The organism is Nocardia cyriacigeorgica NBRC 100375 (genome assembly GCF_000308555.1).
Taxonomy (GTDB): domain Bacteria; phylum Actinomycetota; class Actinomycetes; order Mycobacteriales; family Mycobacteriaceae; genus Nocardia; species Nocardia cyriacigeorgica.
In genome coordinates this window covers 1-45,239 of the sequence record NZ_BAFY01000251.1, presented here as the reverse complement: position 1 = coordinate 45,239, position 45,239 = coordinate 1, and the positions used below count along the sequence as shown (strand labels likewise).

The window sequence follows — 45,239 nt, the reverse complement described above, 5'->3', positions numbered from 1 at the left end:
GGCCCGGCATCGGCGCACCCGGGCGCGGTCCACCCGCACCGGGGCGGGGGCCGCTCACCTGCGGACGCGGACCGCCGGGAGCACCGGGGCGGCCGGGAGGCGGCCCCATCGGACGTGGGTTCGGGCCTGGTTGTGGGCTGCGCTGCGTGCGGGCGTTCGGGTCATCGCCGTGAGGGCTCTCGTAGGGCGAATTCACTGACAAGATCTCCAAAAGCTCGTATCGGTCCGGGTGGCTCGGGGCCGGGCAGGTCGCGATGGACCAGGTTCGGCTCTATAAGTCACCCGACGGGCAGATGACCAGGTGTTTCATTCGGCAGCGGTCCGCCGGTTGGCTCGGGTTCCGGAGCGTCGTCGCGGCGGAACCGGTGTGGTGCCGAGCACATAGGACTGCACCAGATGGTTCCAGCTGCAGGTCCGGCACACCTCGACCACATGGACCGAGAACTCCTCGCGCGTCTCGGCGAGACGGAGCAGTTCCTCCGGGGTGCGAGCCGAGCCCGCTACCGGTCCGAGGCCGTCGCCGTAGACCCAGGATACGAGGGTGAGCTGTTCTTTCCGGCAGATAGGGCATGTGACCTCGCTCCCCCGACCGTGGAATTTCGCCGCACGCAGCAGATATGGATTCGCATCACACACCTCGGCGACATCGACACGGCCCGCATAGACGTCAGCCAGCAGCGACCGGCGCCGTAGCGCATAGTCGACCACTTGCCGCTGAATTCGCACGTTCACCAGAGTAGCCGTGTCCAATTCGTTGCGCTGGCGCCCGGCGTGTTCGGTAGGCGCCCGCCACGCGGGCGGCGGTGGCGTATCTGCGACACCGGGCCGGCGGGATTCCGCGGGCCCGTGCTCCGTGCGCCGGCTCGTATCGGGACTCTTTCCGGCTGGTCCGGCCGTTGATCGAGAAAGCGAAACGTGGGTCTGTCCGATTAGACTGCGTTGGTGTCGACGCCAGTCCCCGGTCGGATGCGTGCCCGTGATCTCGACCGCGCCCACACCGCGAGCGTGCTCGATGCCGCCTATGCGGAGGGGCAGCTGGGTGCGGACGAGTACCACGACCGGATCGCGCAGGCCGGTGCCGCGAAGACGGTCGGCGACCTGTCCGCCCTGGTCGACGATCTGCAAACGCCGTCAGCGGCGTCGACGGCCGGTCCGCGGAACCCGGCCGCGAAGCCGGCGGGCGCCGCGTCGGCCTACCCGTCGTCCACCAGGGCCCGCACCGCCGATCGCGCCGCCGCTGCCGAACTGCTCGACCTGGCCCGCACCGAGGGCCAGCTCACCGAGGACGAACACCGCGCCTACTCCGAACTGCTGGCCGAGGCGAAAACCCTCGGTGATCTCGCCGAACTCACCGCTGACCTGCAAGGCCCGCGCCGCACCCCGGCCCCGCCGCGGCGCGCGCAGCCCACGTTTCAGGGTGCCTACCTCGCCGCACTCACCGCAGCCGCGCTGCTCGTCGCCTTCGGTGCTTTCGCGCTGACCGGCCGCGCGGACGACCCGGCGCCCGCCGAAGGATCGGTGGCCGCTGCCCCGCCCGCCGACGCCCCGCAGGCCGAGCTGCCCGCACCGCGCCCCGAGCTCGACGACGTCGAACCCATCGTCGTCAAGACCCCCGAGCTGATCACCGGCCCCGGACTGGCCCACTTCATCGCCGAATATCGCGCCGAATTCGGCGACACCATCGCCGACGAGATCTCCCTGTATCCCGATCACGGCGACGTCGACCGAGCCGTGCCGGGCCAGCCGAACCGTCAGGTGTCCTACGACTACCGCGGCGGCTTCCAGCGCCCGAGCGCTCCGACCACCCGCAAGGTCGACACCCCGACGGTCGACCTCGGCGTCCTCGATACCGCCGCGATAGGCGCCGCACTGGCGAATGCGGCGACGATCGCCGAGGTGCCCGACGGAAAGGTCTCGCACCTATCGGTGGAAATCCACAGCTTTCCGCCGAACGAAGGCCGCATGGTCGTGGCCGTCTACGTCGGCAACGAATTCCGCGAGTCCGGCCATTTCATCCTCGGCCCCGCCGGCGAGGTGCTTCGCGTCTGGCCGTTCGAGGGGTAGGCGGCGCGTGATGACGAGAAACGACCAGCTCAGGGCCCGCGACACCGATCGCGTCGAGGTATGCGCGCTCATCGACGCGGCCTTGCGTGACGGACAACTCACCGAGCAGGAACACACCGCACGCACTCGTGCGGCGATGCGTTCGACAACCTTCGGCGAGCTGAACGACCTCATCCGCGATCTGCAGATTCCGAGCGATCTCGCCGGGTCCGGGGTGCTGCATCGCGACCGTCCGCAACGGCGCTGGTGGGTTCCGGTCGCGGTGCTCGCGGTCGCCGCGGTGATCGGTGCGACGGCGGGCATCCTGCGGCCGGAGGGAGCCGGCGGCCCGCTTGCCGTGGTCGGTGTGGAGCAGGCCGAGGAGGCCGAGGCGACGGAGCTGCCGAGTCTGGTCACCGGTTCCGGATTCGCGCTGTTCGTCGACAGCTACCGGCGCGAGTTCGGCGATGCCATCGCCGACACCGTCACGATCATGCCCGGGTACGCGGTGGTCCAGCGGCTGGAGGCGGGGCAGCCGGTGCTGTACCGGTTCGACGCCGAAGGGTTCCAGGCGAGCGGTTCCTCCACGGTGAGCTGGGCGAACGGCCGTCCGGTCGACCTGGGTGCCATCGACCTGACGGTTCTGGCCGGGATCCTGCGCGGGGCGCCGGAGTCGGTATGCCTGCCGGGCGGCGCGGTGAAGCATCTCGGCATCGGTTACGAACTGAGTGCCCCGGTCGATGCGGGACCGATCATCGACATATTCGTCGGGGACGGCGACGACCGATCGGGGCATATGACGGTCGATCTCTCCGGTAAGCCGCTGGAGATCTTCCCGGCCGACTGACCATTGGCCCAGCTGTCTTACCTGCGTAAATGCGGAATACATCACCAACAACTATGCGTGGTTATATCGCTCCGATATAGTTGGTAATCGCATCCATCGGTTAGGTCTGCACACAGTCAGGGGGTGAAGCCCGATGCTCGAACTCGCAATCCTCGGGCTGCTCCTCGAATCGCCCATGCACGGTTACGAGCTGCGCAAGCGGCTGACGGGCCTGCTCGGCGCGTTTCGGGCCTTCTCCTACGGGTCGCTCTATCCGACACTGCGCCGAATGCAGGCGGACGGGCTGCTGGAGGAGGAGATCCCGGCCGGTGCGACCACACGTCGTGCCCGGCGGGTCTACCAGCTGACTCCGGCCGGACGGGAGCGCTTCAACGAGCTCCTGGCCGACACCGGACCGCAGAACTACACCGATGACGGCTTCGGCGTTCATCTGGCCTTTTTCAGCCGCACCCCCGCGGAAGCGCGGATGCGGATCCTCGAGGGCAGGCGGCGTCAAGTCGAGGAGCGCCGAGAGGGGCTACGGGAGGCGATCAAGAAGGCGAGTGGCTCGCTGGATCGCTACACCCGCCAGCTCCATCAACTCGGACTCGAATCAAGCGAGCGCGAAGTGCGCTGGCTCAACGAGTTGATTGCGGCGGAGCAATCGACGAAGGCGGCACCACAGAAAGAGGGAAATACCGGCCATGAGTGATGTCAAAGCTGCTGAGAGCGCCCCAGAGGTTCGCGTCGCCATCGTAGGTGTGGGCAACTGCGCATCCTCGCTGGTCCAGGGCGTTCAGTACTACAAGGACGCGGACGAGACCGCGACCGTTCCCGGTTTGATGCACGTCAAGTTCGGTCAGTACCACGTGCGCGACGTGAAGTTCGTCGCCGCGTTCGACGTCGACGCCAAGAAGGTCGGCTTCGATCTGTCCGAGGCGATCTTCGCTTCCGAGAACAACACCATCAAGATCTCCGACGTGCCGCCCAGCGACGTCGTCGTGCAGCGCGGCCCGACCCTCGACGGCATCGGCAAGTACTACGCGCAGACCATCGAGCTGTCCGAGGCCGAGCCGGTCGACGTGGTCAAGGCACTGAAGGACGCCAAGGTCGACGTGCTGGTCTCCTACCTGCCCGTGGGTTCGGAAGAGGCCGATAAGTTCTACGCGCAGTGCGCCATCGACGCGGGCGTCGCCTTCGTCAACGCGCTGCCGGTGTTCATCGCCTCCGATCCGGAGTGGGCCGAGAAGTTCACCAAGGCCGGCGTCCCCATCGTCGGCGACGACATCAAGAGTCAGGTCGGCGCCACCATCACCCACCGTGTGATGGCCAAGCTGTTCGAGGACCGCGGCGTGCAGCTCGACCGCACCATGCAGCTCAACGTCGGCGGCAACATGGACTTCAAGAACATGCTCGAGCGTGAGCGCCTGGAGTCGAAGAAGATCTCCAAGACCCAGGCCGTCACCAGCAACCTGAAGAAGGAGCTGGGCGCCAACGACGTGCACATCGGCCCGTCCGATCACGTCGGCTGGCTCGACGACCGCAAGTGGGCCTACGTGCGCCTGGAGGGCCGCGCCTTCGGTGACGTGCCGCTGAACCTGGAGTACAAGCTCGAGGTGTGGGACTCGCCGAACTCGGCGGGCATCATCATCGACGCGGTGCGCGCGGCCAAGATCGCCAAGGACCGCGGCATCGGCGGCCCTGTCATCCCGGCGTCGGCGTACCTGATGAAGTCCCCGCCGCAGCAGCTGGCCGACGATGTCGCCCGCGCTCAGCTGGAAGCCTTCATCATCAACGCCTGATCCACACGGGTCGACACGGCAGAAAGCCGGTCGAAGCATCGCTTCGACCGGCTTTCGTCGTATGTGCGCTCAGTCGAGGGAGACGTAGACCTCCACCGAGGTGGGCCCGGCGTAGCGCTCGATCTCGGCGGTGTGCGAGCGGGTGATGGTGCCGGCGCTTTCGGCTTTGCGCACCTGCGCCCAGGCGGTGCGCAGCAGGTCGTAGGGCTTGTCGGAGACCACGAACTTGGCGTAGCGCCCGCGCGGCACCTTGGTCACCACGTCGCCGGCGTCCATCTCGTCCATCGACGTCACCTCGTAGCCGAGGACGGCCACGGCGTGATCGTTCTGGCCGATGTAGGCCGCGACCCGTGGCACGTTCTTCTCCCTGGCCAGGTATCGATCCCAGGTGAAGTTCACCAGATCCAAGTCGCGGGCGGCGACCTCGCGGCCGGCCAGCGGCACGGTGAGCCCGGCGACCAGGCTTTCCTCCAGGGTGACTATCTCGAAGTCCACAGCGTTGTTCCTACCCGTCCACCGAATCGTCTGCCAGCGCCACGAAGACCTCGACCGTCCGGTTGTCGGGGTAGCGCTCGAAATCGCCTGTGTAGGAACGCTCCAGCCGGCCCGCGGCTTCGGCGTCCCAGATCGCGCGCCATACCGTCACCACGGTGTCGCCCAGATCGTCGCCGCTGAGGGTGAACCGGGCGAATTTCCCCGCCGGGATCCGGGCGAGCACGTCACCGGGTAGCAGGTCGTCGAGACTGCGGCAGCGGTAGCCGACGATATGGGTCAGGTAGGAGTTGATCTCGGGCGCGTGGTCGACGAACGCGCTCGCCGGCGGACCGGGTAGCGCGCGCGCCAGATTGCGCTTCCACGCTTCTTCCACCTTGGTGCGCCGCGGCCCCTCCACAGCCAGTGCCGGGCTGCGGAGCACGGTTCCCGCCACCAATGTCTCTTGGCGGTCAACGACATTGAAATCCACCGGCGTAGCCCCTATTTCTCGTCTGTCGTTCAGTTGGCGGCACGCGCCGGGCCCTCCGCTCGTGCCGCGGTGTTCGTTTCGGCGGCGCTCCCCGGCTGCTGTGTGGCACGCGGGCTATCGCCTGCGGGCCACTGCTCGCGCCGCTGTCGTGTCGCTCGTCGCTTATCCTTCCGCATCGATCCGTCGGCGTCGGCGTCGGGCCGGTGCCGCCGCCGCACGGTCACGCTCTCACCCTGGCAAACGATGCTGCCATGGGTTGCGTTCCCTCGGCGTCATCCCGGCACCGGAATGACGATTCCGGGCAGGATCTCCACCTGCCGCGGCGGAGGCGGCGGCGGTGGCGGCGGCGGTGCGGGCGGGAAGATGACGATCGGTTCCTGCGGTTCGGGCTCGGGGGCCTGCGGCGCGGGCGGGAAAATGATCTCCGGTCCGCGCGGCTGCTCACCGGGCGGCGGATTCAGGATGTCGTAGGGTCCACCGGAGGGCTGCGGCGGGCCGGCCGGAATGATCGGCTGCCCGGACCCGCCTTCGGGAGCCGGGAAGCTCTCGGCCGGTGCGCCTTCCAGCGCGCCGTCCATCGTCTGCTTCCAGATGTCGGCGGGCAGGCCCGACCCGTAGATGCGGGCGCCGCCCGCGGTCCGGATCGCCTGCGAGTGTTCGGTTCCCACCCACACCGCCGTAGACAGCGACGGGGTGAAACCGACCATCCAGGCGTCCTTGTTCTCGCCGGTGTCGCCGAGCTGGGTGGTTCCGGTTTTGGCGGCCGAGGGCCTGCCGTCGAGGGCGTGGCCGTTGGAGTATGCGGCGATGGGCAGCATGGCCTGGATGGTGCGGTTGGCGATCGCGGGCGGAAAACGCTGCTCACCGGGCGGCAGCTGCTTGCCCACCTGATGTTCGGGGGCGCCGCGATCGAGCAGCACCCGTCCGGTGCCGGTCACCACCCGCTGCACGAAATAAGGCTGGTGATACATCCCGGAGGCGGCGATGGTCGCGTACGCCGAGGCCATATCGATCGGGCGCACCTGGTAGACGCCGAGCACGATAGAGGGCGCGGGCGGGCCACCGTTCTCGCTCAGCGAGCGCCCTGGCACCCCGGGAATCTCCTCCGGGATCCCGGCCTGATGGGCGGCGTCGGCGATGGCCTGTGGACCGTTGAACATCGACTGGGTGAGCCGGTAGAAGCTGGTGTTGAGCGACCGCTTGAACGCCTCGGCCAGCGAGCAGGTGCCGCAGGACTCGTTGTCCACGTTGCGCACCAGCACGTCGTTGACCTGCACCGGCGAGCTGTCGAACTGTTTGGCCATGGAGATGCCCTGGCGCTGCGCTGCCAGCACCGCGAAGGTCTTGAACGCCGAGCCGGTCTGCACCGGTGCCTGCGCGAAATCGAATCCGACGCCGTCGGCGCCGCCGTAATACGCCCGCACCGCGCCCGTGCGTGGATCGATCGACACCACCGCGGTGCGCAGTTCGGGCGGTTGGCCTTCGAGCGCGCTCTGGGCCGCGGCGACCGCCGCCTGCTGCGCCTTGGGGTCGATGGTGGTGGTGATCTGCAGTGCGCCGGTATTGAGTTCGTGTTCGGAGATACCGGCCGCGCGCAGCTCGCGCAGCACCTGGGCACGGATCAAGCCTTCGGGTCCGCGCGCGGCGCCGTCATCGGCGACGTCGGTGATCGGGATGACCGGCGGGAAGGTCGCGGTCTCGCGGTCGGCCCGGTTCAGCACGCCCATCTCGACCATGCCGTCGAGCACGTACCGCCAGCGCGCCTTCAGATCCTCGAGATGGGTTTCCGGATCCAGGATCGACGGCGAGCGGACCAGTGCGGCCAGCACCGCGCCCTCGGCCAGGGTCAACTCCGGCACCGGCTTGTTGAAATAGGCCTTGGCCGCCGCCGCGATCCCGTAGGCGCCGCGGCCGTAGTAGATGGTGTTGAGGTAGGCGGCGAGGATGTCGTCCTTGCTCCACTCGCGCGCCATCTTCGCCGCGATCACCAGCTCGCGCATCTTCCGGGTGACGGTGCGCTCGGAATCGAGGAAGGCGTTTTTCACATACTGCTGGGTGATGGTCGAACCGCCGCCGGCGTTCTCCTTGCCGAGCAGGTTGTCCCTGGCCGCGCGCAGGAAGGCGGGGATCGAGTAGCCGGGGTTGGTGTAGAAATTGCGGTCCTCGGCCGAGAGCATCGCATTGCGCACATGCACCGGTACCTCGGCGAGGGGTACGGGGGTGCGGTTGCCTTCGGGCGGGACGACCTTCGCGATCACCGTGGTGCCGTCGGCGGCGGTGATGGTGGCGATCTGGTTGGTGCGCATGGCCGACGGCGAGGGGATCTCCGCGCTCCAGTAGAACAGCGCCATCAGCAGCGCGGGCACGGCGATGAAGATGACGAACAGCGCGAGGATCAGCCTGCGGATCCGGCTACCCCTGGTGCGTGGTCTTCGATCCGGCCCGTCCGGTTCGCGCCCGGGTTTTCCGCCGGTGCCGCCACCGTCCTCGGATTTGCCGGCGCGCGGGTCGAATCCGCTGATCGAGGCATACTCCGGCTCCGGCGTTCGGCCGCCGCCGCGAAGCCGGTCACGAAACGAGCTCACGATCATCTCCTCCCGGAGCGTCGGTAAAACTCGGCTACCCCACCGTCTGATCACACATCGTCACCGATCCACACCCGCCTGGGTACCGGAAACGGGCACAGACTTACCCGCCGATCATAGCTGGGCGATAGCTAGCCAGGCGTTTGCCTGGCCGCCGCCCTCAGCTCTTGACGCCGCCCGCCGTCAGACCGGAGATGATCCGCCGCTGGAACAGCAGCACCATGATCACCAGCGGAATCGTCACCAGCGTGCCCGCCGCCATGATCGAGGCATAGGGCTGGACCAGCGGGTTGTTGCCGGAGAACCCGGCGATCGCGACCGTTACCGGCTTGGTCGACTCACTCGACAGCAGCCGCGCCAGCAGATACTCGTTGACCGCCGCGATGAACGCCAGGATCGCCGTGGTGAACACCGCCGGCGCCGCCAGCGGCAGCATCACCAGCCGGAACGCCTGCAGCTTGGTGGCGCCGTCGATGCGGGCGGCCTCCTCGAGTTCCCAGGGCAGTTCGGCGAAGAACGCCGCCAGGATGTACACCGTCATCGGCAGCACGAACGAGATGTTCGGGATGATCATCGCCTGGTACTTGCCGATCCAGCCCAGATCGGTGAACAGCTGGAACAGCGGCGTCACCAGCACGACCACCGGGAACATCGACGCGCTCAGGATCAGCCCGGACACCAGGTACCTGCCACGGAAGGTCAGCCGCGCCAGCGCGTAGGCGGCCAGCACGCCGAGCAGCAGCGCGATGACGGTGGTGATGGAGCCGATGATGACGCTGTTGACCATCGCCTGGCCGAAGTCGTTGCCGCGGCTGGTGTCGAAGACGTCGCGGAAGTTCTCCAGCGTCACGTGCGTAGGCCACGGCGTGTTCTCGAAGGTGTAGCGCGGGTCGCGGAAGGCGGTGACCGCCATCCAGTAGAACGGGCCGAGCCCCCACACCAGCACGATCAACGCGCCGATGTACAGCCGCGCCGACCCGAGCCTGCGGGTCCACGGCACGTTCCTGGTGACGGGCGCGGCGGGCTTGTCTTTGGTCATCGTGGTCGCGGCCATCATGCCTTCCGCTGCTCTTCCTGGGTGCGGACCGCGTTCGCGCCCAGCACCTTCACCAACACGAACGCCACCGCGAAGATCAACAGGAAGGTGATCGTCGACAAGGCGGCCGCACTGTTGGGACCTTGCCTGACCTGCTCGACCACCAGCATCGACACCGTGCGGGTGGCCGGGTTGTCGGCGGTCATGATGGCGGGCAGGTCGTACATGCGCAGCGCGTCCATGGTGCGGAACAGGATCGCGACCAGCAGGGCGGGCTTGAGCAGCGGCAGGGTGATGTGCACGAAGCGCTGCCAGGCCGAAGCGCCGTCGACCTTCGCGGCCTCGTAGACGTCGTTCGGGATCACCTGCAAGCCCGCCAGCAGCAGCAGCGCCATGAACGGCGTCGTCTTCCACACATCGGCCGCGATCACCGCGAACCGGGCGGGCCATTCGTCGGAGGTCCACAGGATGCCGGTGCCGAGCACCCGGTTGACCACGCCGTCGTACTGGAACATGAATTCCCACAGTCGCGCCGTGACGGCGGTCGGGATCGCCCACGGGATGAGCACGGCGGCCCGAAGCAGCGCGCGGCCGCGGAAGGTCTTGCCCATCACCACGGCCATGGCGAGGCCGAGGATCACCTCGAGCGACACCGTGACCACGGTCAGGAACAGCGTGACGCCGATCGCCAGCCAGAACTGCGAGCCGAGGTTGCCGGTCGGGCAGTCGACGGTGCCCGCCGCGGTCTCACACTGTTGCAGCAGCCAGTGCGTGTAGTTGGCGAATCCGGCGCTGCCGCCCTCGACGAACATGCCGGTTTCGGGGTCGATGCCGCCCGAATCCTGCTGGAACGACATCCACAGCGCCCGGAACACCGGGTAGCCGATGACGACGGCGAGCGCGATCAGCACCGGCGCGACGAACATCCACGCCTTACCGGAACGCCGCAGCTCGTCGGCGATCACCGCGCCCCAGCCGCGCTTGTTCCGCGGCGGTTTACCCGCCTCGTCCGCACGCACTTTCCGCACGGCCGTATCCGTTCCCGAAGGATCCGACACCCGTTCTCTCCTCATCCGGCAGGTCGGGTCCGTCCGAACTTCCCGCTAACCGGCCGCCTCGATGCCCTTCTGCATGCCGATGATCGCATCGTCCACCGACTTCTCGCCCTTCAGGGCGGCGAAGGCATTGTCGCGGATGGCCTTCGACACCGCCGGGTAGAACGGCGTCACCGGGCGCGGCACGGCGTTGGAGATCGAATCCTTGAGGGCGGGCAGGTACGGCATCTTGGCGATCAGGGCCGGGTCGTCGTACATCGATTCACGCACCGAGGGCAGCGCGCCGGAGGCGACGATGTGCTGGGCGTCTTCGCTGATCAGGAAGCGCAGGAAGTCGAGCGCGGTGGCCTTGTTCTTGGAGAACGCGCTGATCGCGGCGTTGTAGCCGCCGAGGGTCGAGGCGCCGATTCCGCTCTCGCCGGGCAGCGGGGCGACGGCGAACTTGTCGCGCACCACCGAGGATTCCGAGCCGGCGTCACCGAAGGTGGACGGCCACGAACGCAGGAACATCAGCTTGCCCTGGGTGAATGCGGCGCCGCTCTCGGTCTCGGTGAAGGTGACCGCCTCCGGCGGGATGTCGCCCCGGTCGTAGGCCTCGACCAGCTTGCCGAGGCCGGCGCGGGCCTGCGGGCTGTCCACGGTGGGGGTCTTGCCGTCGGAGCCGACGAAGGTGCCGCCGTAGGCGTTGATCACCTCGGCGGTGTTCACGGTCAGGCCCTCGTAGTTCTTGAGCTGGCCCGCGTAGCAGCCGATGTTGTTCGCCCGCGCGATATTGCACATGCCGAGCATCTCGTCCCAGGTCTTGGGCGGGTTCGGCACCAGGTCGGTGCGGTAGAACAGCAGGCCGCCGTTGGTGTTGCGCGGGGCGGCGTAGAGGGTGTTGTTGTAGGTGGCGCTGGCGACCGTCGGCGGCAGCAGGGCCGAGGTGTCGATGGCGAAGGAGTCCTTCAGTGGCTGGATCCAGCCCTTGGCGGCGAACTCGGCGGTCCACGGCACGTCCATGGCGAACACGTCGTAGTCCGAGGACTTCGAGCGCATGTGCTCGACCAGGTCGTCGTACTGCTGGGAGGCGTCGTTGGACTGCTCTTTGTAGGTGACCTGCTCGTCCGGGTGGGCCGCGTTCCACCGGTCGATGAGCTGCTTGACGACACCCGTCTCGGTGGTGTCCTTGCCCTCGACGTAGGTGATGGGCCCACGTCCGGTGAGATTCTCACTGGTCGGGTTGCCGCCGCTGTCGCTGGTGCAGGCGGTGGCGAAGGCCGTGGTCAGCACCGCCGCCGAGGCCACCGTGAGCGCGGCACGGGACACCAGAGCGGCACGTAGGGACACCTTCTTCAAAGCCATCGCGGATACTCCAAGGTCGAGACGTGAGCGGCAGCACACCCGGCGGTGCACAACGCAACATACATGTTGATCACCCGACGCGCCCGGGCATGTCGGTCGGTATGCCTAGGCTGGTTCGCGATGACTGTCGCAGATCCCGCCCCCGACAAGATGCTGACCCGCATCGGCGGGCTGCTGCGCAAGGCCGAGTCGACCGACAACGAACACGAGGCCGAAGCCTTCCTCGCCGCCGCGCAGCGGCTGGCCACCCGCTCCTCGATCGACCTGGCCGTGGCGCGCGCCCATGTGGCCGGCCGCGAGCGCAGGCCGACCCCGATCCAGCGGATCATCCCGATCGGCGAGCCGGGCCGCAAAGGGCTGCGCACCTACGTGCAGCTGTTCGTGGCGATCGCCTCGGCAAACGATGTGCGTTGCGATGTGGCCCGAACCTCGACCCAGGTGTACGCCTACGGCTTCGACTCCGATATCGACACCTGTGAAGCGCTCTACACCAGCCTGCTGGTGCAGATGGTGCGCGCCTCCGACCAGTACATCAAGTCCGGCGCCTACCGGTCGGCGATGGTGGAGAAGATCGTCGTCGAGGTGCGCGGCGGCCGCCGGGTGCGTCGCCGGGTGCAGGCACCGGTCGCCGCGGTGACGGCCCGGCTGAACTTCCAGATGGCGTTCGCGGCGCGCATCGGCAAACGGCTGGCGGAGGTCAAGTCCGAAGTGGAGACCGAGGCACGAGCCGAGCCGAGCGCCGCGTCCACCGGAACCGCGCTGGCCCTGCGCAACAAGGAGGTCGAGCTGGTCGACTTCTACACCCGCACCTCCGAAGCGCGCGGGACCTGGCCCGGGCCCCAGGCGTCGACGGGGTATGCGCCGGCCGCGCGTACCGCGGGCGACCGTGCCGGCCGCGCCGCCCGCCTCGGCACCTCGCCCGAACTCCCCGCCCCGCGCGGCCGTCTCACCGCCCGCCGCGCGGACTGAACATGGCCCGCCTCCGCGCCCGGTCGTCCGCCCGCCAAGCCTGCCGATCAGGCGAGCGCCACGTCACCGTGCACTATCGGTTGTGCCGGCGCGAGAGCTACACCAGCGTGTGGTGTTCCCGGCCGATGCCTCGCTCATGTGACGCTCGCGACGGGTCGGTGTGGATGAGCCGGCGAGTCGGAGGGGCGGCGCCTGCGCTCGTGGTGATGTGATGGCGGTGCGAGACAGTCAGCGGGCGAAGGTGTATGACGCCGAGCAGCTGGTCCGGGGCGCGTTCGATCGGGCCGATGAGTTCGGTCATCGCACCGTGCAGGTGTTCGGGTCGCAGATCACGTTGCCGGTGGAGCGGCGGTTCGCCTCGGTCGAATCGGTGCAGGCCTATTGCGACCGGGTGCTGGCGTTGAACTGGGTTGTGGGGCAGTGGGACCGGGCGCGCTCGCCCGTGCGGGTACGTTCGCGCGCGGGCACTACCGCGGCGCATTACGAAGCCGACGGTGCGGTGCTCGCCGTCCCGCTGCACACCGGCGCAACCTCTTGGGCGCTGCGGGAATTGGTGGTGCTGCACGAGCTGACCCACCATCTCGAACCGCGTCCGGGCGAGCACGCACCGCACGGCCCGGAATTCTGCGGCCGCTACATCGAATTGGTCGACGGCGTGATCGGCCCCGAAGCCGCATTGCTGCTGCGCGGAACCATGATCGGTTGCGGTGTGCGGCTCGGCTGACGCCGGACGAGACCCCGAGCGCGCCGGGCCGGCAAGTCCGCACCACGCACCCGCCGCCGGTCACCCTGCCCGCACCGGGAATGTCGCTACGGGCCCTGATCGGGCGCCGCGCGCCGGGTGCAGGCGTGATCAGGGCCGTCCGAGCACATCGTGGACGCGGTCGAACCGTTCGTACCACCACGCCGTCCGGTCCGGATCGGGATGCCGATAGCGTTCCAGCAGGTCCGGATCGGGCACCGGGGGTGTGCGCGGGACGGGCAGATGCCCGTTCACCGGAAGCATTGGTTCGGCCACCAGGTCGCCCTCGAACAGCGCGACTGTGCCAAGCCCGCAAGCGAAGTCGAGTTCCGGGAGCGCTCCGGCAAGGGCGAGTTGGGCCGACAGCCCGACGCTGGTTTCCAGCGCCGAGGACACCACGCACGGCAGTCCAGCGGCCTCGGCGACCTCGAGCGCCCGCCGCACACCACCCAGCGGCGTGCACTTCAGGACCGCGATGTCGGCGGCGCCGGCGACGGCCACCTTCATCGGATCCTCGGCGCGGCGAATCGACTCGTCCGCCGCGATCCGCACCTCGACGCGCCGCCGCACGGCCGCCAGCTCCTCGATGGTGCGGCACGGCTGCTCGACGTACTCCACACCGCCCGCAGCTCGGTCGAGTTCGGTGATGCTCCGGACCGCGGTCTCCACATCCCACACCGCGTTGGCATCCACCCGCACCGCGCCGCCGGGGCCGAGCGCATCCCGCACGGTCTCCACCCGCGCCAAATCCTCGGCCAGCGAGTCGGGATGGTCGGCCACCTTCACCTTGGCCGTGCGGCACCCCGACCCCGCGACGATGGCGTGCGCCCGCTCCGGCCCGACCGCCGGCACCGTGCAGTTCACCGGAATTCGCGCGCGCACCGGCGCCGGCCAGCCCACGGTCACCTGTTCGACGGCGGTGGCCAGCCACTGCGCGGCCTCCCGGTCGTCGTATTCGGGGAACGCGCAGAACTCACCCCAGCCGAGCGGCCCGCGCACCAGCATCCCCTCGCGCACGGTGATGCCACGGAACCGGGCGCGCATGGGCACCGCGTACACGCCGACGGCTTCGACCTCGCTCATCGTCAGCAGGGTAGTCGGCCCGGTACGGTCACCACCGCGGCACCGACCGATGCTCGGCCGTGACCCAGTGAAGCCGGTACATCCACGGGATTGCCCCGTCGCCGCACCGCCCGCACACTCGAACTGTGCGATGGCGAATCCCGGATCTCGCGCGCGCGATCCTCGCGACCCTGATCACGGCCGGAACCGGCTGGGTGACAATCCAATTGCTGGAGTGGTACGAGCTGACCGGCCGCGACTCCGCACGTCCGCACGATCTGACGGCCGCCTATGCGATCGCGGCCGTCGGCATCGTTCTCACCATCGGCACTGTCGCCGTGACGATCCTCGATGCCGTCCGCGGCAGACGCCCGATCGGCTGGGCGCCTTTGATCGGCGCCCCGCTGTTCGCGGGAACCTGGGTGTGCGGGTTCCTGGTCGCGATCTTCACAGCGCCCGGGTGAGGGCGCGCGTCCGTCAGTTCAGCCGACGCCCATCGTCGGCGGCGAAGAAGTACGTGTGCTCGGGATCGGCGGTGAGCAGCACCCGTTCGCCCTTGGCCGGCGGATTACGCCAATCCGCGCGCGCCACAATCGTTTCCCCGGGTCCATCGGCGATCGTGCGGCCATAGATGTAGGCATCGGAGCCGAGTTCCTCGACCACATCCACTTCCATCTCGATCCCGGCGCCACCCTTGCTCAGTCCGGACGCGTCGCCGCCGACCTCCAGATGCTCCGGCCGCACGCCGACGGTCACCGAGCCATTGCTCGCATCGGCCACCGAACGCGGCAGCGCCAGCTGGTGGCCCCCCAGGGTGACCGCGCCGTCGGAGACGGGCAGGGTGAACAGATTCATCGCCGGCGAGCCCATGAACCCGGCGACGAACACATTGGCCGGATCCCGGTACAGGTCGCGCGGTGAGGCGCACTGCTGCAAGAGCCCGTCGCGCAGCACCGCCACCCGGTCGCCCATGGTCATGGCCTCGACCTGGTCGTGGGTGACGTACACCGTGGTGGTGCCGAGCCTGCGCTGCAATTGCGCGATCTGGGTGCGGGTCTGCACTCGGAGCTTGGCGTCGAGGTTCGACAGCGGCTCGTCCATCAGGAACACCTGCGGCTGCCGGACGATGGCGCGCCCCATGGCGACGCGCTGGCGCTGGCCGCCGGAGAGCGCCTTGGGCTTGCGATCCAGGTAGGGCTCGAGGTCGAGCAGTTTCGCCGCCTCCAGCACTCGCTGCTTGGTCTCCGCCTTGTTCACCTTGGCGAGTTTGAGCGCGAAGCCCATGTTCTCCGCGACGGTCATATGCGGGTAGAGCGCATAGTTCTGGAACACCATCGCGATATCGCGTTCCTTCGGTTCGGCGTGGGTGACGTCCCGCTCGCCGATCAGGATCCGCCCGCCGTTGACCTCCTCCAACCCGGCCAGCATCCGCAGCGAGGTGGATTTCCCGCAGCCGGACGGCCCGACCAGGACCAGGAATTCACCGTCGGCGATCTCCAGGTTCAACTGGTCGACAGCCGGTTTACCAGCGCCCGGATACAACCGGGTGGCCTGGTCGAAGGTCACCGTAGCCACGGCAGATCACTTCCCTTCACCGGCAGGAACGTGCCGGACGATCCGAGTAGAGGGTTCCGGCGGATCTTACGTGCGGTGCGCCCGTCCCGCACCGGCGGTCGCCGCGGGCCGTCCTGCCGCGGGCGCCGACACCCGGCGGCCGCGGGATCGGAGAAGGCGGGCGGTTCATCGAGCCGCGCGCCGCGCACGGCGGTAGCCTCGGTCGGGCAAGCGCCCCGAGGGACGAGGAGTCAACGCGATGAGTCGACCGGTTCGTGTGGGAGTCCAGTTGCAGCCGCAACACGCGTCCGAATACGGGCTGATCCGGGACGCGGTGCGGCGGGCCGAGGACGCCGGCGTTGACATCGTCTTCAACTGGGACCACTTCTACCCGCTCACCGGCGACCCCGACGGCGCGCATTTCGAATGCTGGACGATGCTGGGCGCGTTCGCCGAGCAGACCGAGCGGGTCGAGATCGGCGCACTGGTCACCGGCGGTGGTTACCGGAACCCGGATCTGCTCGCCGATATGGCGCGCACCGTCGACCACATCAGCGGCGGCAGGCTGATCCTCGGGATCGGCGGCGGCTGGTTCGAGCGGGATTACGCCGAGTACGGCTACGAGTTCGGCACCGCCGGCACCCGGCTGGACCTGCTGAAATCGTCGCTGGCGCGGATCGACGCACGGATGAAGAAGCTGAATCCGCAGCCGGTGCGCGATATCCCGATGCTCATCGGCGGTGGCGGTGAACGCAAGACCCTGCGCCTGGTGGCGCAGCACGCCGACATCTGGCACAGCTTCGGCGATCTCGAGGTCTTCACCCGCAAGAGCGGCATCCTCGGCGAGCATTGCGCCGCCGCGGGCACCGACCCGGCGCGGATCGAGCGCTCGGTGAGCTGGCCCGGCCGAAACCTGGCGCCGTCGTTCCTGGCGGCGGGGGCGACCCTGTTCACCGTCGGCGTCAGCGGGCCCGATTACGACCTGAGCCGGGTGGTCGAGGCGATCACCTGGCGCGATGAGATCAATCCGGAGCCGGTCAGCGGCATCGCTTGATCCGTCGGGTGGCACAGGACCGTCGGCCTTCGGTTAGCAGTGCGTTGTCCGGCGGTTGCGCCGGCGATTTCTCGCACGGTGGTCGAATCGTGCGGAGCGCGCCGGTCCAGTGGTCAACTACCTCTCGCGGGCGCGGCGCGAACCGGTAGCCGCCGGTTAGCCTGAGCTGGACGGCTAGGGTGTTCTCCCATGGCTGGTCTGCTCGCTGTGCGGTCTCGTGTGTTGATCGCCGTGATATTGCTCGCCGTCGTCGGCCTGGCGACGGCCTGCGGTTCCGGTGACGGCTCGTCGGCCCGCGATCTGTGCGCCCCACCCGGGGTCGAGGCGGCGGCGGCCGCGCCGAAGAACCTGGCGTCGCCGGCGAAAGCGGGCGAGGACCGCTACACCACGCCGACCACGGTGCCACTGGAGTCCATCGACATCACCAAGCTCGGGCTGATCACCCCGGGCAAGCTGAGTGTCGGCACCCTGTCCGACGCCCCGCCGAGCATCTGCGTGAACTCCGCGGGCGCGTTCACCGGTTTCGACAATGAGCTGCTGCGCGCGGTCGCCGCGAAGCTGGATTTGCAGATCGAGTTCTCCGGCACCGAATTCGCGGGCCTGCTCGCGCAGGTGGCCGGCGGACGTTTCGACGTCGGCTCCTCCAACATCACCACCACCGAAGAGCGCAGGCGGATGGTGGACTTCACCAACGGCTACGACTTCGGCTACTTCTCGCTCGTCGTCGCCGATAGCAGCCCGATCGGCAGTTTCGACGATCTCGGTCCGAGCAGCCGGGTCGCGGTGGTGCAGGGCACGGTGCAGGACGAATACGTCGTCAACACCTTGGGTTTGGATCCGGTGAAGTTCCCGGATTACAACACCGCCTATTCCAATCTGAAGTCCGGCCAGGTCGATGCCTGGGTGGCGCCGTCGGCGCAGGCCGAGGGCGCGATCTCACCCGGTGACGGCACCAAGATCGCCGAAAACTCCTTCTCTCTGGAGAATTTCGCGGCCTGGGCGGTCGGCAAGAACAAGCAGCCGCTCGTCGATGCGCTCAACAGCGGTCTGGATGCGGTGATCGCCGACGGCACCTACGCCGAGCTCTACAGCAAATGGGTGCCGCGCGAATTGCCGCCGGGCTGGAAACCGGGTTCGAAAGCCGCTCCCGTGCCGGAACTTCCGGATTTCGCCGCCATCGCCGCCGAGCGCGCGCCGGCCGAACAGACTCAGACCCAACCGAAGTCGACGCTGGAACAATTGCGCGACACCTTCTTCGATTGGTCGCTGTACCGGCAGGCCTTCCCGGACCTGTTCAAGACCGGCCTGCCGAATACGTTGATTCTCGCGGTGGTGTCCGGTGTGCTCGGCACCGCGATCGGCATGCTGTTGGCGGTGGCGGGAATCTCGCGCAGCCGCTGGTTGCGCTGGCCTGCCCGGATCTACACCGACATCTTCCGTGGTCTGCCCGCCGTGGTGATCATCCTGCTGATCGGCCTCGGTGTCGGTCCGGTGGTGCGCGACCTGACCGGCAACAACCCGTACTGGCTGGGTGCGGTGGCGTTGGCGCTGCTGGCCTCGGCCTATATCGGCGAGATCTTCCGGTCCGGCATCCAGTCGGTGGAGCCCGGCCATCTCGAGGCGGCCAGGGCCATCGGATTCGGTTACCGGCAGGCGATGACGCTGGTGGTGATCCCGCAGGGCGTGCGCCGGGTGCTGCCCGCGCTGATGAATCAGTTCATCGCGCTGATCAAGGATTCGTCGCTGATCTATTTCCTCGGCCTGCTCGCTGCCCAGCGGGAGCTGTTCGCCGTCGGCCGCGACCTCAACGCTCAGACCGGCAACCTGTCTCCGCTGGTCGCGGCCGGTCTGGTGTACCTGCTGCTGACCATCCCGCTCACCCACCTGGTGAACTACATCGACCGGCGCATGCGCACCGGCCGACCCGATCAACCCATCGACCCGGTCGATCAGGCCGCGATCACGGAAGGGCGTGGGTAGATGAGCGCCTCACTCACCGGTACCGGCCTGCGGCTCAAGCTCGGGAACAACGAGATCCTGCGCGGGGTCGACATCCACGTCGACGCGGGTAAGACCACCACCGTCATTGGGCCGTCGGGTTCGGGGAAGTCCACGCTGTTGCGGGTGCTCAACCGCCTGCACGAACCAGACGCCGGCGACATTCTGCTCGACGGGAAATCGGTGCTCACCGAGGACCCGGACAAGCTGCGCCAGCGCATCGGCATGGTGTTCCAGCATTTCAACCTGTTCCCGCACAAGACCGTCGCCGACAACGTGGCGCTGGGCCCGCGCAAGCTGCGCGGACTGTCCAAGGAGCAGGCGCGGGCGCTGGCGCTCGAGCAGCTGGAGGTCGTCGGACTGGCAGGCAAGGCCGATTCCCGCCCGGCCAACCTCTCCGGCGGTCAGCAGCAGCGGGTGGCGATCGCCCGAGCGCTGGCGATGAAGCCGGAGATCATGTTCTTCGACGAGGCGACCTCCGCTCTCGACCCGGAATTGGTGAAGGGTGTGCTGGCGCTGATGTCGGACCTGGCCGCCGGCGGTATGTCGATGATCGTGGTCACCCATGAAATGGGCTTCGCACGCAGCGTCTCCGACAGTGTGGTGTTCATGGACGCCGGTCAGGTGGTCGAGGCGGGCAGCCCGGACGCGCTGTTCGACAATGCGGAGACGCCGCGATTGCGGCGGTTCCTCGACCAGGTGCTCTAGGGCGCACTCGCCGACCCGGCCCCGCCCCCCGCATTCGACGCTGGTCGATCTCGGCGACTCCGCGCCGGTCGCACGGCGTGGCGATTACATCGCTACCACGCATTCATGCGCACTTGATAATGTGTGAAGTGCTCTTCGGTTCCACCTGACCGCTACGGGAAGAAGGATTCTGATGACGACAGCACACGCTCAGCACACCGAACACGAGCACAAGCACGGCCCCGAGTGCGGCCACGTCTCCGTCCCGCACGGCGATCACGTCGACTACGTCCACGACGGACACCTGCACCGCGAGCACGAGGGCCACTACGACGAATGTGAGCCCGCTGCCCACACCGAATGCTCTCCGCACGACCACGTCCACGGCGAGGGCTGCGGCCACGTCGCCGTTCCGCACGGCGACCACGTCGACTACATCCACGACGGCCACCGGCACGCGCCGCACGACGGGCATTACGACGACCACTGAGAGCAATCGCCCATCCGGTACGTTGTCAGCTCCGAATGGGTAATATGTTAAACATGAGTACACACAGCTTGCGTGATCTCCGGATGCAGCTGGGTGCGATCGTGCGCGGCGTGGCCGCGACCGGGGAGGAAGCGATCATCACCGACAGCGGTAGCGAAGTCGCGGTGATCATCTCGATGGCCGATTACGAGCGGCTGCATGAGCATGCCGACCTGCTGGACGCGTTGCGGCTGCGCGATATGCGCGCAGCCGACTACACGTCGATGTCCATGTCGGAAATGCTCGACAGGCTGGGTGTCGATCCGGCCGAGCTGCTGGCCTCGTGAACGTCGAGTTCCACCCCGACGTCCTGAAACAACTACAGAAGCTGCCACGCGATGTGCTCGAGTCCGCCTTGCACGCGATGATCGCGCTGACCAAAGACCCGCGCCCGTCCGGCGCCAAGAAACTCGTCGGACGCAATGACTGGCGGATAAGAATCGGCCAATACCGCATCGTCTACGAGATCGATGACGCCGAATCGATGATCCGTATATTCGTGGTAGCCAAGCGTTCTGACGTCTATCGCTGAACATGATGCGGAGGTGCGGGTGGATCTCGCGCAGATCAACCGGGAAACGATTGCGAAGTTCCGGGCAGGTGAAGATCCCGACGGGATGCGTCGGGATCGGTTGCTCCTGCTGACCACGACCGGTCGCCGCAGTGGACGCCCGCACACCACGCCGATGATGTTCCACCGCGACGGCGACCGGTTATTGGTGATCGCTTCCAGCATGGGCGCACCCAGTCACCCGGACTGGTACTCGAATCTGGTCGAGCGCCCGCACGTCGTCGTGGAGGTGGGCGAGGAAACCTACGACGCGCACGCGGCACCGCTCGAGGGCGCGGAACGCGAGCAGATCTGGGCGATGCTGAAGCAGACCTACCCGTGGTTCGCCGACCACGAGAAGAAGACCGATCGCGTCATCCCGGTCGTGGCCCTCACCAGGGCCGATTCGACGGTCCCCGGCGAGTGAACAACGGCCGCCGCGTGGGTTGGGGCTGCGGAAGGGGTGGCATCGGCAGCGTATTTGCCGGGGCAGGTGGTACGCCGCCCCCCGGATGAACGATGATCCGGATCGCTACAGTGCAGGACAACTGTCTGGCCACCCCATGGTCGCGTACGCCGCAGCGGTCTGTCCGACGGCCACCACGGTAGTGCCGCCGGGCGGGGCCATCATCGCTGGGAAGGATGACCTCCGCCGCGCTGGGCGTCACCCGGCCTGCGGAACCAGGGTGTTCTGCCGCGCCGCGATCCACCACCGCCCGTCCTCTTTGACCAGCACATAGAGCGCGACCATCGCCGGATCGACATCGATGGTCTCGCCGTCCGCGGTAACCGCCCGTGCCGCCTTGTGCGCAATCGCGACGTCGGGGCGCAAGAACCCGATATCGGTGACTTCGTACCGCACGTATTCGTCCTTCAGGAATCCGGCCAGCCCGATCCGGCTCGCCTCCAGCACCGCGTCGCGTCCGTGGTGTAGCACCCCAACGGCATTGCCCACCACGGCGTTCGCCGCGACATCCCGAACCATCAACTCCGCGTCTTTGGTGTTGTACGCCTCCGCGACCGTGGCGACGATCGCCTCGATCGCCTCGCGATCCGCCGCGTGGTCGATACTGCTGTCCTCGATAACCGGCGCTTCGATATCCCGAATACTCATACCCCCATCCTCGAATCTCAACCACGCTCGAGGTCAAGGGTGGACCGTGCCGCGTGTGGTCCGTGGGCGCTCGCCGACGTGATCCCGGTGATAGCGGCGGCGAGTCCGATGGCGCCGACGGCGATCGCGGCTGTGGCCGGCCAGCCGAACCACTCGACCGCGGCCGCGCCGCAAGCGGTGCCGAGGCTGCCGCCCACGAAGTACACCAGCATGTAGGCACTGTTGAAACGGGCGGGGGCGGTGGGGTCGATGGCGAGGACGGTGCTCTGGTTCGCCACCTGAGCGGCGAAGAGGCCGGCATCGAAAAGGGCCAGGCAGACCAGCGTCACGACGACGTTGTCGAGGGTGAGACCGGCGACCACCGCGGTGGCGCCCGCCAAGGCCAGACCCGCCAGGACGACCCGTGGGGCGCCCACTCGGTCGGTCCAGACGCCGGCGACCTGCGTTGCGGGGATTCCCGCGAGCCCCGCCAAGGCGTACAGGCCGATCTGTTCCGCGGAGTACGAGAACGGGGGTTCCGACAGGGCGACCGCGAGTCCGGCCCACACTGCGCAGAACGCGAAGAACCACAGCGCGCCGCGTATCGCCGCGAACCGCAGGGTCGCGTGCCGCACGAACAATCCGGGCAGGGAGCGCAGAGTCGCGAGATAGCGGAGTTCGGCTGTGCCGACGGTGTTCGGCAGAGCCATCAGGCAACACCCGGCGGCGATCAGGCAAGCGGTAGCGAATACCAGAAGCATTCCGCGCCAGCCGATCTCGTCGGACAGCCACCCTCCCGCGATCCGGCCCGCGAGGATCCCCGCCGAGATCCCGGCGGTGACGACGCCGAGGATCGTGGCTCGCTGATGGGCCGGAGCGAGTCGCCCCGCCAACGAGCTGAGACTCGCCCCGACCGCCGAGCATGCGCCGATCACGCCGATCAACAGCCCCAACTGCCACGCCCGACCGGCGACGGCACCCACCGCCAACGCGACGGCCAGTGCCCCGAACTGGATCGCGAGGATCCGTCCGGGCGGGAATCGGTCGACCAGCGGAACAAGCAGCCCGAGGCCGATCATGTATCCGACCGGACCACACGCAAGCGAAAACCCGACCGCGGCGATCGAGGAATGCAGCGACCCCGCTACGTCCGCGATCGCCGGCTGCAGCGGGTAGATGGTGGACGTCCCGAGCGCGGCCGCAAGTGACATGAACAGTACGACCGCACGGCGCAGCCGACGGTCTTCACGTATCTCGGTGGCAGGAATACTCACGTCGAAAGACGCTAGGAATCGGCTGCTCTGGACGCTGGCGGGATATCGACACCACCGTCATCGAGCACGGTGAGATCCGGGGTCGCCGTCACCGTCGCGCGGGCATTCGACAGTCGTGGCCGGGTATGAGCGGCGGGAGCCCGCCCCTCGTGAACTCCCGCCACATCATCGGGCGAGTCAGGCCGTGACGCCGAGCCGCCGTGCGAGCGAACGGGCTTCGCGCTCGACGATCTTGCCGCCGTGCGCGAGCGGCGACGCGGGATGGCGCACCGAGCCCACGACTACGCGACAGAGGTGAGACCGACTCGGCGGCAGAGGTCGTTGACGTCGGATTTCATCCCCGACGGTGGATTTCGCATCAGCAGGTGCAGCATGTCTCGCGCATGCCCGTTGTATTGGATCGTCTCCGGTGCCGTGATCGCGGACTTGTTCAGCAGCGCTAGGGCGGCCACCGGCTCGTCGCGCTGGTAGTGCGCTCGGGCGACCTCGATGAAGTGGCGGCTTCGGCGGGGAATCGACGCGATCTGGTCGGCATCGAAACCGCGGGCCGATCGTAGTGCTTCGCCCGCGCGGCGCAATTCGACCCCGAGGGTTGTGGCGTGCGCCGCCATCACCGGTATCGAGAACGACGTCTGGATATGGCGGTAGTCCGCGCCCAGCGCCCGCGCGATCGAATCGGCTTTCTCCCAATACGACCAGGCATCGCCGTGGCGGCCGCGGCGGGCATGGACGTAGGCGACCTCCGCGTGCAGCGCGCCCGCGATGCCGTGCCAGTCGGTGGGAGCGTCGTCGCGGTCGAGGTAGGGCGCCAGCCCTTCGCCCGCGGTCCGTGCCAACGCGATGGCTTCCTCCCAGCGGCCCGAATCCCGCAGCGCCTGCGTCATCGACCATGCGCCGCAAGCGATCACGTAGGGGTCGTCGGCCTCATAGCCTTCGGAAAGTGCGCGATCGGCCACCAGCCACACGAGCTCGGGCGCGGGTTGGTAGGCAACGTAGAAGTCGGCCAGCTGGTAGACCCCCGCGAGGATCCGGCGTGCGGCCCGGCGGTTCTCACCGCCGGCCCGCACCGTACCCTGCGCGTCTCTGATCAACCCTGGGAGCAGCTTCCCGAGCTGAGTCCGGTGGTCCGGGCTGGCGTGCCGAATGGTCCAGGCTTGACGCAGACGTTGCTCGAGATGAGTGATGTTCGCAGGTCGCGCGGGTGCAGCCGATCGGTACTCGGTGAGGGCGGCCTGCACCTCGGTGAGCGCCCCATGTCGTTCCCCGGCGAATACCGCCACCGGGACCGCGTGCCCGTTCCCGGTGAGTTCGGCCAGATCCGCAAGCTCGAGCGCATGCGCGATCCGCAACAACATCGGCAGTCGCGGTGGTTGCAGTCTTCCGTTCTCGACTGCTTTCAGCCATTCGGTCGACCGGCCGAGCAAGCCCGCTAGTACAGCTCGCGACATGCCCGCCCGTTCTCGCAGGCGCTTGATGCGCGCCCCGATCGGAGCCTCCTCGATAGGGCTGATCACCACGGCATCCCCTTCCGCTGCTGAAACCCTTTCTCCCAGCGTAGTCCCGGGTACGCGCGGTCGAGGTACGAAACGTACCCGTCACCGGCCCTGCGCATTCCTACTGTCTGCATCACCGCGCGGCGCCTGGTGCGTGCCCCGCTTTCCCTGGCGCCGGGCGGGCCGAAATCCAACAACCGCAGGGGGTTCGATGTCCGACTACATCACCGCGTTCGCTGTCTCGAGCACGGTTGCCGTCTTATTGCTCGCCCTCATCTACGTCCTCCCGTACGCCTTCGATGACGACGAACCTCCTATCACCGCGCACGCGCCGCGGATGTCGGCGCGGATGGCGCATGCCACGATGCAGTCGCACCGTCGATGCAGTATCGACAGCTGCCCGCATAAGCGGGATGCGTACCGGACTCTGGTCGCGGTGGGGGCGATCGTTCCGGATCAGCGGGCCGAACGGTTCATGCGGTGACCGAGCCCGAGCCGCGCGGCTGGGTGCAGTGGGATGACAGCACCTGGTCGACGCTCGACGAGTACGGCATGCCGGGTGAGCGGCGCACGCTCGAGGAAGTTCTCCAGGAATGGGAACGCGGCGAACCGCGCTGACGGGGGTCTTCCGCCGACTATTTGTCCTGATCAGGGCGATAACTGAGGATTGCCTAATTCGATGGACGTTCACCTTGCCGTAGTCTGCGACTCGTCCTGGTGGTTTAGCGTGCGCCCGTCGGCTTGATCCAGGAGGCACCGTGAGCTTCACCCCACTCGCCCTGTTCGTGCAGCACGACGGTAAGTCGTCGCGCTCCGCGGTTACCTGCGCCTATAAGTGCGGTAACGCGTGCTTCCACGAGGTCTCCAACAAGTCCTCGGGCGAATACTTCGGCGACATCGTCTCGGCCATGTCGCGGCGCGGGGTGCTCAAGGGCGGTGCGGCCGCGGTGCTCGCGGTGGGCGCCGGCAGTTTGCTCGCGGCTTGCGGTGACGACGGCGCCGAGGCGGCATCGAATTCCGACGCCGGGTCGGGCACCGGGTTCACGCCGGTGGCGCCCAACCAAGAAGACGCCGTCGTCGTCCCGGAGGGCTACGAGCAGGGCGTGGTGATCCGCTGGGGCGATCCGATCTTCCCCGACGCCCCGCAATTCGATTTCGACAACCAGACCGCTGCCGCGCAGGCCAAACAGTTCGGCTACAACAACGATTTCGCCGCGCTGCTGCCGATCGAAGGGCAGGCGAACCGTTACCTGCTGGTGGTCAATCACGAATACACCACCGAACCGTTCATGTTCAAAGGCTTCAACGGCGAGACCATGACGCCCGAACAGTTCGGCATTGCCATTGCCGCGCACGGTCTTTCGGTGGTCGAGGTGGCCGGTGAATCGGGCACCGGCAAACTCACCCCGGCGTTCGGCAAATACAACCGGCGCATCACCGCCGACACCGAGTTCCTGCTCACCGGCCCGGCCGCGGGCAGCGATTTCGTGAAGACCTCCGCCGACCCCACCGGCACCAAGGTCGCGGGCACCTTCGCCAACTGCGCCGGTGGTGTAACGCCGTGGGGCACCGTGCTTTCCGGTGAAGAGAACTTCAACGGCTACTTCGTGGGCAAGCCCGCCGATCCCGTCGCAGCGGAACGCGCCGAGCGCTACGGCGTCGGCGAAGTCGATTCCCCGCATTTCTGGGAGAAGTTCGACAAGCGCTTCGATGTGGCGCAGGAACCCAACGAATCCAACCGTTTCGGCTACGTCGTCGAGATCGACCCGTGGGATCCCGCCTCCATCCCGGTCAAGCATTCCGCGCTGGGCCGCAACAAGCACGAGGCGGCCAATATCCACGTCACCGAGGACGGCACCGTGGTCGCCTACAGCGGCGACGACGAGCGGTTCGAGTACATGTACAAGTTCGTCTCGTCCCGCAAGATCCAGCCCGGCACCGGCGCGGCGAGCCGCCGCCACAACATGACCATCCTGGACGCCGGCACTCTCTACGTCGCCAAGCTCACCGGCGATCACCCCGACCGGATCGACGGCTCCGGCAACCTGCCCTCCGACCAGGGCTTCACGGGTAAGGGCCAGTGGATCCCGATCCTCGAGGCCGCCGAGGACGGCAGCGCGAAATCGCTGGTCGAGGGCATGACGGCGCAGGAAGTCGCGGTGTTCACCCGGCTGGCCGGCGACAAGGTGGGCGCCACCAAGATGGACCGCCCGGAGGACTTCGAGGCCAACCCGAAGACCGGCAAGGTCTACGTCGCGCTGACCAACAACAGCAAGCGCGGCGAGGACGGCAAGGCCGGCGTCGACGAGGCCAATCCGCGGATCAAGAACAAGAACGGCCAGATCCTCGAGATCGTCGACGATCACAAGGGCACCGAGTTCACCTGGTCACTGCTGCTGGTCTGCGGTGACCCGGCCGCCGCCGACACCTACTACGGCGGGTTCGACAAGTCCAAGGTCAGCCCGATCTCCTGCCCGGACAACGTGGCCTTCGACCCGTACGGCAACCTGTGGATCTCCACCGACGGCAACGCGCTGAAATCCAATGACGGCCTGTTCGCGGTGACGCTCGAAGGTGAGCGCCGCGGTGAGACCAAGCAGTTCCTCACCGTGCCCGCCGGCGGCGAGACCTGCGGGCCGGTCATCACCGAGCAGCGGGTGCTGGTGTGTGTGCAGCATCCGGGTGAAGAGGACGGGGCGTCGGCCGACGCACCTGTCTCGCACTGGCCCGATGGTGGCGACACCCAGCCGCGTCCGTCGGTCGTCGCCGTGTGGAAGGCCGACGGCGGCCGCATCGGCGTCTAGCTCAGCTGCTGCCGAACAGCCCGGCCATGTTCGCGAACTGCGCGAAATTGCCCTGAGCCCCGCTGTAGACGTTCACGTCGGTACCACCGGCGATCCCGGGTACGGACCCGCTGTCGGTGGTCTGCCAGAACGTCCACGCGGGCCAGCCACCCGGTACCTCCGGCTGTGGATTGCCGCGATAGTCGGCGATCCACAGCGGGTACCGGTGGAACTGATTGCTGTCGGCCATCGCCGTGCGCCAGAAGTTCGGATAGGTGTAGATGATCGGCACCCGGCCGGTCAACGCCTGCACGGTATTCAGGTAGCGGTGCGTCCAGTCGATCAACGCGGCCGGCGCCAGCCCACCCGAATCCTCCAGGTCCAGCACCGGCGGCAGATCCAGCGGCCCGTTCTGCCCCAGCACCACCGCGGCGTACATCGCCGCCTGCGGTTCCGGCGGCAGGTGCGGCCGCGCGTAGTGGTAGGTCCCCCGCGCCACCCCGGCCGCCCGCATCAACACACTGTCCGGCACGAAATACGGATTGATATAGGTGAGTCCCTCGGTCGCCTTCACCATCGCGAAGTCGTGCCCCGCCCGCTTGACCGCGAACCAATCGATCATCCGCCCGTCGATGTGCTGCCACGACGACACATCCGGCCCGGTCTGCTCGGCCTGCGCCGCAGGCATGGTCGAGGTGAGGATTCCGCCCGCGATGAAGGCGGACAACGCAAGCTTGCAGGTCGCTCTCCAGCGGGTGTGTTCCATGCCGACTGACGATAGCCACCCGAGAAAGATGTGACCAGTGTTACATCTGATGCTTTTGCCGAATGTTCACCCGTGAGCGTTCACAGGGCGCCCTCAGACCGCGGGCTGGCAGGTGTCGCGCAGGGAGCAGGCTCCGCAGGAGTTGCCGCAGCTGCCGGTGTCGGTGGGTGGGGCGAGGGCGGCGGCGGCGCGGGCTCCGGCGGTGGCGCCCGCGCCGAGGGTGAACAGGGCGATGATCGCGACGCCGAGGGCGATCAGGACGACGGCGAAGCCGCCGGCCGCGAGGGTCACGAGCCCGCCGCAGAACAGCAGGGCGCCCGCGGCGAGGGAGGTGGGGGCGGCGACGCGGTTGGCGACGCGGAAGACCTCGTCGGTGCTCAGCGCCTCATCGGTGTGCACGCCGACGAATCGGTTGCGCGGCAGTTTGCCCGCCAGTCCCAGCACGCCGATCGCCAGCGCTACGGCGGCCAGCAGGAACAGGATGATAGGGACGACAACCACCCCAGCAGGCTACCGCAGGGCCTTTCACCTGCGGTCGGCCGATCCCTGGAGTCGCGGCCTGTCGTGGTCCGCATCACGCGTCGCCGGCGGGGGTGGCGCACCGAGCCCACCGTCGCGCGGCCTCCGAGGTGGGACCGCGAACCGCCGCGGTGCCGCATCGGCTGGGACGTAGAACGCCCAGCGGCCCCTTTTTGGGGTTGTCAAGTCCCAGGTCTTACCCTGTTCGACGACGATATTTCTCCCGATCGGCGAGCAAAGAAGGCAGAACCGTGCAGGACACCCGTGCAACCGACCCTGCGGCCGGGCAGACCGCCGCGTCCGACGACGCACCTGCGCACCGCTACACCGCCGAGCTCGCCGGCCGGATCGAGCGCCGCTGGCAGCAGACCTGGGCCGAGCGCGGCACCTTCCACGCCCCGAACCCGGTAGGCCCGCTGGCCGGCCCCACGCCCCCGGACAAGCTGTTCGTGCAGGACATGTTCCCGTACCCGTCGGGCGCGGGCCTGCACGTCGGTCACCCGCTGGGTTATATCGCCACCGATGTGTTCGCCCGCTACCACCGCATGCACGGCCGCAATGTGCTGCACGCGCTGGGCTACGACGCCTTCGGCCTGCCCGCCGAGCAGTACGCGGTGCAGACCGGTGCGCATCCGCGCGACACCACCGAAGCCAATATCGCGACCATGCAGCGCCAGCTGGACCGGCTGGGACTCGGCCATGATCGCCGTCGCTCGTTCGCGACCACCGATCCCGAGTACTACAAGTGGACGCAGTGGATCTTCCTGCGCATCTACAACGCCTGGTACGACCAGGAATTGGATCGCGCCCGCCCGATCTCGGAACTGGAAGAGCAGTTCGCCACCGGCGCGCGCCCGGTACCGGGCGACAAGGACTGGGCGAGCCTGTCGGCGGCCGAGCGTCGCGCCCTGATCGACTCCTACCGCCTTGTGTACCAGACGGATTCGGTGGTCAACTGGTGCCCCGGTCTGGGCACGGTGCTGTCCAACGAAGAGGTCACCGCCGAGGGCCGCAGTGAACGCGGCAATTTCCCGGTGTTCCGTAAGCGCCTGTGGCAGTGGATGATGCGGATCACCTCCTACGCCGACCGGCTGGTCGACGATCTGGATCGGCTGGATTGGCCGGAGAACGTCAAGGCCATGCAGCGCAACTGGATCGGCCGTTCGCGCGGCGCCCAGGTGCGGTTCGCCGCCGACGGGCACGAGCTGGAGGTCTTCACCACCCGCCCGGACACCTTGTTCGGCGCCACCTACGTGGTGCTGGCGCCCGAACACGAGCTGGCCGATCAGCTGACCGCGACAGCCTGGCCCGAGGGTGTGGACCCGCGCTGGACCAACGGCGGTGCCGCCACTCCCGCCGACGCCCTGGCCGGTTACCGCAAGGCGATCGCCGCGAAGTCGGATCTGGAGCGGCAGGAGAACAAGGAGAAGACCGGCGTCTTCCTCGGCAGCTACGCCACCAACCCGGTCAACGGCGCGCAGGTGCCGATCTTCGTCGCCGATTACGTGCTCAGCGGATACGGCACCGGCGCGATCATGGCCGTCCCCGGGCATGACCAGCGCGACTGGGAGTTCGCGACCGCGTTCGGCCTGCCGATCGTCGAGGTGATCTCCGGCGGCGACGTCACCGAGGCCGCCTACTCCGGCGACGGCACCCTGGTGAACTCCGACTACCTGAACGGACTGAGCGTCGAGGAGGCCAAGGCCACCGTCATCGGCCGGCTGGAAGCCGACGGCCACGGCACCGGCACCGTCCAGTACAAGCTGCGCGACTGGCTGTTCGCCCGCCAGCGGTACTGGGGTGAACCGTTCCCCATCGTCTACGACGAGGACGGCGCACCGCACGCGCTGCCGGAATCCATGCTGCCCGTCCAGCTTCCGGAGCTCGACGATTTCGCGCCGGTCACCTTCGACCCCGACGACGCCGATTCCGAGCCGTCGCCGCCGCTGGCCAAGGCCACCGACTGGGTGAACGTCGAGTTGGATCTGGGCGACGGCCCCAAGATGTATCGCCGCGACACCAACGTCATGCCGAACTGGGCGGGCAGCTCCTGGTATCAGCTGCGCTACGCCGATCCGACGAACGCGGAGACGTTCTGCGCCAAGGAGAACGAGCAGTACTGGCTGGGCCCGCGCGCCGAGGGCCACGGTCCCGATGATCCGGGCGGCGTCGACCTGTATGTCGGCGGTGTGGAGCACGCGGTGCTGCATCTGCTGTACGCGCGGTTCTGGCAGAAGGTGCTGTTCGATCTGGGTGACGTCTCCGGCTGCGAGCCGTACCGCCGGCTGTTCAACCAGGGCTACATCCAGGCCTACGCCTACACCGATTCCCGTGGCGCGTATGTGCCCGCGGCCGAGGTGGTCGAGCGCGACGGCAAGTTCTTCTGGACCGACGCCTCCGGCACCGAGATCGAGGTGAACCAGGAGTACGGCAAGATCGGCAAGTCGCTGAAGAACGCCATCTCCCCGGACGAGATCTGCGATCAGTACGGCGCCGACACCTTCCGCTTCTACGAGATGTCGATGGGTCCGCTGGACACCTCGCGTCCGTGGGCGACCAAGGACGTCGTCGGCGCGCACCGCTTCTTGCAGCGGGTATGGCGTCTGGTGGTGGACGAGGAGTCGGGTGCACTGCGGGTCACCGATGAACAGCCCTCCGACGAGACGTTGCGGCTGCTGCACAAGACCATCGCAGGCGTCGACGAGGATCTTGCGGCGCTGCGCGACAACACCGCCGGCGCCAAGCTGATCGAGCTGACCAACCACCTCACCAAGGCCTATCCCGACGGCGCTCCGCGTTCGGTGGTCGAGCCGCTGGTGCTGATGCTCGCCCCGCTGGCGCCGCACATCACCGAGGAACTGTGGGAGCGCCTCGGCCACACCACCGCGCTGGCCCACGGGCCGTTCCCGGTCGCCGATCCGGCGCTGCTGGTGGACGAGTCGGTGGAGTACCCGATCCAGGTGAAGGGCAAGGTGCGCAGCCGCATTCAGGTGCCCGCCGATGCCGATCAGGCGTCGATCGAGGCGGCGGCGCTGGCCGATGAGAAGATCGCGGCGCTGCTCGAGGGCAACGCGCCGCGCAAGATCATCGTGGTACCGGGCCGGATGGTGAACATCGTTCCCTGAGTGGGGCGTACGGCCTGAGCCCGCGGTTCAGGCCTGCACCTGCAACACATCGTTCAGCGTGACCATCGACAGGTTGCGTTCCCGGATGATGTCGACCAGTTGCCCGTAGCAGCGGGTGACGGGCGGGAAGTTCGCGTGCCCGATGACGATGGTCTGCGGGTTGAAATACTTACGCGCGCATTCCATCAGGTACGCCTCGGTGATCAGTCCGGAGTCCGACAGCGAGCCGTACCACATGACCGGGACGGTGTAGCCGAGGTCGGCGGCGACGGCGTCGACTGCCGGGTTGTGCCTGCCGAAGGGCGGGCGGTAGTAGGGCGTGCGGTCTACTCCGAAGGTGTTCCACAGGAACGTCTTACAGCGCTCGAGCTGCGACGCGGCCGCTGAAGCGGAGATGGCGGTGAGGTCGGCGTGATCCCAGGTGTGGTTGCCGAGCTGAATCTGCCCGGAATCGACCAGCGGCCGCAGTTCGTCGCGGTGCATGCTCCAGGATTCGTAGTACGCGGTGACGAAGAAGGTGAACCGGGCGCCGGTGTCCTTGGCGAATCGGATGTAGGCACCGACTACTTCGGGACTCGCGCCGTCGTCCACGGTGAGCGCCATACTGTTCCCGGGCCCCGGCAGCACGGTGATCGTCTCGGCCGCGATCGTCGTCTTCGGGCCACCCGGCGGAGGCGGCAGCAGCGGCGGCGGTACCGGCGCCGGAACCGGCACCTCCGGCATCCCCACCGCGGCCGGCTCACCCTGCGCGGCACTGCATCCCGCCAAGGCCATCGCCGTCCCCGCCGCCAACATCGACAACATCTGGCGTCTGTCCATCACGCAACCCCGCTCGTCCAACCGAACCGTGCTACCCGAAAACACTCACTGACGTGCCAATTCAGGCCGGACTCTACCGGCGGGGTGCCCGCGGGGGCGGGATCGCCACGCACGCGCCGGCCGTCCGCCGATCACGCGAACCGGGGCCTGCTCCATCGGTCCGACGGCAGGCAGCGGACCGGACAGACTCGCCCGCAGCGACTCACCGCGCGATCGGACGCAGGATGATCTCGGTCGGGTGGGCGTCGCGCGGCGTCTCGATCGCGTTGCGCACCGCCAGCGCGACCGTTTCGGCGGTGAGGAATTCCTCCGGGCGATACTCGCGCCCCTCACCTGCAACGATGTCGCGCTGCATATCGGTATCGATGCGGCCGGGGTGAATCGAGGTGACGCGCAGGCCGGGCTCCTCGAGCCGCAGCGCATCGCCGAAGGCGCGCAAGGCGAACTTGCTGGCCGCGTACGACCCCCAACCGGCGTTGGCGCGCAGGCCGGCACCGGAATTGATCAGCACCACATGCCCGTTCGCGGCGCGCAGCGCGGGCAGCAGCAGGCGGGTCAGCTCCGCGACCGCGATGACGTTGGCCTCCATGGTCGTGCGCCACTGCCGCACCGGCGATTCGGCGACAGTGCCGAGATCGGCGATGCCCGCGTTGTGCACCAGCACATCGAGGCGTTGGATCGGCGCCACCGCCTCGGCGACGGCCGCGTAGTCGGTGAGCTCGACCGGCATGCCGGTCGCACCGGGCAATTCGGTGAGGATCGGGTCGAGCGATCGCGCCGATCGGGCCCCGAGCAGCAGGTCGTGGGTCGGTGCGAGGGCACGGGCGATCGCGGCGCCGAGACCCCGGGCAGCACCAGTGATCAACGCCGTAGGGCGGGCCGAGTCGGAAGCGGAGGCGGTGGTCATGCGGGCAACGCTAACCGGCGGCCCACCATCCGGCGACAGGCCCGGCAGCGCATTCGGATATGCAGGGCGGGCCGAGCGCGGTAGTTTCGCCCTATGACGGATCCGTCGCGCAACTACGGGCGGGAAGACCCGCACCAGCAGCCCTACACCCAGCCGTACACCCAGAGCCAGTACAGCCAGTACTCGCAGCAACAGCCGCAGCAGTACGGGCAGGAGCCGCAGCAGTACGGACAGGAACGGCAGCGGCAGATGCCGCAGATCAATCTGGGCAGACTGTGGGCAGGCGGCGTCGGCACGGCGGTGGTCGTCGCGCTGGTTATCGTCGTCGCGATCATGCTGGTCCGCGGGATCCTGAAGATCGCGGTGCTCTCGCCGGAGGGCGCGGGCGCCTACGGCACGGTCTCCACGACGTCCTACGCCCTGGCGGGCGCCGCCGCCGCCATCGCCGCCACCGGTCTGCTCAACCTGCTGCTCGCGTTCATGCCGAGCCCGATGCAGTTCTACTACTGGATCACCGGTCTGCTCACCGCTCTGGCGGTGCTGCTGCCGTTCACGCTGGTCGCGGACCTGGACGCGAAGATCGCCACCGCCGTGATCAACCTGATCGCCGGTCTGTGCATCATCACCCTGCTCGGCTCGATCGGCGCCAGCGCGATCCAGCGTCAGCCGCAGCAGTACTGAGTCGCGCGTCGGCTCCATCCGGTAGTGCCGTGGAGCCGACGCCGCTACGCCGCTACGCGCATCGGTGACGCCCCGGAAACACGCAGCTCACGGCCATGTAACTACTCCGCCCGGGCAAGCGTTCCGGCCGGTGAACCCGCAGAATAGGAGCATGGTCCACCCAGGTTTCACCCCCACTCAGCTCTCCGCCCGCGCGGCCTATCTGCTGCGGGGTAACGATCTGGGCACCATGACCAGTGCCGCGCCCAGGCTGTATCCGCACATGTGGAGCTGGGACGCCGCGTTCGTCACCGTCGGTCTGGCGCCGCTGAGTGTGGAGCGGGCGGTGGTCGAGCTCGACACATTGCTGTCGGCGCAGTGGAAGAACGGGATGATCCCGCACATCGTCTTCGCCAACGGTGTCGACGGCTATTTCCCGGGTCCGGCCAGGTGGGAGTGCCGCACGCTGGCCGTGCACGCACCCGACGGGCCCGACACCTCCGGCATCACCCAGCCTCCGGTGCACGCCATCGCGGTGCAGCGCATCCTCGACCATTCCCGTAGGCACGGCCGCAGCACCCGAGCGGTGGCCGAGGAGTTCCTGAATCGGCGCTGGCCCGATCTGGTGCGCTGGCACCGCTGGCTCGCCACCGCCCGCGACCCCAAGGAGAACGGCCGGATCACGCTCTATCACGGCTGGGAATCCGGGATGGACAATTCACCGCGCTGGGATCGCGCCTACGCGAACGTGGTGCCCGGCGATCTGCCCGCCTACCGCCGGGAAGACATCCTGGTCATCGACGATCCGAGCCAGCGCCCGAGCGACCGCGAATACGACCGCTACCTGTGGCTGGTCGAGCAGATGCGCCGGGCGGGCTACGACGATTTCCAGCTCACCTCGACGATGAGTTTCGCGGTCGAGGACGTGTTCGTCTCCGCGATCTTCGCCATGGCGTGCGAGGTGCTCGCCCAGATCGGCGAGGAATATCACCAGCCCAACGCCGACGTGCGTGAGTTGTACGGCTGGGCGAAACGGTTTCGCGCGGGAGTGGTGGCCTCCGCCGATCCACGCACCGGCGCCGCCCGCGACTTCGACGTCCGGTTGCAGCGCTGGATCACCACCGAAACGTTGTCGATGTTCGCGCCGCTGCTCTGCGGTGGCCTCGAACGCGACGCCGAACGCGCCCTGATCCGCTCGTTCGAGGGCCCGCGGTGGTGCGCGCACCCAGATCTGCGCTACGCGCTGCCGCCGTCGACGTCGCCGGTGTCGAAGGATTTCCGGCCGCGCGAGTACTGGCGCGGTCCGGTCTGGCCGGTGATGACGTGGCTGTTCTCCTGGTCCTTCGCCCGCAGAGGCTGGGCCGAGCGCTCCTACATGCTGCGTGCCGAGGGCCTGCGCCAAGCCAGCGACGGCAGCTTCGCCGAATACTACGAACCGTTCACCGGGGAACCGCTCGGCAGCATGCAGCAGTCCTGGACCGCGGCCTCGGTGCTCGACTGGCTGGGCTGAGAACTCGCCGGTCACGCGGGTTTTACTGTTCCGCCACCGGTTTGTCGTGGCGCCGAACACCCTTCGCCCCGATACTTGGTGCAACAGTGACGCAGGTCGGAGGCGCGAAATGAATGTTGTGGAGCGGTTCGCCGCAGCGCATCCGGACGTACTCGCGGGGGAGACCTGGGGCATTTCGGGTCCGGCATTCCTGTCGGTGTACATCCCGGTGGCGATACTCGCGGTCGCGGCGGGAGTGTGGTTGCGGCACAATGCCGATCGGTCGGCCGCGCCCACAGAGAAATTGAGCGCACCCGAGATCGCCATGTTGTACGGCGATCAACGCCCGGTGATGGCGGCGCTGGCGTCGCTGCGCAGCCACGGCCTCATCGACTCGCGGGCCACCCCGACTCGTGCGATGACACCCGCTGACCGCGCCCAGCTCGACTGGTTCACGCTCGCGATCTTCGATCGGCTGACCTCGCAGGAACAGACCGTCGCCGGTATCGCCGCGTCGGCGAGTGCGCAGATCGAGCAGTTGCGGGCCTCGCTGACCGAACGCGGGTACCTGCCCGACGTGGCGTCGCGGCGGGCCGCTCGCGATGCGGGCATGCCCATCGCGATCGTCGGGATCCTCGGCGTCGTCCGGTTCTTCGCTGGCTTGATCAACGGCAATCCGACGCTGTTCCTGTTCTTCGTGCTGGCCGCGTTGGCGATCGCCTGGCGCCTTGTGGCCTATCCCGGCCGGGTGACCAGGCGCGGCGCCGAAGCCAAGAAGCGGGCGGTGGCCGAGCACACTTATCTGCGGCCGCGGAATTCGCCCGCTTACGCCACCTACGGCGTGGGTGCGGCCGCGATCGCGGTGGCCGTTTTCGGCACTTCCGCGTTGACCGTCCTCGATCCGGGGCTCGCGAGCACGGTGGACGCGCCTACCGGTGGCGCCGACGGCGGCGGAGGCTCCGGCGGTGACGGTGGCGGTGGCGGTGGCTGCGGCGGTGGTGGTGGCGGATGCGGCGGCGGCGGTGGTTGCGGTGGATGAGCGGATGACCACGCAGCCCGAGGTGCTCGCGGCAGGAGAAACCTGGGGCATCTCCGGCGGCGATTTCCTGATGGTCTACATCCCGGTCGCGCTGCTCGCCATCGCGGCGGGCGTGTACCTGCAACGCAAGTACGCCCACCGGCACGCGGCCGAATGGAACGGCGTCTCGCTGGACAAGCTGACCCCTCCGGAGACGGCGATGCTGTTCAGCGCGGAACGCGCGGTCACCGCCGCCGTCACGTTGCTGCGCAGCCATGAACTCATCGATTCCGATGCCACGCCCACCCGCACACCCACCGCGGCCGAGCGGGCCCAACTGGACTGGTTCACCAGCGCGATCCACAGCGCGCTCGGCCCGACGAAGCAGACGATCACCGAGATCGCCGCCGCCGCGAAGAAGCCGGTGCAGGAACTGGAGATCGCGCTGGTCCAGCGCGGCTACCTCACCGGCGCGGCGGACAAGCGGGACGCCCGCGATGCCGCAATGCCGATCGTGATCGTCGGGGTGCTCGGTGCCGTGCGGTTGATCGCCGGCGTGATCGCGGGCAATCCGTCGGGTTTCCTGGTGCCCTGCCTGCTCGTGCTGGCCTTCGCCGGCTGGTGGGTGATGACTCCGGAGCGCCTCACTCCGCGCGGCATGGCGGCCAGAGACCGGGCTGTGCAGGACAATGCACACTTGCGTCCGTCGAATTCACCGGCCTACACCACCTACGGTGCCGGCGCGGCCGCTGTCGCCGTCGCGGTGTTCGGCGCCGCCGCGCTGACGGTGCTGGATCCGGCACTGGCCCAGGCGGTCGAACCGCCGTCGGGTGGGGCCGATGGCGGCGGCGACGGCGGGGGAGACGGCGGTGGGGGCGGTTGCAGCGGCTGTGGTGGTTGCGGTGGTTGCGGTGGCTGAGTCCGGGAACGCCTTGCTGCCGGATCACGCGCTCGGCATCGGCTGGCGGTCGGAGATCTGCGGCCTGATCGATCAGCTCGACGGGCTGGACTTCTGTGAGGTGATCGCGGAATCGCTGCCCGCATCCGCCGCTGTGCCACCGGAACTGGAGGCGCTGCGAGCGCGGGGGACGAGCGTTGTGCCGCACGGAGTCACGCTGTCGTTGGGTGGTGTGGAACCGGTCGACGACCAGCGGATCGCCCATCTCGCGCTGTGTGCCGAGCGGGTATCCGCGCCGCTGGTGAGCGAGCATGTGGCGTTCGTGCGGGCCGGTGGCTTGGAGGCGGGCCACCTGCTGCCCGTTCCGCGCACCCGCGCGTCGTTGGAAGTGCTGACCCGCAACATCGTCCGGACGCAGGACGGGCTCCCGGTTCCGCTCGCGGTGGAGAACATCGCCGCCCTGTTCGACTGGCCCGACGACGAATTCACCGAATCGGAATTCCTCACCGAACTGGTCGAACGCACCGGCGCGTATGTGCTGATCGATATCGCCAACGTCTACGCCAACGCCCGCAACCGTGGCCGCGACCCGCTCAGCGAATTGCGCCGCCTGCCCGTCGACCGTCTCGCCTACTGCCACATCGCCGGCGGCACCGAATCCGACGGCCACTACCACGACACCCACCAGCACCCCGTTCCCGCCGAAGTGCTCGCGCTGGTCGCCGAATTCACCACCGACTACCCGGCCCCGCTGATGCTCGAACGTGACGGCAACTACCCGCCCGCCGAAGAGCTCCTGGACGAACTCGACGCCATCGCCAACGCGGCCGCCCGCGCGCCGATCACCGCTCGCGCCCGCGCCGCGCGGTCTGTTCGGGGGCGGGTGTGACTGCCGTGGCTCCCGGGAGGCGCCGCGGTGGCGCGGCGGGCGAGCGTCCCGATCCGATAAGCGACGGTGTTTCGTCCGAAGACGTCCGGGCCCTCGCCGAACGTCAAGCGGCGCTGGTCCGTGCTCTGGTCGCAGGCGAGGCCACGCCGCCGGGTTTCGACGACGTGGCCCTGCGCGCCGCCGAATCCGCCCTGCTGCGCAAGCGTGCGGGCATCCTCGCCCGCCACAACCCCATGCTCGCCCACGCCGCGGGGCCGGATTTCGAGAAGACGTTCGCCGCGTGGGCGCGGGGTCGCCCGAAGATTTCCACGGACGCGGATATCGCAGGGTTCGCGGCTCATCTGGGAATCCGATTGCCGTCCAAGAGGAGTCGAATCGTTGCCCGCTTGCGGACGCTACTGCGATTGAAGGGCTGAGCAGCCCGGCCTGCTTCGGGGGGCGATCATCGCTCTACCAGCAGCTCCTTGCCTGGAACGTGGCCGGCACTCAACGGAATACGGCGATGTTCTCAGCTACACACTGATGAAACGGCCGGGCGGGCGCTCCGGTAATCCGCTCCACCGTGTCACGCACCGCGAGTAGTTCCTCGTTCACGTCCCCGCCGATCAGATCGAGCACCGCATCCGCGGCATCCTCACCGAAGACCTCGACCATGCCCGATCGTGCCTGCTCCCGGCTGATTTCGAGAACGGCCACCTCCCGGCCGAGCCCGGCCGCGATCTGCTCGACCTGCTGACGTGCCGTGATCAGCTCCGGCCCGGTCAGCTCATACCTGCGTCCCCGATGCGCGGAATCGGTCAGCGCCACCCGCGCCACCGACGCGATATCGGCCGGATGAATCGTCGGCAACCCCACGTCGGCGTACGGAATCTCGACCGGCTGATTCGCACTGATCGCCGGCGCCCACATCGCGGTATTCGAAGCGAACTGCGTCGGCCGCAGAATCGTCCACTCCATCCCGCCGGCCTCGACCAACTTCTCCACCGCCGCGTTCTCGGCCGCCGGCCCCAAATGCGGATGCGTCGTCACGGTAATCGACGAGACCAGCACAACATGCTCAACCCCAGCCCGCCGAGCGGCGTCGATGATCTCCTCGTCCGGCCCCATCCGAGACAGCAGGAATATCGACCGAACCCCATCCAGCGCCTTTGGCAGTGAGCCGACATCCTCGAGGTCACCCTCGACGACCTCCACACCCGCCGGAACCCGCGCCCGTCCGGCATCGCGCGTCAACGCCCGCACCGGCGCGACGCCCGCCAGCTCCTGCACCAGCGCACTACCGATATTCCCCGTGGCTCCCGTTACGAGAATCATGGTGGGTTCTCCTGTTCGCTCAGATCAACTGAGAGTGACGGTAGAACCTAAACAATTGTCGAGGTCAAGCGGGTTCGCCGCGGGCGCGGCGAACCCGATGGCCGTGTCTACGGCTTCGTCGCCACTCTGCAACCCGACGCCAACTTCGGCCGCATCCTCGCTGCCTACGGCGGCGTCTTCGTAGCCGGCTCCCAACTCTGGGGCATGGCACTGGACGGCTTCCGCCCCGACCGCTGGGACCTCATCGGCGCCACCATCTGCCTGGCCGGTGTCGCGGTCATCATGTACGCACCGCGTCCGGCGTGAGCTGCCACAACGCGATTTACGGTGCGCCCGCCGAGTGGTAATCCGGTCGGCGACCTTCCGATTATCGAGTGGCGGGGGCCGAATGGGCGCCGTACGGTGCGATCGGTGATCACGAAGGGGGCGAGTATGCCCGTTGTGCGGCGGTTCTGGATCGAATTCGAGCGCGGCCACGCGTCGGCTCTGTGGTGGATCGGGTCGTATGCCGGTGTCACCGGGTACGACGAGCGGGACTGTCTGGCGATGGTGGCGGATCTGCTCACCGACGGTGCGGAGTTGCCCCCGGTGCGCCGCATCACGCCGGACATCGTGGTGGACGAGAACCTTCCGGTGAACATTCGCGCTCTCGGAGTCCCGGTGTGGCCGGGTGTCTGGTATCCACCGGTGAATCTGCGGACCGGGCCCAACCTGGCTCGGTGGTCCCGGTGAAGGAACGCCCGGCCGGCCGGGCGGGTAGCGGCGTTCGACCTGCGGGATGCCAGAGGGGGCTCGGATCCGAATCGGCTCGTGCGTTCGGTCAGCGAGCCCCGGTGCGGGCAACGGCGCGCACTGCTTCCAGCACCGCTCGCCCCGCGTCGACATCACCGACGGCGATCCGCGCGCTCCCATCGGCGTACGACTTGGCCGCGATCCCTGCGCGGCGTAGCGCGGTAGCAACCTTCGGGCCGGGCAGATAGAGGAAATTCGCGTAGCTCGGAGGAACGTCGATTCCTGTGCAGCTCAACGCCTCCCGCAGCGAATCGCGCTCCTCGGTGATCCGGGCTACGCGGACCGCGAGTTCGGGCTCGGCGGCGTAGCAGGCGGTGATGGCGGCGGTCGCGAAGGCGGGAACCCCGAAGGGGAGTTGGATGCGGCGGACTCGGGCGATCAGGGCTGCGTTGCCGAGGGCGTAGCCGATGCGCAGGCCCGCCAGGCCGTAGGCCTTGGAGAAGGTGCGCAGGATCAGGAGGTTCGGGTGGCGGGCGAGGAGGGTGCGTGGGTCGAGGCGGTCGGCTGCCGGGAGAAATTCCACGTACGCCTCGTCGAGGATCACCGGGATGTGGGTGGGGACGCTGCGTAGGAATCGGCGCAGGTCACGCTCGGGGATGAGGGTGCCGGTCGGGTTGTGTGGGCGGCACAGGACTACCACGCGGGTCCTGGAAGTGATGGCGCGGGACATGGCACGCAGATCCTGCTGACCTGCGGAATCGAGCGGGACGCCGATGGCGTAGACGCCGACCATGCCGGCCAGGATCGGGTAGCCGTCGAAATTCGGCATACCGAGCACCATTTCGGAACCGGAACCGGAACCGGAACCGGAGCCGGAGCCGGCCCCGCCGAGGGTGTGCAAGATCTGCATGGCTACGCCGGTGGCCCCGGAGCCGACCAGCACCTGATCCGGGTGCATGTCGAGGTGGGCGGCGATGACGGCGGCGAGACGGGTCGGCAGAAATTCGGGATATCTGTTTGCTCGGGCGACCTCGCGCTGGATCGCGGCTCGCACCGAAGGCAAAGGCGGGAAGGGGTTCTCGCTCAAGCTCACGTCGAAACGGATCGGGGTAGTGGGATGAAACCGCCGCGACGATCGGCTTCGGTCGGCCAGATGAACGCTCACCGCGCCGCACCCCACCGCACCGCCGCCGCGGCGGCGAAATCTCCCGCGTGAGCGAACGCCGACATCAGCACCACCGAACCGTTGCGCAGCCGCCCGGCCTGATTCTCCACATCCAACGTCACCGGAATCCCTGCGGCGAAGAGATTTCCGCACGAGTCGAACGTATCCGGATGACGTTCCGCGGGCAGCTCCAGTGCATCATGCCAGTTGCGCAGGAACAACCGGTTCGGTTGATTGGTGACGAAGGTGTCGATATCGCGCCCCTTCACCCCGATCCGGTCGCATACCGCCAGCGCCACTTCCGGAACCAGCCGATTACCGCGCGCGAACACCTTGGTGATCTTCGATTCGGTGAAACTCACGCAACCGTGGCCCGCACCGGGTTCCCAGTACTTGCGGTCGCCGTTGGTGGTGAAGTCCATGTCACCGGCGAATTCGGGGTAGGTGCGACATTCGATATCCAGGATCGGTGCGCTGTCGTCACGGACGAGCAGGCCGACGCCGCAGCCGTCGCCGGGGACGGGGGCCTGGGCGAGTTTGCGGATATCGGACTGGGTGAAAACCGGGCCCGCGCAATTCTGGGTGGCGGCGATGAGGGCGGTTCTGGCGTCGGTCGTGCGCAGAATGGTCTGGGCCAGCGCCATCATGTGTACGAAGGCCGCGCAGCCGCCGTTGTGCAGGTCGAAGACCCAGCCAGGCTTGGCATTCAGCCGCCGCGCCACCTCGGGTCCGCAACCCATGACGGGGTTGTCGGGCAACTGGGTGTGGGTGATCAGAACATCGAGCCCGGCCAGGAAATCCGCGCCGTGCCGTTCGACCAGCGGCGCCACCGCCTGCTCGACCATATCGACCGCGGTTTCGTCGCGCCCGACGTGATAGCGCGTTTTCGGCGAACGGAACATGACGTTCTTGGCCATCCGGTCCGACCGCGAGAACTGTGTGAAGTATTCCGTCCCGACCGGCTCGCCGGGCAGATAGCTCGCCACATCCACCAGGCTGACCTGCGGCCCACGCGTCGCTTCCGGCATCAGCTCATCCATTCCGGTTTGATGGGCAGGCCATGGCCGGCGCGGTATTCGCAGATCGCCTTGAGGTTGTCCATCTCCAATTGGTGTCCGGCCGAGAACATCTCCCAGAAGTCGCCGACCCACACCGGCCGTTTCGGTGGTGCCGATTCGGGATAAGGATTCTCGTCATAGAACGGGTGCTTGCAATTGACCCACAGCACAACCGATCCCGGCTTGTCGAACACTACCTGTGCGTCGACGACCCGCATCAGATACACCATCCACAGGTGCTCGCTCTGATCCCAAGCGCAGTGATAGTCCACCGTCATGGCATGCGTATCGGCGACGGTGCGGGTGTAGATCTTGGTCGCGTCACCGAGCCGGTCATAGGCCAGCCACAGGCCCGGCTCCTCGGTCTCGGTGAATCCGCGCAGGCTGTAGGTCCATTCCTCCAGCGACCTGGTGTCGGACAGATACTCGAAGACCTCCCGCGGCGGCGCGGCGATGTAGGCCTGGACGGGGCAGAAGTCACCGTAGATCTGATCGTGCGGATACACCGACCGCAGCATGTCCATGATGATCGGCGTGGTGGCCTCCTTATCGGAATTCTCGATGCGCAGAATTCCGGGAATCGGGTCGTCGCCGATGTCACTGAGGGCGGGCAGGGCACTTGTCGTCACGGTGTACTCCTCAGGAATGGCAGGAAGGGTGGGATTTCGTCGGGGTCGCAATCGATGGAGACGAACGAGGGGCCCTGGCAGCCGAGGCATTCGGTGAGGGCGGCGGGCAATTGGTCCATCGTGTGCACCGAGCGCACCTTCAGCGACGGGAACATCGCCGCCATCCCCTCACCTAGCAGTGCGGGATGGAATCTGTTGAAGCTGTAGCGGTCCCGGTACAGCAGCTGTTCGCGGGTGACGCACATGGCGTGCGCGTTGTTGTTGAACACGATGAAGGTGACCGGCAGCGCGTACTCGACGGCGGTGTGCAGCTCCAGGCCGTGCATGTAGAACGAGCCGTCGCCTGCGATCACCACGGTGCGATGACCCTCGGGGGAGCGGGCGAACGCCGATCCGATGCCTGCCCCGAACGCGTACCCCATTCCGCCCATGCCGAGCGCGACGACGAACCGGCCGTCGCGCGGCACCCGCAGCTGATGAACGACGGCGGCGCCGGTATTGCCCGCGTCGACGAAGACGTCCGCGCCCTCGGGCAATGCGGCTTGGATCGCCTCGACGATCTGGCGGTAATGCAGGCCAGGGCCGTGCGATTCGGGCACGGGCAACGGCGTCAGTTGTCGGGCGGGTGCCGTGCGAGTGACCAGGGTGGTGCGCACGGCGGTCGCGACCGGCGATGCCGCAGCGGTCCCCGTGGAGTCGGCGAGTTCGGCACCGGCGTGCCCGTCGTGCCCGCCGCGCAGCCGCGCCAGGATCATCCGCAACGCGACGCCGACATCGGTGCAGGTCGCGTGGGTCGTCGGCAGGTGCGGCATGGCCATCCCGATGCTGGCGATGGCGGTCCGGTCGAGCAGCTCGTCGAGCCCGGTGCGCGCGGTGACCGGCATCGGGGTGCCTACCAGCAGACACAGCGTGGCCTCGGCCAGGGCGTCGGCCAGCTCGCGATGCCCCATCGTGCCCGCGACACCGCAGAACGCAGGCGCGAAATTGTCGTAGGTGTCCTTGGCGTCGGGTGCGACGCCGACCAGGGCGTCCAGTTCGGCCACCACCTCGGCGAGCGCGGTGCGGGCATCGTCGCGTGCCACCTGGTCGCCGGCGATCACCACGATCTTGCCCAGCCTGCGCGCGGTTTCCAGCGCGGTCAGCACCCGCTCGAGTTCGTCGTCGTCGAGCCAGGTGGCGCGCGGGTCGGGGCGGAACGGGCCGATGCCACCCATCCCGGCCTGCTGGACGTCCTTGGGCAGCAGCAGCACCGAAGGCCCGCCGCGCCGGGCCGCCCGCAGCGCCCGCGCCAGCCGTTCGGGAAGTTCGGCGGGATGGGCCACGCGTGCGCAGTAGCGGCTGATCGTGCTGAACAGCCGCACCGCGTCGATCGCGCCGGCCTGCCCGCTCGAATCCTGGAAGGCGCCGTGACCTTCCAGCGTGGTCGGTGGCTGACCGATCAGGGCGAGCACCGGGACTCGCGAGGCATACGATTCGGCGAGTCCGGCAACGAGATTCATCGCACCGCCACCGGAGGTGGCGGCGACGACGCCGAGTCCGCCGGTGGAGCGGGCATACCCGTCGGCCATGGTGGCCGCGGAGAATTCGTGTTTGGCGACCACGCCGATCACCGCGCCGCCCGCCTCGAAGATGGCGTCGTAGAGGTCTTCGATATTGGCGCCGTCGACGCCGAAGATATGCCGTACGTCGAGCTCGGGCATGGTGCGTACCAGATAGTCCACAACTCTGTCGGGCATCGCACCTCCTTCCAGCGCCGAGTGGGCAGTGCTGCGCGCCGCCTGGAAGGAGATACGGGCTCGCTCACGTCC

At 68.0% G+C, this 45,239-nt stretch carries 46 protein-coding genes and 1 pseudogene; 26 read left to right on the top strand and 21 right to left on the bottom strand.

Features of this window, described 5'->3' with window-relative positions; all coding sequences use genetic code 11:
* Positions 1-306: 306 nt before the first annotated feature.
* Positions 307-726 (bottom strand): DUF5318 domain-containing protein, encoded by a 420-nt coding sequence (locus RJ05_RS25335; protein ID WP_158430226.1) that lies wholly within the window; start codon positions 724-726, stop codon positions 307-309.
* Positions 727-942: 216 nt separating this feature from the next.
* Between RJ05_RS25335 and RJ05_RS25330 the strand changes: the two genes are divergently transcribed.
* The 4 genes from RJ05_RS25330 (at position 943) to RJ05_RS25315 (ending at position 4,671) form a co-directional block, all read left to right on the top strand.
* On the top strand, positions 943-2,064 hold the full coding sequence (locus RJ05_RS25330; RefSeq protein ID WP_249040445.1) for a DUF1707 SHOCT-like domain-containing protein: 1,122 nt from the start codon (positions 943-945) through the stop codon (positions 2,062-2,064).
* Positions 2,065-2,074: 10 nt separating this feature from the next.
* Positions 2,075-2,890 (top strand): DUF1707 SHOCT-like domain-containing protein, encoded by an 816-nt coding sequence (locus tag RJ05_RS25325; RefSeq protein WP_036541508.1) that lies wholly within the window; start codon positions 2,075-2,077, stop codon positions 2,888-2,890.
* A 133-nt stretch (positions 2,891-3,023) separates the two neighbouring features.
* On the top strand, positions 3,024-3,581 hold the full coding sequence (locus RJ05_RS25320; RefSeq protein WP_036541506.1) for a PadR family transcriptional regulator: 558 nt from the start codon (positions 3,024-3,026) through the stop codon (positions 3,579-3,581).
* Complete coding sequence (locus RJ05_RS25315) at positions 3,574-4,671, top strand: inositol-3-phosphate synthase (RefSeq protein ID WP_036541504.1); 1,098 nt, start codon at positions 3,574-3,576, stop codon at positions 4,669-4,671. Before RJ05_RS25320 ends, RJ05_RS25315 begins: the two co-directional genes overlap by 8 nt.
* 69 nt (positions 4,672-4,740) lie before the next feature.
* Here the strand turns inward: RJ05_RS25315 and RJ05_RS25310 are convergent, their stop codons facing one another.
* From RJ05_RS25310 to RJ05_RS25285, 6 genes are all read right to left on the bottom strand, one after another.
* On the bottom strand, positions 4,741-5,166 hold the full coding sequence (locus RJ05_RS25310; RefSeq protein ID WP_036541502.1) for a GyrI-like domain-containing protein: 426 nt from the start codon (positions 5,164-5,166) through the stop codon (positions 4,741-4,743).
* 10 nt (positions 5,167-5,176) lie between these two features.
* The gene (locus RJ05_RS25305) at positions 5,177-5,635 is read right to left on the bottom strand and encodes a GyrI-like domain-containing protein (RefSeq protein ID WP_036541500.1); all 459 of its coding nucleotides are present in this window, start codon (positions 5,633-5,635) and stop codon (positions 5,177-5,179) included.
* Between the two features lie 272 nt (positions 5,636-5,907).
* Positions 5,908-8,226, bottom strand: coding sequence for a transglycosylase domain-containing protein (locus RJ05_RS25300; protein ID WP_036541498.1), 2,319 nt, complete (start codon positions 8,224-8,226; stop codon positions 5,908-5,910).
* A 154-nt stretch (positions 8,227-8,380) separates the two neighbouring features.
* Positions 8,381-9,277 carry a carbohydrate ABC transporter permease gene (locus RJ05_RS25295; protein WP_373365083.1) on the bottom strand — a complete coding sequence of 299 codons (897 nt, stop codon included), beginning with the start codon at positions 9,275-9,277 and terminating at the stop codon, positions 8,381-8,383.
* The gene (locus RJ05_RS25290; protein WP_373365082.1) at positions 9,274-10,314 is read right to left on the bottom strand and encodes a carbohydrate ABC transporter permease; all 1,041 of its coding nucleotides are present in this window, start codon (positions 10,312-10,314) and stop codon (positions 9,274-9,276) included. The genes RJ05_RS25295 and RJ05_RS25290 overlap by 4 nt, the downstream gene beginning before the upstream one ends.
* Before the next feature lie 45 nt (positions 10,315-10,359).
* Entirely contained in the window at positions 10,360-11,655 is a 1,296-nt protein-coding gene (locus RJ05_RS25285; RefSeq protein WP_036541496.1) for an ABC transporter substrate-binding protein, read from the bottom strand.
* A gap of 120 nt (positions 11,656-11,775) precedes the next feature.
* Between RJ05_RS25285 and RJ05_RS25280 the strand changes: the two genes are divergently transcribed.
* Together RJ05_RS25280 and RJ05_RS25275 are read left to right on the top strand one after the other, a co-directional pair.
* Positions 11,776-12,624 carry a DUF2786 domain-containing protein gene (locus RJ05_RS25280; RefSeq protein WP_174343971.1) on the top strand — a complete coding sequence of 283 codons (849 nt, stop codon included), beginning with the start codon at positions 11,776-11,778 and terminating at the stop codon, positions 12,622-12,624.
* A gap of 211 nt (positions 12,625-12,835) precedes the next feature.
* The gene (locus RJ05_RS25275; protein ID WP_036541493.1) at positions 12,836-13,348 is read left to right on the top strand and encodes a TIGR04338 family metallohydrolase; all 513 of its coding nucleotides are present in this window, start codon (positions 12,836-12,838) and stop codon (positions 13,346-13,348) included.
* 129 nt (positions 13,349-13,477) lie between these two features.
* On the opposite strand, the gene RJ05_RS25270 is transcribed toward RJ05_RS25275, so the two are convergent.
* Positions 13,478-14,449 carry an o-succinylbenzoate synthase gene (locus RJ05_RS25270; protein ID WP_036541490.1) on the bottom strand — a complete coding sequence of 324 codons (972 nt, stop codon included), beginning with the start codon at positions 14,447-14,449 and terminating at the stop codon, positions 13,478-13,480.
* 125 nt (positions 14,450-14,574) lie between these two features.
* On the opposite strand from RJ05_RS25270, the gene RJ05_RS25265 reads away from it, so the two are divergent.
* On the top strand, positions 14,575-14,892 hold the full coding sequence (locus RJ05_RS25265; protein ID WP_036541487.1) for a hypothetical protein: 318 nt from the start codon (positions 14,575-14,577) through the stop codon (positions 14,890-14,892).
* 13 nt (positions 14,893-14,905) lie between these two features.
* Here the strand turns inward: RJ05_RS25265 and RJ05_RS25260 are convergent, their stop codons facing one another.
* Positions 14,906-16,003: an ABC transporter ATP-binding protein gene (locus RJ05_RS25260; protein ID WP_036541485.1), complete on the bottom strand. Its 1,098-nt coding sequence runs from the start codon at positions 16,001-16,003 to the stop codon at positions 14,906-14,908.
* Between the two features lie 238 nt (positions 16,004-16,241).
* Here RJ05_RS25260 and RJ05_RS25255 point away from each other — a divergent pair, with 238 nt between their 5' ends.
* The 7 genes from RJ05_RS25255 (at position 16,242) to RJ05_RS25225 (ending at position 21,227) form a co-directional block, all read left to right on the top strand.
* Positions 16,242-17,036: an LLM class F420-dependent oxidoreductase gene (locus RJ05_RS25255; protein WP_036541483.1), complete on the top strand. Its 795-nt coding sequence runs from the start codon at positions 16,242-16,244 to the stop codon at positions 17,034-17,036.
* A gap of 189 nt (positions 17,037-17,225) precedes the next feature.
* Positions 17,226-19,016 (top strand): ABC transporter substrate-binding protein/permease, encoded by a 1,791-nt coding sequence (locus RJ05_RS25250; RefSeq protein ID WP_036541480.1) that lies wholly within the window; start codon positions 17,226-17,228, stop codon positions 19,014-19,016.
* Complete coding sequence (locus RJ05_RS25245; RefSeq protein WP_036541477.1) at positions 19,017-19,742, top strand: amino acid ABC transporter ATP-binding protein; 726 nt, start codon at positions 19,017-19,019, stop codon at positions 19,740-19,742. It begins immediately after the preceding gene.
* A gap of 172 nt (positions 19,743-19,914) precedes the next feature.
* Positions 19,915-20,211, top strand: a complete 297-nt coding sequence (locus tag RJ05_RS25240; protein ID WP_036541475.1) for a hypothetical protein — start codon at positions 19,915-19,917, stop codon at positions 20,209-20,211.
* Positions 20,212-20,264: 53 nt separating this feature from the next.
* Complete coding sequence (locus RJ05_RS25235; RefSeq protein ID WP_036541472.1) at positions 20,265-20,537, top strand: type II toxin-antitoxin system Phd/YefM family antitoxin; 273 nt, start codon at positions 20,265-20,267, stop codon at positions 20,535-20,537.
* On the top strand, positions 20,534-20,782 hold the full coding sequence (locus RJ05_RS25230) for a type II toxin-antitoxin system RelE family toxin (RefSeq protein WP_036541470.1): 249 nt from the start codon (positions 20,534-20,536) through the stop codon (positions 20,780-20,782). The genes RJ05_RS25235 and RJ05_RS25230 overlap by 4 nt, the downstream gene beginning before the upstream one ends.
* 13 nt (positions 20,783-20,795) lie before the next feature.
* Entirely contained in the window at positions 20,796-21,227 is a 432-nt protein-coding gene (locus RJ05_RS25225; protein WP_249040444.1) for a nitroreductase family deazaflavin-dependent oxidoreductase, read from the top strand.
* Between the two features lie 237 nt (positions 21,228-21,464).
* On the opposite strand, the gene RJ05_RS25220 is transcribed toward RJ05_RS25225, so the two are convergent.
* The 3 genes from RJ05_RS25220 to RJ05_RS25210 form a co-directional block, all read right to left on the bottom strand.
* Complete coding sequence (locus RJ05_RS25220) at positions 21,465-21,914, bottom strand: SgcJ/EcaC family oxidoreductase (RefSeq protein ID WP_036541467.1); 450 nt, start codon at positions 21,912-21,914, stop codon at positions 21,465-21,467.
* Positions 21,915-21,931: 17 nt separating this feature from the next.
* The gene (locus RJ05_RS25215) at positions 21,932-23,167 is read right to left on the bottom strand and encodes an MFS transporter (RefSeq protein WP_249040443.1); all 1,236 of its coding nucleotides are present in this window, start codon (positions 23,165-23,167) and stop codon (positions 21,932-21,934) included.
* A gap of 281 nt (positions 23,168-23,448) precedes the next feature.
* A complete protein-coding gene (locus RJ05_RS25210) occupies positions 23,449-24,684 on the bottom strand; it encodes a helix-turn-helix domain-containing protein (protein ID WP_036541465.1) in 1,236 nt (411 codons plus the stop codon).
* A 187-nt stretch (positions 24,685-24,871) separates the two neighbouring features.
* Here RJ05_RS25210 and RJ05_RS25200 point away from each other — a divergent pair, with 187 nt between their 5' ends.
* The 3 genes from RJ05_RS25200 (at position 24,872) to RJ05_RS25195 (ending at position 27,464) form a co-directional block, all read left to right on the top strand.
* Positions 24,872-25,144 (top strand): hypothetical protein, encoded by a 273-nt coding sequence (locus RJ05_RS25200; protein WP_036541461.1) that lies wholly within the window; start codon positions 24,872-24,874, stop codon positions 25,142-25,144.
* Positions 25,141-25,278, top strand: a complete 138-nt coding sequence (locus RJ05_RS31140) for a hypothetical protein (protein ID WP_156090857.1) — start codon at positions 25,141-25,143, stop codon at positions 25,276-25,278. The genes RJ05_RS25200 and RJ05_RS31140 overlap by 4 nt, the downstream gene beginning before the upstream one ends.
* Before the next feature lie 140 nt (positions 25,279-25,418).
* Positions 25,419-27,464, top strand: coding sequence for a PhoX family protein (locus tag RJ05_RS25195; protein ID WP_036541459.1), 2,046 nt, complete (start codon positions 25,419-25,421; stop codon positions 27,462-27,464).
* 1 nt (position 27,465) lies between these two features.
* Here the strand turns inward: RJ05_RS25195 and RJ05_RS25190 are convergent, their stop codons facing one another.
* Complete coding sequence (locus tag RJ05_RS25190; RefSeq protein WP_036541457.1) at positions 27,466-28,209, bottom strand: glycoside hydrolase family 25 protein; 744 nt, start codon at positions 28,207-28,209, stop codon at positions 27,466-27,468.
* A gap of 93 nt (positions 28,210-28,302) precedes the next feature.
* Positions 28,303-28,710 carry an SdpI family protein gene (locus RJ05_RS25185; RefSeq protein WP_036541455.1) on the bottom strand — a complete coding sequence of 136 codons (408 nt, stop codon included), beginning with the start codon at positions 28,708-28,710 and terminating at the stop codon, positions 28,303-28,305.
* A gap of 269 nt (positions 28,711-28,979) precedes the next feature.
* On the opposite strand from RJ05_RS25185, the gene leuS reads away from it, so the two are divergent.
* Positions 28,980-31,853, top strand: coding sequence for a leucine--tRNA ligase (gene leuS / locus RJ05_RS25180; protein ID WP_036541452.1), 2,874 nt, complete (start codon positions 28,980-28,982; stop codon positions 31,851-31,853).
* A 27-nt stretch (positions 31,854-31,880) separates the two neighbouring features.
* On the opposite strand, the gene RJ05_RS25175 is transcribed toward leuS, so the two are convergent.
* Positions 31,881-32,672: a polysaccharide deacetylase family protein gene (locus RJ05_RS25175; protein WP_036541450.1), complete on the bottom strand. Its 792-nt coding sequence runs from the start codon at positions 32,670-32,672 to the stop codon at positions 31,881-31,883.
* 202 nt (positions 32,673-32,874) lie between these two features.
* A complete protein-coding gene (locus RJ05_RS25170) occupies positions 32,875-33,579 on the bottom strand; it encodes an SDR family oxidoreductase (protein WP_036541449.1) in 705 nt (234 codons plus the stop codon).
* A 93-nt stretch (positions 33,580-33,672) separates the two neighbouring features.
* Between RJ05_RS25170 and RJ05_RS25165 the strand changes: the two genes are divergently transcribed.
* The 6 genes from RJ05_RS25165 (at position 33,673) to RJ05_RS25140 (ending at position 38,949) form a co-directional block, all read left to right on the top strand.
* Positions 33,673-34,260: a DUF6069 family protein gene (locus tag RJ05_RS25165; protein WP_036541447.1), complete on the top strand. Its 588-nt coding sequence runs from the start codon at positions 33,673-33,675 to the stop codon at positions 34,258-34,260.
* Between the two features lie 151 nt (positions 34,261-34,411).
* Complete coding sequence (gene ggh / locus RJ05_RS25160) at positions 34,412-35,749, top strand: glucosylglycerate hydrolase (protein ID WP_036541445.1); 1,338 nt, start codon at positions 34,412-34,414, stop codon at positions 35,747-35,749.
* Between the two features lie 109 nt (positions 35,750-35,858).
* Positions 35,859-36,767 carry a TIGR04222 domain-containing membrane protein gene (locus RJ05_RS25155; RefSeq protein WP_081597522.1) on the top strand — a complete coding sequence of 303 codons (909 nt, stop codon included), beginning with the start codon at positions 35,859-35,861 and terminating at the stop codon, positions 36,765-36,767.
* Complete coding sequence (locus RJ05_RS25150) at positions 36,694-37,665, top strand: TIGR04222 domain-containing membrane protein (protein ID WP_249040442.1); 972 nt, start codon at positions 36,694-36,696, stop codon at positions 37,663-37,665. The genes RJ05_RS25155 and RJ05_RS25150 overlap by 74 nt, the downstream gene beginning before the upstream one ends.
* Positions 37,666-37,681: 16 nt before the next feature.
* Entirely contained in the window at positions 37,682-38,533 is an 852-nt protein-coding gene (locus RJ05_RS25145; RefSeq protein ID WP_036541518.1) for an MbnB/TglH/ChrH family RiPP precursor modification enzyme, read from the top strand.
* Between the two features lie 5 nt (positions 38,534-38,538).
* The gene (locus RJ05_RS25140) at positions 38,539-38,949 is read left to right on the top strand and encodes an SCO6045 C-terminal-like domain-containing protein (protein ID WP_249040441.1); all 411 of its coding nucleotides are present in this window, start codon (positions 38,539-38,541) and stop codon (positions 38,947-38,949) included.
* 70 nt (positions 38,950-39,019) lie between these two features.
* Here the strand turns inward: RJ05_RS25140 and RJ05_RS25135 are convergent, their stop codons facing one another.
* A complete protein-coding gene (locus RJ05_RS25135) occupies positions 39,020-39,847 on the bottom strand; it encodes an SDR family oxidoreductase (RefSeq protein ID WP_036541437.1) in 828 nt (275 codons plus the stop codon).
* A 105-nt stretch (positions 39,848-39,952) separates the two neighbouring features.
* On the opposite strand from RJ05_RS25135, the pseudogene RJ05_RS25130 reads away from it, so the two are divergent.
* Positions 39,953-40,153, top strand: a pseudogene (locus RJ05_RS25130) (YnfA family protein); the annotation flags it as partial.
* 105 nt (positions 40,154-40,258) lie between these two features.
* Positions 40,259-40,579, top strand: coding sequence for a hypothetical protein (locus tag RJ05_RS25125; RefSeq protein WP_138445516.1), 321 nt, complete (start codon positions 40,259-40,261; stop codon positions 40,577-40,579).
* Positions 40,580-40,667: 88 nt separating this feature from the next.
* Here RJ05_RS25125 and RJ05_RS25120 read toward each other — a convergent pair whose 3' ends face one another.
* The 4 genes from RJ05_RS25120 to RJ05_RS25105 all read right to left on the bottom strand — a co-directional run bounded on the left by RJ05_RS25120 (position 40,668) and on the right by RJ05_RS25105 (position 45,167).
* Complete coding sequence (locus tag RJ05_RS25120) at positions 40,668-41,672, bottom strand: aminotransferase class I/II-fold pyridoxal phosphate-dependent enzyme (RefSeq protein ID WP_506330608.1); 1,005 nt, start codon at positions 41,670-41,672, stop codon at positions 40,668-40,670.
* A 68-nt stretch (positions 41,673-41,740) separates the two neighbouring features.
* Positions 41,741-42,772 (bottom strand): 3-oxoacyl-ACP synthase III family protein, encoded by a 1,032-nt coding sequence (locus RJ05_RS25115; RefSeq protein ID WP_036541433.1) that lies wholly within the window; start codon positions 42,770-42,772, stop codon positions 41,741-41,743.
* Positions 42,772-43,431 carry an SRPBCC family protein gene (locus RJ05_RS25110; protein ID WP_036541431.1) on the bottom strand — a complete coding sequence of 220 codons (660 nt, stop codon included), beginning with the start codon at positions 43,429-43,431 and terminating at the stop codon, positions 42,772-42,774. The genes RJ05_RS25115 and RJ05_RS25110 overlap by 1 nt, the downstream gene beginning before the upstream one ends.
* A complete protein-coding gene (locus tag RJ05_RS25105) occupies positions 43,428-45,167 on the bottom strand; it encodes a thiamine pyrophosphate-binding protein (protein ID WP_051016896.1) in 1,740 nt (579 codons plus the stop codon). The genes RJ05_RS25110 and RJ05_RS25105 overlap by 4 nt, the downstream gene beginning before the upstream one ends.
* Positions 45,168-45,239: the final 72 nt, after the last annotated feature.

Bases quoted from the DNA above. Each gene is read 5' to 3' on its own strand.
- RJ05_RS25285 (WP_036541496.1), bottom strand. From the start codon at position 11,655: ATGGCTTTGAAGAAGGTGTCCCTACGTGCCGCTCTGGTGTCCCGTGCC.
- RJ05_RS25300 (WP_036541498.1), bottom strand. From the start codon at position 8,226: ATGATCGTGAGCTCGTTTCGTGACCGGCTTCGCGGCGGCGGCCGAACG.
- RJ05_RS25190 (WP_036541457.1), bottom strand. From the start codon at position 28,209: ATGGAACACACCCGCTGGAGAGCGACCTGCAAGCTTGCGTTGTCCGCC.
- RJ05_RS25315 (WP_036541504.1), top strand. From the start codon at position 3,574: ATGAGTGATGTCAAAGCTGCTGAGAGCGCCCCAGAGGTTCGCGTCGCC.
- RJ05_RS25320 (WP_036541506.1), top strand. From the start codon at position 3,024: ATGCTCGAACTCGCAATCCTCGGGCTGCTCCTCGAATCGCCCATGCAC.
- RJ05_RS25325 (WP_036541508.1), top strand. From the start codon at position 2,075: ATGACGAGAAACGACCAGCTCAGGGCCCGCGACACCGATCGCGTCGAG.
- RJ05_RS25200 (WP_036541461.1), top strand. From the start codon at position 24,872: ATGTCCGACTACATCACCGCGTTCGCTGTCTCGAGCACGGTTGCCGTC.
- RJ05_RS25250 (WP_036541480.1), top strand. From the start codon at position 17,226: ATGGCTGGTCTGCTCGCTGTGCGGTCTCGTGTGTTGATCGCCGTGATA.
- RJ05_RS25115 (WP_036541433.1), bottom strand. From the start codon at position 42,772: ATGCCGGAAGCGACGCGTGGGCCGCAGGTCAGCCTGGTGGATGTGGCG.
- RJ05_RS25255 (WP_036541483.1), top strand. From the start codon at position 16,242: ATGAGTCGACCGGTTCGTGTGGGAGTCCAGTTGCAGCCGCAACACGCG.
- RJ05_RS25245 (WP_036541477.1), top strand. From the start codon at position 19,017: ATGAGCGCCTCACTCACCGGTACCGGCCTGCGGCTCAAGCTCGGGAAC.
- RJ05_RS25105 (WP_051016896.1), bottom strand. From the start codon at position 45,167: ATGCCCGACAGAGTTGTGGACTATCTGGTACGCACCATGCCCGAGCTC.
- RJ05_RS25175 (WP_036541450.1), bottom strand. From the start codon at position 32,672: ATGGACAGACGCCAGATGTTGTCGATGTTGGCGGCGGGGACGGCGATG.
- RJ05_RS25235 (WP_036541472.1), top strand. From the start codon at position 20,265: ATGAGTACACACAGCTTGCGTGATCTCCGGATGCAGCTGGGTGCGATC.
- RJ05_RS25170 (WP_036541449.1), bottom strand. From the start codon at position 33,579: ATGACCACCGCCTCCGCTTCCGACTCGGCCCGCCCTACGGCGTTGATC.
- RJ05_RS25295 (WP_373365083.1), bottom strand. From the start codon at position 9,277: ATGATGGCCGCGACCACGATGACCAAAGACAAGCCCGCCGCGCCCGTC.
- RJ05_RS25240 (WP_036541475.1), top strand. From the start codon at position 19,915: ATGACGACAGCACACGCTCAGCACACCGAACACGAGCACAAGCACGGC.
- RJ05_RS25135 (WP_036541437.1), bottom strand. From the start codon at position 39,847: ATGATTCTCGTAACGGGAGCCACGGGGAATATCGGTAGTGCGCTGGTG.
- ggh (WP_036541445.1), top strand. From the start codon at position 34,412: ATGGTCCACCCAGGTTTCACCCCCACTCAGCTCTCCGCCCGCGCGGCC.
- RJ05_RS25155 (WP_081597522.1), top strand. From the start codon at position 35,859: ATGAATGTTGTGGAGCGGTTCGCCGCAGCGCATCCGGACGTACTCGCG.
- RJ05_RS25165 (WP_036541447.1), top strand. From the start codon at position 33,673: ATGACGGATCCGTCGCGCAACTACGGGCGGGAAGACCCGCACCAGCAG.
- RJ05_RS25275 (WP_036541493.1), top strand. From the start codon at position 12,836: ATGGCGGTGCGAGACAGTCAGCGGGCGAAGGTGTATGACGCCGAGCAG.
- RJ05_RS25270 (WP_036541490.1), bottom strand. From the start codon at position 14,449: ATGAGCGAGGTCGAAGCCGTCGGCGTGTACGCGGTGCCCATGCGCGCC.
- RJ05_RS25220 (WP_036541467.1), bottom strand. From the start codon at position 21,914: ATGAGTATTCGGGATATCGAAGCGCCGGTTATCGAGGACAGCAGTATC.
- RJ05_RS25280 (WP_174343971.1), top strand. From the start codon at position 11,776: ATGACTGTCGCAGATCCCGCCCCCGACAAGATGCTGACCCGCATCGGC.